Consider the following 57,671-nt stretch of genomic DNA (forward strand, 5'->3'; position numbering starts at 1 on the left):
GGTCGCGCTGTTGTCGTTCCGGACCCGGGAGCGGGAGAGCACGCCGCAGGCCGCGCCGCCGGTGTTCCTGCCGACGACGCCGGCTGCCGCGTCGTCGGCCCCGACGCCGGGTGGGTTGGAGCGGCGGACGGCGTCGCCGCGCCCGTCGCGCAGCAGCCGGACGCCGTCGCCGCGCGCCACCACGAAGTCGCCGTCGCCGGGCGCGACGAGCGGCGCGGCCCTGGCGACGAAGGACCCGGTGGTGTCGGCGCAGTACAAGGTCGGTACGGATGGCTGGAACGCGACCGACGCCACGCTGTCGGTGACCAACGAGTCGGACCGGTCGGTGGACTGGCGGGTGGAGTTGGCCTTCGCCGACGACACGCGGGGCCTGCGGGTGAGCGGCGCGGCGGGGATCTCGGTGGCGGCGCAGGGTGACGGTGCGTTCGTGCTCAGCGGCGGAGAGTCGTTGGGTGCGGGTGACTCGCAGACCCTGCGGTTGCGGGTCAGTTGGGAAGGATCGGCGCAGCGTCCGGTGCGGTGCGTGGTCAACGGGGTGGAGTGCCGGCTCAGCTGACCGGGCGTCGGGTTACGTCGCACGCGACGTCGGCGCTTTCCGGGGCGGGCCGTCGATCGCTAGGCTGCCCGGACGGCCCGCTGAGGGAGGTACATGTCCGGCATGCGTCGTGCCCCGCGACCGTCGTCGCACGGTCCGGCGGCCATCGCGTCGTCGCCGTGGATTGTGGTGGGCGCGGGCGTCGTCGTGATGGTGGTCCTGCTGTTCGTGGCCCTGGGCGCGTACCGGGGGCGTAGTCCGGCGCGGGACGGCGGGCCGCCACCCGCCGCGGGTCTGCCGTTGCCGCAGGCGCCGGCTTCGCCGTCCGAGTTGTCGCCGACGCCGCTGGCGGAGAACTCGGCGCTGTTGCCCGGGTTGTCGCCGCGGGCCAGTGGGTTGCCACCGAGCGCACCGGTCACGTCGCGGCCGCCGACGGTCGGCCCGCCGGTGGCGCCGCCGTCGGCGCGGCCGTCGACCCGGCCGCCGCCGCAGCAGCCGCCGGCGGTGAGTGGACGCTACCGGGTGGTGCAGAGCTTCGACGGGGGCTTCATCGGCGAGGTGCTGATCGTGAACGCGTCCGGTGTGGACCGGGGTTGGACGGTGTGGTTCGAGTTCTCCGGTGGTCGGCTGGTGACCACCTGGGTCGAGGGCGTGCCCCAGGGGACGGTGCGGCAGTTCGACGGCGGCTTCACGTACGTCAGTGGTGTGGATGTGCCGGCCGGCGGGTCGGTGGCGCTGCGGTTCCACCTGGAGCGGGCGGCCACGACGCCGCGGGGGTGCACTGTCGACGGAGTGCGCTGTAGCGGGTTCTGACCGACGCTTGCGCAAGTTTGCTGCTCTGTTACGACTTTGTTTGCAAGGTATTGCAGATCTTTTCGGCAAGGGTTAGCGTGCGGCCAATCACGACCAGAGGAAGGCCGTCGATGAAACCCCCGCCGATCCCGCGTACCGCCCTGCTCGCGCTCGCCTGCCTGCTCACCTTCACCCTCGTCGGTACGCCGGAGTCTGCGCGTCCCCTCGGCGCCGACGCCGACCCCCGCCCGACCAGCGCCGACCCGCTGGCCACGGCCGGTGCCGTGCAGTGGCGCGACGAGCCGACCGCCGACGCGCTGCTGGCCGCCGGCGCCGACACCGCGCCCGCCGAACAGTTCTACTTCGTCCTGCCGGACCGGTTCGCCAACGGCGATCGCCGCAACGACTCCGGTGGGCTCACCGGTGACCGGCTGCGCACCGGGCTCGACCCGACCGACAAGGGCTTCTACCACGGCGGTGACCTCAAGGGCGTCATCGACAAGCTGGCCTACATCCAGGGTCTGGGGACCACCACCATCTGGCTCGCCCCGATTTTCAAGAACCGTCCGGTGCAGGGCAAGGGGAACGACATCTCGGCCGGCTACCACGGCTACTGGATCACCGACTTCACCCAGGTCGACCCGCACTTCGGCACGAACGCTCAGCTCAAGGAACTGGTCTCGCTGGCGCACCGGCGGGGCATCAAGGTCTACCTCGACGTGGTGGTCAACCACACCGCGGACGTCATCAAGTACGCCGAGGACCGCTACGCCTACGTGGACAAGGCCACCTCGCCGTACACCGACGCGCAGGGTCGGGCCTTCGAGGACCGCAACTACGCCGACGGGAGCCGGGAGTTCCCGACCGTGGACGCGGGTGCCGGACCGTACACGCCGGTCTTCCCGGAGCCGGGCGACGCGACCGTGAAGGTGCCGGCCTGGCTCAACGACGCCAGCATGTACCACAACCGGGGCGACTCCACGTTCTCCGGCGAGAACAGCGAGTACGGCGACTTCGGCGGCCTCGACGACCTGTGGACCGAGCGTCCCGAGGTGGTGCGGGGGATGACGAAGGCGTACGGCGACTGGATCGGCGCGACCGGCGTGGACGGGTTCCGGCTGGACACCGTCAAGCACGTCAACATGGACTTCTGGCCGCAGTTCACCCGGGGCGTCGAGCGGGCCGCCGAGAAGGCCGGCAAGAAGGACTTCTTCGTCTTCGGCGAGGTCTACAGCGCCAACCCGGAGGTCACGTCGGCGTACGTGCGGCAGGGCGGTCTGCCGGCCACCATCGACTTCGCGTTCCAGGAGGCCGCGCGGGGCTACACGGCGGGCGCCGGCTCGGCGAAGGCCCTCGCCGACGTGTACGCCCGGGACGACCTCTACGCGGCCCGGGACACCGACGCGGGTCGGCTGACGACCTTCCTCGGCAACCACGACATGGGCCGGATCGGCTCGTTCATCGCCGGCGGCGGTACCGACCCGGCCAGTCACCTGCGCCGCGACCAGCTCGCCCACCAGCTCATGTTCCTCACCCGCGGCCAGCCGGTGGTCTACTCCGGTGACGAGCAGGGCTTCACCGGCCCCGGCGGGGACAAGGACGCCCGGCAGGACATGTTCGCCTCGAAGGTGCCCGACTACCTCGACGACGACCTGCTCGGCACCGACCGCACCCACGCCAGCGACCAGTTCGACACCGGCCACCCGCTGTACCGGACGATCGCCGAGCTGGGTCGGCTGCGCCAGGCGCACCCTGCGCTGCGCGACGGTATCCAGGTCACCCGGTACGCGGCCGACGGTCCCGGTGTGTTCGCCGCCTCCCGCGTCGCGCCCGCGGACCGGACCGAGTACCTCGTCGCCGTGAACAACGCCGAGACCGCGCAGACTGTCAGCGTGGACACCTGGTCGGCCGGCGCCACCTTCACCGGCATCTACGGCGCATCCGCCAGCGCGAAGGCCGGCGGCGACGGGAAGCTGACCCTGACCGTGCCGCCGCTGTCGGCGGCGGTGTACCGCGCGGGCAGTCCCGTCGCCCGGCCGAGCGGCACGCCGACCATCGCCATCACCACCCCCGCGCCGGACGCGTCGGTGGCCACCCGCGCGGCGGTCACCGCGAAGGTGACCGGCGACCCGCTGGCCACCGTCACCGTGGCGGCGCGGGTCGGCGGCGGCCGGTGGACGTTGCTGGGCAGCGCCGACCACGCGCCGTACACCGTGCACCACGACCTGACCGGTCTGGCCGGCGGCACCCGCGTCGAGTACCGCGCCGTTGTGCGGGACGGCCGGGGCCGCACCGCCACCGCCCGGTCCGTCGCCGTGGTGGGCACGCCCGAGCGGGGTGGGTCCCGGGAGTGGGCGGTGGTGCACTATCAGCGTCCGGCCGGTGGGTACGACGACTGGGGGCTGTACGCCTGGGGCGACATCGACCCGGCGTACGTCACCGAGTGGCCCAAGGGGCAACCGTTCGCCGGGGAGGACTCCTACGGCCGGTTCGCCTGGGTGAAGCTCACGCCGGGCGCGAAGTCGGTGGGTTTCGTGGTGGTCGACAAGAACGGCACCAAGGACGTCGCCCAGGACCGCAGCATCGACGTGACGGCCACCGGTGAGGTCTGGCTCAAGCAGGGTGACCCGGCGATCTACCCGAGCCGGCAGGCGGCCACCGGTCAGCCGGACCCGACGGTCGAGGAGGGCACCGCGGTGATCCACTACCGGCGGGCCGACGGCAACTACGACGGGTGGGGCCTGCACCTGTGGGACGGGGCGGCCAAGCCGACCGACTGGGCCAGCCCGTTCGCGCCGACGTCGATCGACGCGTTCGGCGCGGTGTTCCGGGTGCCGCTGGCGGCCGGGGCCACCGGGCTCAACTACATCATCCACAAGGGCGACACCAAGGATCTGCCCGACGACCAGCGGCTCGACTTCGCCAGCGCCGGCCGGGAGGTGTGGCTGCTGGCCGCCACCCCGGGGCGGCTGCTGCCGTCGACCGCGACCAGCGCCGGCGGGGACACCGACATCGCCACGCAGAAGGCGCACTGGATCGACCGGTCCACCATCGCCTGGCAGACCCCGCCGACCGACGGTCGGGTGTACGCCCTGGTGGCCGCCCCCACCGGTGGGGTGAGCGTCGTCGACGGGGAGCTGTCCGGGACGTACACCAGTCTGCCGTTGCGCGCGCAGCGCAACGGGCTCACCGAGGCCCAGCGGGCGGCGTTCCCGCACCTGTGGTCCCACCGGGCCTTCACCCTCGACCGGGGTGACCTGGCGAAGGTGCCGGCGGCGCTGCGCGGGCAGCTCCTGGTCACCGAGCGCGACGCCCAGGGGAAGCTGCTCGCCGCGACCGGCGTGCAGATCCCCGGCGTGCTCGACGACGTGTACGCCCCGGCCACCCAGGTCACGCTCGGTCCGACCTTCGCCGGCCGGACACCCAGCCTCGCGCTCTGGGCGCCGACCGCCCGGACGGTGGAGCTGGACCTGTTCGACTCGCCCACGGCCACGCCGAAGACCGTGCCGATGCGCCGAGACGACCGCACCGGCGTCTGGTCGGTACGCGGCAGTCACGCCTGGACGGGGAAGTACTACCGCTACCGGGTGCAGGCGTGGCAGCCGGCCGTGCAACGGATGGTCACCGCCTCGGTCACCGACCCGTACTCGGTGGCCCTCGCGGCGGACTCCACCCACAGCCAACTCGTCGACCTGGACGACCCGACGCTGGCCCCGCCCGGGTGGCGCACGCTGCGCAAGCCGGCCCCGGTGCCCGCGTCGAAGGCGCAGATCTCCGAACTGTCGGTGCGCGACTTCTCCATCGCCGACGAGACCGTGCCGGCCGAGCGGCGGGGGACGTTCCTGGCGTTCACCGACCCGGGCACCGCCGGCATGCGGCACCTGCGGGCGCTCGGCGACGCCGGTGTCACCCACCTGCACCTGCTGCCGGCGTTCGACTTCGCCACGATCCCGGAGAAGCGGGCCGACCAGCGCCAGCCGGCCTGTGACCTGGCGGCGCTGCCGCCGGACTCGGACCAGCAGCAGAAGTGCGTCGCGGCCGTCGCCGACACCGACGGTTACAACTGGGGGTACGACCCGCTGCACTACACCGTTCCGGAGGGGGGTTACGCCCTCGACCCGAGCGGGGCGGCGCGGACCGCCGAGTTCCGCCGCATGGTGGCCGGGGTGAACGACGCCGGCCTGCGGGTGGTCATGGACGTGGTCTACAACCACACGGCGGCGGCCGGCGTCGACGCCAAGTCGGTGCTCGACCAGGTGGTGCCCGGCTACTACCACCGGCTGCTCGACGACGGCACGGTGGCCAACTCCACCTGCTGCGCCAACACCGCGCCGGAGCACGCGATGATGGGCAAGCTGGTGGTCGACTCGCTGGTCACCTGGGCCCGGAAGTACAAGGTGGACGGTTTCCGGTTCGACCTGATGGGCCACCACCCGAAGGCGAACATCCTGGCCGTGCGTCAGGCCCTGGACAAGCTGACCCTGGCCCGGGACGGCGTGGACGGCAAGGCGATCATGCTCTACGGCGAGGGCTGGAACTTCGGCGAGGTCGCCAACGACGCCCGGTTCGAGCAGGCCACCCAGGCCAACATGGCCGGCACCGGCGTCGGCACGTTCAACGACCGGCTGCGCGACGCGGTCCGCGGCGGCGGTCCGTTCGACGCGAACCCGCGTGCGCAGGGCTTCGCCTCCGGGCTCTACACCGACCCCAACGGCGATGAGGTGAACGGGTCGGCGGCCACCCAGAAGGCCCGGCTCCTGCACGCCCACGACCTGATCAAGGTGGGCCTGGTCGGCAACCTGCGGGACTACCGGTTCACCGACACCTCGGGGCGTACCGTCACCGGGGCCCAGGTGGACTACAACGGCTCGCCCGCCGGGTACACCGCCGCGCCGGGGGAGGCGGTCACCTACGTCGACGCGCACGACAACGAGATCCTGTACGACGCGTTGGCGTACAAGCTGCCGCAGGACACCAGCGCGGCGGACCGGTCCCGGATGCAGGTGCTGGCGCTGAGCACGGTGGTGCTGGGGCAGGGCACCGGGTTCGTCACCGCCGGCACCGAACGGCTGCGGTCGAAGTCGTTGGACCGCAACTCGTTCAACTCCGGTGACTGGTTCAACCAGATCCGCTGGGGCTGCGCCAACGGCAACGGGTTCGGTGTCGGCCTGCCACCGGCACCGGACAACCAGGACAAGTGGCCGTACGCCAAGCCGCTGCTCGCGGACCGGGCCCTGGTGCCCGACTGCGCGGCGATCGACACCACCGACGCCCGGTACGCCGAGCTGCTGCGCATCCGGGCGTCGTCGCCGGTGTTCGGGCTGAGCAGCGCGGAGCAGGTGCAGCGGCGGGTGGCGTTCCCCCTCTCCGGCGAGTCGGAGACCCCGGGTGTGCTGACCATGACCCTGGACGCCCGCGGCCTGGGTGGGGCGTGGACGTCGCTGACGGTGGTCTTCAACGGCACCCCGGAGAAGACGACGCAGACCGTGCCCGGCCTGCGGGGCGCGGACGTGGCGCTGCACCCGGTGCTGGTGAACTCGGCCGACCCGGCGCTGCGCAAGGCGTCGTTCGACCGGGCGGGCGGGACCTTCACGGTGCCGGCGCGCAGCGTGGCGGTGTTCGTCCAGAAGTGAGCGGGGACCGGCCCCCTTCCGCGTCGTGCGGAAGGGGGCCGGTCTCTTGTTGGTGCGTGGTGCTCAGGCGAAGCAGTTCTCGATGGCGCCGCCCGGGATGGCCAGGCAGTTCGTCGGGCGGTTCGCGGTGATGGCGGACTTGTCGTCCACGTTCACCGGCCCGAAGAAGGTGAACACGCCGCCCGGCGCGAAGGTCGAGAAGTTGTTCGCGACCTTCGTCTTCGACAGGTTGACCTCGCCGAAGATGTTGAAGATGCCGCCGCCGACCCCGATCGGGCCGATGGCCCGGTTGCCGACGACCTCGCTGTCCCGCAGCGTCAGGACGCTGCCGGCGTTGAAGACCCCGCCGCCGAAGAAGCCGGCGGTGTTCTCCTTGATCCAGCTGTCCTCGACGGTCACCGCGCTGTCGAAGGCGATGGCGAGACCGCCACCGACCCCGGCGGTGCTGTTCTTCGCCACCGTCACCTTGTGCAGGTTCAGCTGGCTGTCCGCCGCCGCCAGACCACCACCGGCGAGGACCGCCGTGTTCGAGGTGATCTCGGTGTCGTACGCGGTGGTGTTGCCCTCGATGTCGAGGTAGCCGCCGCCGAAGCCCAGCGTCTCGTTGTCGCTGATCACGGTCTTCTTCAGCTCGACCGTGCCGCCGTCGACGTCGTCGGTGAAGATCCGCGCGGCACCGTTGGAGATGCCGCCACCGCCGATGATCGCGGTGTTGTCCTTGATCTTCGACTCCTCGACCTTGAGCAGGCCGGCGTTGAACACACCGCCGCCGAAGAAGAACGCGGTGTTGCCCGCGACGGTGCTGTGCCAGATCTTCGTGGTACCGAAGTTGGCCACACCGCCGCCGTTGCCGCCGGACTGGTTGAGGACGACCTCGGACTCGATGATCTCGGCCGAGCCGCCCGGCTGCACCAGGATGCCCGCGCCGTCGTTGTCGTCCGGGTACTCCACGAGCGGCGTCACCGCGCCCGGCGCCGCCTTCGTCGCGGCCTTCGGCGTCACCTTCGGCGCGGCCTTCAGGCCCGCCTTCGGGTTGGCCTGCCGCGCGGTGAGGGCCTGCTCCAGCGGAGTGCCGGCCTTCACCTGCGCCGCGATCGCCTCGGAGTCCGAGTAGGACGCCCAGACGGCCGCCGGCTCGACGGCGGTGAACAGTTCCAGGGTCTGACCACCCTTGACGGTCAGGCCCTTGATGGTGAGGTGTCCGCCCGCACCGACGTTGAAGATGCGGAAGTAGTCGGCCGTGGCCTCGCGGGCGATCGTGGTGTGCTCGCCCTTCAGGGTGATGTTCTCGGTGATGACCGGCAGGCCGTTGCCCTGGTAGTCGTTGCGGCTCAGGTTGTAGGTGCAGCCCTTGGCCAGCTCCAGCACACCGCCGTGCTTGTTGTTGGCGAACACGATCGCCTGGATCAGCTTGTCGGTGTCGCAGGGCACCTCCTTCCCACGCTCGTGGTCCTTGTCCCGGTCCTTGCCCTTGTCCTTGTCCCGGTCCTTGTCCCAGTCACGACCCTCGTCACCGTGCTGGTCGCCGTCCTTGCTGACCTGCGCGGTGTTCCAGTTCAGGCCGACCGCCCCGGCGCTGCCCGCGACGCCCACCGCCGCGAGGCTGATCACGCCCGTCAGACCGGCCACGCCGCTGGCGAGCCAGAGCTTGCGACGGCGTTTGGCCGTCGCCCGCCCGGAGGCTTCGTTGTTCGTTAGGTAGTTGGACATCGGAGCTCTCTGCCCTCTCCTCGTACCAGACAGGGTCGCCGCCCTCAGACGGTCGTCCCCTGCTACAAATCGGTTGTAGCTCCCAAAAACACCGTATGAGAATGTTCCTCGCCTCACGGGCGTATCCGAAACAACCCCACATTCGGTTCATGTTGGCGCTGGTGGCTCGGTCGGGCACGGTCGACGCCGTTGGTGGCGGGATGGCCCGGAGGCCCCGTCCGGGCACACCGCCCCCCAGCCGGGCCGTCAAGCCCCTGACCAGCCCAAATGGGTACGCCCCTCCGCGCCGCAACGGGCTCGGAGGGGCGTACCCTCTATGTGGTTCAGCCCCACCCGGTCAGGCGAAGCAGTCCGGAACGTTGAAGCAGTTGGTCGGGCGGTTCGCCGTGACCGCGGAGTCGTCGTCCAGCGTCACCGTGCCGCCGAGGCTGTTGAAGATGCCCCCCGGCGCGAGGGTGGCGAAGTTGTGCGCCACCGTCGTCCGGCGGAGCGTGACCTCGCTTCCCTCGGTGTTGAGGATGCCGCCGCCCCGGGCGAACGGACCGACGGCCCGGTTGCCGACGACCTCGCTGTCGCGCAGCGTCGTGCGGCTCTCGTCGTTGAAGAGGCCGGCACCCCCGGACCCTGCGGTGTTCTCCTTGATCGCCGTGTTCTCGATCGTCGCGGTGCTGTCGGAGACGACCGCCAGACCACCACCGTCGCGGCCAGCGCTGTTCCTGGCCACCGTGGCCTGCTTCAGGGTGAGCTGGCTGTCTGCCACGGCGACGCCGCCGCCGTCCAGGACCGCTGTGTTGTCGGTGACCTTCGTGTCGTGCAGGGTGGTGCTGCCCTCGACGTCCAGGACGCCGCCACCGAAACCGAGCGTCTCGTTCTCGGTGATCTCGCTCTTGTAGACCCAGGCCGCGCCGCCGTCGACGCCCTCGGTGCGGATGTCGGCCGCGCCGTTGGCGATGCCGCCGCCACCGATGATGCCGGTGTTGTCCTTGATCGTGGACTCGTCGACCTGGAGCACCCCGGCGTTGAAGACACCGCCACCGAAGAAGAACGCGGTGTTGTGCGCCACGGTGCTCTTGCCGAGCCGCGTCGAACCGAAGTTCGCCAACCCGCCGCCGTTGCCGCCGGACTGGTTGTAGAGCAGTTCGCTGTCCAGGATCTCGGCCCGACCCCCGGGCTGGACGAGCACCCCGGCGCCGTCGTTGAAGCCGGGGTCCGCCACCAGCGGCACCGCCGTGCCGGCCGCCGGGGTCGTGCCGACCGCCGCGGTGACCGTGGCGGCGGGCTTGGCAGCCGCACCCTTGGCCGCTGCTGCCGTGGCCGCCGTCTGCTCGGCCGCCGCTGCCTTGACCGCTGCCTGCTCGGCCGCCGCTGCCGTGGCCGCTGCGGTCTGTCCGGCTACCGCCGTGGGCGTCGCCGTCTTGGTCGCCGCCGTGGCGGGGGCCGTCGGCTGCGCCGTCTTGGTCGCCGCCGTGGCCGGTGCCGTCTTGGCCGCCGCCTTCGTGGCCGCCGCCGCGTTGGCTGCTGCCGCCGTCTTGGCTGCCGTGGCCGTCTTGGCCGCCGTCGCCGTCGCCGTCGCCGTCGCCGTCGCCGTCGCCGTCGCCGTCGCCGTCGCCGTCGCCGTCGCCGTCGCCGTCGCCGTCGCCGTCGCCGTCGCCGTCGCCGTCGCCGTCGCCGTCGCCGTCGCCGGCTTCGCTCCCGTCGCCGTCGCCGTCGCCGTCGCCGGCTTGGCTGCCGTCGCCGGCTTGCCGGTGGCGCCGGTCGCCGTGGTGGTCCGGACCGAGGTCGAGTACGGACCCCAGACCGTCGCCGCCTCCACCATGGTCGGCTGCCGGATGGTCTGCCCACCCCTGATGCTCAGGCCCTTGAGGGTGAGGTTCCCGCCCGGACCGACGTTCAGGATCCGGAAGTAGTCGGCGTCGGCCGCGCGGCCGATGACCGTGTGCTCGCCCTTGAGGGTGATGGGTTCGGTGATCACCGGAAGGCCGTTGCCGTCCTGGTTGCGGGTCAGGGTGTAGGTGCAGCCCTTCGCCAGTTCGAGGACACCGCCATCGCCGCTGTTGGCGAAGGTGATCGCCTGGATCAGCTTGTCCGAGTCGCAGGGCACCTGCCTGGTGCGCTCCTTGTCGTGGCGCTTGTCGGCACCACCGCGATCGTCGAAGCCGCTCCAGTCGTCGCCGCTGGACTCCTCGTCGCCGCTTGCCTTGCCCTCGTCGGCGTTCCCGCCGGCGTCGCTGACGTTCTGCCGGTTCGTCGACGGCTGGGCGTCGGACACCCGGTCGGAGGTGGGCTTGTCGTCCCGCGCGGCGACCCCGCCGAGGGCGGCCAGGCCCACCACCCCGGTCAGACCGGCCACGCCGGCGACCCAGAGCGCCCGTCGTCGTCGTGTCGGCGGCGGTGCCGTAGAGGCGCCGCCCTCGGTACTCGTTATGTCATCGGACATCAGAGCCTTCCGCCCTTCCTGCTACCAGAGGGGGTCGCACCGCCCGCAGCGCCACGACCAGCTACAAATGGGTTGCAGCCTCTGATGCCCACCGTATGAGAACTATCTTCGCGAGGCGGACGTATCCGAGAAAACCCCGCATATGCCTCACGTTGGGGCACGCGCCGCTAACGGGCCGGGCTGCCCAGGAAAGGGCGTGAGCAGGCCAAACGCCCTGGAAGACGGCAACGTGGTCAGGCGTGCGGGAGGCGCGGGTCGCTCGGCGCGGCGTGATCCACTCGGGTTCTCGGAAGACGCGGTATTCCAGCGCTCTCGACGCCCCTACATCACGGAAGCCGAGTCGATCAAGTCCGGGCCGGGCGGGCGGACGAAAGAGGCCGGGCCGGACGTGGTGACGTCCGGCCCGGCCGAGGGTCGTACCCGAGGGTCAGCCGGGCAGGCGGGGGCCGGCCTCGCGCTGCTCGGCCAGCCAGGTCTCCACCTCGTCGGAGGTGCGCGGCAGGCCGGCCGACAGGTTCACCGCGCCGGTCGCGGTGACCAGGACGTCGTCCTCGATGCGGATGCCGATGCCGCGCAGTTCGGCCGGGACCAGCTCGTCCTCGGGCTGGAAGTAGAGACCCGGCTCGACGGTGAGGACGTAGCCCTCACCCAACGCGCCGTCGCGGTACGTCTCCTTGCGGGCGTTCGAGCAGTCGTGCACGTCGATGCCGAGCATGTGACCGAAGCCGTGCAGCGTCCAGCGCCGGTAGACCGAGGACTTCTCGTCCATGGCCTCGTCCACGCTCACCGGCAGCAGGCCCAGCTCGGCCAGACCCTCGGCGAGCACCCGCATGCAGGTCAGGTGGACGTCCTTGAACTTCACGCCCGGACGGATGGCGTCGATGCCGGCCTGCTGCGAGGCGTACACGATGTCGTAGACCTGGCGTTGCAGTGCGGTGAACCGGCCGTTGACCGGCAGCACCCGGGTCACGTCGGCGGTGTAGAGGTTGCGTCCCTCGACGCCCATGTCCATCAGCAGCAGGTCACCCGGGCGGGTGGCGCCGTGGTTGTGCACCCAGTGCAGGATCGTGGCGTGCTCGCCGGCGCCGACGATCGAGCCGTACCCGACGTCGTTGCCGTCGTGCCGGGCGCGCAGCGCGAAGATGCCCTCCAGCAGCCGCTCGGAGACGGCCCGGTCGGCCGGCAGGATGCGGGCCACGTCCTCGAAGCCGCGGACGGTGGCGTCGATGGCGTCCTGGAGTTGGCCGATCTCCCACTCGTCCTTGACCAGCTTCAGCTCCGAGATGGCGATGGCCAGCTCCCGGTCGCGGGCCGGCTGCCCCTCGGCGCGCGGCCCGTCCCAGGGACGCACGGCCGCGTCCACCTGGGCGTCGAAACCGCGCAACACCCGGGTACGCCTCGGAGCGAGGTCAGCCAGCGCCGCCTCTAGGCCGCTGAGGTCGGCGGTGGGCAGGCCCAGCTCGGTGGACTTCTCGCCGAGGGTGTGCCGCCGGCCCACCCACAGCTCACCGTGCCGGCTGCGGAAGAACTCGTCGGTCTCCCGCGACGAGCGGGGCCGCATGTACAGCGTCGCGTCGTGGCCCGAGCCGTTCGGGCGCAGCACCAGCACGCTGTCCGGGTCGTGGTCGCCGGTCAGGTAGGCGAAGTCGCTGCCCGGCCGGAACGGGTAGGCGGTGTCGTTGGCGCGTACCTTCTCGCCGCCGGTCGGGATGACAAGCGTCTCGCCCGGGAAGGCGGCCGACAGCGCGGCCCGCCGCTTGGCGTAGTTGGGGACCTCGGGACGCGGCGTGACCGGGAGCTCGGTGTCGCGCCAGCCCTGCCGCATGAACGACAGGAACGCCTCCGGGAAGTCCGGATCGTGCGATTCCGTGCCGTCTGTCGGCGTGCCGTCGGTGCGTTCCTCGGTCATTGCGCCGCTCCCTTCCGCTCGTGGCTGGTCCCGACGGTACCGCGCGCCCGGTTCGCGGTGGTGTCGGCCGGGAGCGCCCCCGAACGGCGGACGGCTGCGACGGGCCGGTGGAGCGCGTGGAAAGATGACGACCATGTGCGGACTCCTGGCCCTCTTCAGCGCGAACGGCAACGCCGCCGCGCACCGCGACCACATCGCCGGAGCATTGGAATGCCTGCACCACCGGGGCCCGGACGAGACAGGGGTCGAGGTGGTCGGCGACGCGTCCGGCCGGTACGCGGACGGAGTGTTCGCCCACAAGCGGCTCGCCATCATCGACGTCGCGTCGAGTCACGAGCCGCTGCCGTACGCGAACGGCCGTTACCTGCTGACCTTCAACGGTGAGATCTACAACTACATCGAGTTGCGCGACGAGCTGATCCGGGACTTCGGTGCGCAGTTCGCCACCGCCGGTGACGGCGAGGTGATCGTCGCCGGCTACCACTACTGGGGCGAGCAGGTGCTCACCCGGCTGCGCGGCATGTTCGCCTTCGTCATCTGGGACCGGCAGGAGCGGCGCGCGTTCGGGGCCCGCGACTACTTCGGCATCAAGCCGCTGCACTACCTGGAGACCGCCGACGGCCTCTACCTGGCCTCGGAGAAGAAGGCGCTGCTGCCGTTCGCGCACAGCAACTACCAGGGCGACGCGGGCGTCGACGCGGCCAACCTGAGCCACTACCTGACCCTGCAGTACGTGCCGGAGCCCGGCACGCTGCACAAGGGCATCAGCCGGATCGGCTCGGGGGAGTACCTGACCTGGACCCCGGGCGGGCGGATCGACGTCCGGCGGTGGTACCGGCCGGTGTTCCGGCCCGCGCCGGTCGACGACGAGCAGAAGCTCTACCACGAGATCCGCGAGACGCTGCGCGAGAGCGTGCGCATGCACATGCGCTCGGACGTGCCGGTCGGCTCGTTCCTGTCCAGTGGCATCGACTCGACCGCCGTGGTGGCGTTGGCGCGGGAGTTCAACCCGAACATCCTGACCTTCACCGTCGGCTACGACGTCCCGGGCTACTCCGAGATCGACGTCGCCCAGGACTCGGCCCGGCACCTGGACGTCACCACCATCCCCACCAAGATCGGTCCGCAGGACATGATCGACGCGCTGCCGAAGATCGTCTGGCACCTGGACGACCCGGTGGCCGACCCGGCGCTGGTGCCGCTGTACTTCGTGGCCAAGAAGGCCGCCGAGCACGTCACTGTGGTGCTCTCCGGTGAGGGCGCCGACGAGTTCTTCGGCGGTTACACGATCTACCGCGAGCCGCTGTCGCTGGGCGCCGTCAACGGTCTGCCCGGTGGCGTGCAGAAGGGCCTGCGCGCGGTCTCCAAGGCGATCCCGCAGGGCGTCAAGGGCAAGAGCTTCCTGGAGCGTGGCACCACCCCGATCGAGGAGCGCTACTACGGCAACGCCCGGATGTTCACCGAGGAGGAGAAGCAGCACCTGCTGCGTCGCTACGACCCCTCGGTGCGCTACACCGACGTGACCGCCCCGATCTACGCCGAGTGCACCGAGCTGGACGACGTCACCAAGATGCAGTACGTCGACCTCTACACCTGGCTGCGCGGCGACATTCTGGTCAAGGCCGACCGCATCTCGATGTCGCACTCGCTGGAGGTGCGGGTGCCGTTCCTCGACCGCGAGGTGTTCGACGTCGCGGCGAAGATTCCGGTCGACCTGAAGCTGCCGCCACGCTCCGACGCCACCAAGTACGCGATGCGCCAGGCGTTGCAGGGTGTCGTCCCGCCCGCGATCGTCAACCGCAAGAAGCTCGGCTTCCCGACCCCGACCCGGGTCTGGCTGCGCGGCGAGATGTACGAGTGGGCCCGCCACGTGCTGAGCACGTCCGGCGCGGGTGACCTGCTCGACCTGTCGTACGCGCTGCGGCTGCTCGACGAGCACAAGCGGGAGGAGTTCGACCACTCCCGCAAGGTGTGGACCGTGCTGATCTTCTGCATCTGGCACGCCATCTTCGTGGCCAAGACCCTCGACCCGGGCATCCAGCGCAACCAGTCCGCTCTGCTCACGAAGCCGGTGGTCGGTTCCATGGTCCGCTGACCCGCGGCCCCACCCTGTCGATCAAGAGGTTTGCGTCACCGGAAGCGCTCCGGATGACGCAAACCTCTTGATCATTTCAGGGCGACCTCAGCGACCGGTGCAGGTGACCGTCGGGAGGGTGTTCGTACCTGTGCTGCTCGCCAGGAATCCGAACGTGGTTGTGCCCTCGGGCGCGACCGTGCCGTTGTACTGGACGTTCGTCGCGGTCACCGAGGCGCCGGACGTCGTCTGGGTGGCACTCCAGATCTGGTTGATCTTTTGTCCACTGGGCCAGGTCCAGCTCGCCGTCCAGCCGGAGAACGGCGCACTGCTGTGGTTCATGATCGTGACTTCGCCCTGGAACCCGCCCTGCCAGGAACTGGTCACCTTGTAGACGGCCATGCAGTCACCCGTCGGCGCCGGCGTGGTCGGCGGCGGGGTGGTCGGCGGCGGCGTGGTGGGCGGGGGAGTGGTCGGCGGCGGCGTGGTGGGCGGCGGCGTCGTCGGCGGCGGGGTGGTGGGCGGCGGGGTGGTCGGGTTCGACCCGCCCGGACCCACACCGGTCACCTGACCGTTGCCACCGTCGAACGTCACGTCGGAGCAGCCGAAGAAGTTCTCCTGCGAGTCCGAACGCACCCAGCGGGAGTAGATGATGTGCCGGCCGCTCTTGCCCGACGGCAGGTTGCCGCTGAAGTAGTAGTGCCCGTCGGCGGTGCCGACCGAGCCGCGCTGCGGCGGGTTGGTCACCGTCAGGAACGGCTCCTCCAGGTCACTCCAGGCCAGCGCACGGGTCGGGCTCCAGCTGTCCTTCGTCACGTAGAAGTAGAACGTGCCCGGGTGGTGCGCCCAGTTGCTGTACCGGAAGTCCAGCCGCGCGCCGGAGGTCAGGTGGGTCAGCGGCCAGTCGGTACGGGGCAGGTCGTAGCCCCGGAAACCGGTGTTGCCGCCACTGCACAGCTGCCCGTCCGGGATGAAACCGGTGGTACGGCCACCGGCGTCCGAGCGCAGCACGCTGAACCAGTTGTAGAGCGAGTTGGTCCCGCTCTGCGCCACGGCCGCGGCACAGGCCGGGTTGTTCGGCCTGATCTCGCCGGTCTGGCTGAGGCCGTCCTGCCAGCAGAGGTAGGTGCGGCTGCCCGGCGTCATCGCCGCGCCGTGCGCGGCCGCCGGTTGTGGACTGGACGCCAGGGCAACGGCGCCCAGCGCAAAGGTCAGGGCCGCGGTGAGCACTGCGGCCGTACGGGAACGGTTCACGGGTTCTCCTGACTCGCGAGGCGTGCTGCCCGAGCACCCCCGCCGCAAGCGGATACGACGATCACCCTGGCCCGCGCCCGGCAGCAGATCGGCCGGCGGACACGCGCCATCGACGGTCCTGTCCTGGACCGGTGCCCTCGCGTCTGACCCACCCGGCAACCGGTGGCGCGGCAGCCCTCGCACCACCCGGTACGCGTCATCCCATCACGGCGTCGGTTGCCGACGCAATAGTCGGTCCTCGATGCGTCAAACAGGGCCGGGTCGCGCGGCCCGCGGGCGAGATCGCACTGGATCCAGGATGTAGTGGCATCGATCGCGCTGGGAGGCCACTGCATCAATGTTCGTGCGTGATCTTCCCACTTCACGCCCGCGAGTGGGTCGGGTGGTGCTTGCCCGTTTGGGCCGACGATCTCGCTTCTCCCGCGATGATCTGTGTACCGGCGGGTGACGCGACCCGGACCGGACGGTGACGGGACAGGAGGGCGAGTGCGCGTGCCCGACGTGTTCGACGAACTGCACCGCCGCTGCCGCGCCGGCCAACCGGTCGCCCTGGCCACCGTGGTCGCCACCTGGCGATCCGCTCCGCAGCCGCCCGGCGCCGCGATGCTCGTCGACACCGCCGGCACGGTCACCGGCAGCGTCTCCGGCGGCTGCGTCGAGGCGGACCTCTACGAGCGGGCCCGCCAGGTGCTCGCCACCGGCGTACCGGAGCTGGTCCACTACGGCGTCAGCGACGACGAGGCGTACGCCGTGGGTCTGACCTGCGGCGGCATGCTCGACGTGTTCGTTCAGCGGATCGACGGCGACGCCCTGGCGCAGCTCGACGCGGTCGCCGTCGCGCGGCAGGCTGGCGAGCCGGCCGCGATCGTCACCTGCGTGGCCGCCGACGCCGGCGACGCGTCCGACCCGGCCGGGCGGCTGGGTCGCCGGCTGGTGCTCGCCGGTCGGCAGGTGACCGGCTCGCTCGGCGACGACCGGCTGGACGACGCCGTGGCCGCGGACGCGCTCGGGCTGCTCGCGGCCGGGCACAGCGGCGTGCTCCGGTACGGCTACCAGGGGCAACGCCGGGGCAGCGGCCTCAGTGTCTTCGTGGCCGCGTACGCCACCGCGCCCCGGATGATCGTCTTCGGGGCGATCGACTTCGCGGCGGCGGTGGCCCGGATCGGCTCGTTCCTCGGCTACCGGGTCACCGTCTGCGACGCCCGGCCCGTCTTCGCCACCGGCCGACGCTTCCCCGAGGCGCACGAGGTGGTGGTGCGATGGCCGCACCGCTACCTGCGGGACGAGGTCGACGCCGGTCGGGTCGACGGGCGCACGGTCGTCTGCGTGCTGACCCACGATCCGAGGTTCGACGTACCACTGCTGGCGCTGGCCCTGCGCCAACCCCTGGCCTACGTCGGCGCGATGGGGTCGCGGCGCACCCACGACGAACGGCACAAACTGCTGCGCGAGGCGGGGCTGAGCGCCGAACAACTCGACCGGCTGGCCTCACCGATCGGGCTGGACCTCGGCGGTCGTACCCCCGAGGAGACCGCGGTCAGCGTTGCCGCGCAGATCGTCGCGGCCCGCTGGGGCGGCACCGGCCGCCCGCTGGCCGTGGTGGACGGCCCGATTCACCGCGCGAGCTGATTGCGGCGCTGTGCCTTTGTCTGGGGGCGGCACCGGCCGGCCGCTGGCCGTGGTGGACGGCCCGATTCACCGCGCGAGCTGATTGCGGCGCTGTGCCTTTGTCTGGGGGCGGCACCGGCCGCCCGCTGGCCGTGGTGGACGGCCCGATTCATCGCGTGAGCTGATCGCGGCGCTGTGCCTTCGTCTGGGGGCGGCACCGGCCGCCCGCTGGCCGTGGTGGACGGCCCGACCACCGCGCGAGCTGATTGCGGCGCTGTGCCTTTGTCTGGGGGCGGCACCGGCCGGCCGCTGGCCGTGGTGGACGGCCCGATCCACCGCGCGGACTGAGCGGCGGCCTGGGCCTTCGCCGGTCGCCGGGCCGCCCGCTGTGCCAGCCTGGTGCCAGACGGCCGTCGCGGGCCGGGTGACGACGAGGGGGACTCCGATGGGGTACGCGATGGTGCTCGGCGAGGCGCTCGTCGACCTGCTCGACGGCGACGTCGACGGGGAGCGGGTCTACCGGCAGGCCATCGGTGGTGGTCCGCTCAACGTGGCCGTGGGGGTGACCCGACTCGGCGGGGCGGCGGAGTTCGTCGGCTCGCTCGGTGACGACGTGCTGGGCCAGCGGATCCGCGACTTCCTGACCGGGGTCGGCGTCGGCCTGGCCGGGGCGGTCACGGTCGACGCGCCGACCACGCTCGCGGTGGTCACGTACGCCGGCGCAGAACCGGACTTCCGCTTCTACGGCGAGCCGCGCTCCTACGGTCTGCTCGGTCCGGACGACCTGGACCTGGCGCTGACCGACGGCGCCGACGTGCTCTACTGCGGTTCGATCGTGTTGCTCGAGCCGGGCACCCTGGCCGCCGCCCGCCGGGCCTGGTCGCTCGCCACCGGGCTGCGGGTCCTCGACCCGAACGTCCGCCCACGACTGCTCGACGGGCCGGCCGCGCTGGACGGGCTGCGGCAGGTGGTGGCGGAGTTCGCCGCGGGCGCGCACCTGGTCAAGCTCAGCAGCGCCGACGCCGCGCTGCTCTATCCGGGCGAGCCGGTCGAGGGGGTGGCGGCGTACCTGCGGGAGTTGGGCGCGTCCACGGTGGTGGTGACGCTGGGGGCGGCGGGCGCGGTGCTGGCCGCCGCCGAGGCCGACCCGGTGCGGGTGCCGGCGCCAAAGGTGAACGCCGTCGACGCCACCGGGGCCGGTGACTCGGTGATGGCCGCGCTCATCGCCGACCTGCTGCGCGACGGCGAGCCGTCCGACCCGGCGGGCTGGGTCGATTCGGTGGCGTTCGCGCTGCGGGTGGCCGGTCTGGTGTGCGAGTCGCCGGGCGGCGCCACCGCGATGCCGACCCGCGCCGACGTCGAACACCGCTTCGGCGGTTGACGCTCGTGTTATGTGAACGTTAACATCGGCGTCCGCCTATTTCCTGCGTGTTATCCGGGAGACTCCGATGAGACTCGTCCTGGTACCACCGACATTCCGCCGCCTCGCCGCCGTACTGGTCGTCGCCCTGGTCGCCGTGGGCGGCGTCGCCGCCAGAGCGCCGGAGCCGGCGCACGCCTGGGACAACGGAACGGCCAACACCCCGCCGATGGGGTGGAACAGCTACGACTCCTTCAACTGGAGCGTCACCGAGGCCGACGTCCGGGCGAACGCCGACTACATGGCCACCAACCTGCGGCAGTCCGGCTGGCAGTACATCGTCATCGACTGGGGGTGGTACTACCCCGGACGGCACAACAACAGCCCGAACCAGGACGCCAACCTGCAACCCCGACTCCGGATGGACGGCAACGGGCGGCTGCTGCCGGACACCACCCGGTTCCCCTCCGCCGCCGGTGGCAACGGGTTCAAACCCCTCGCTGACTACATCCACGCGCAGGGCCTGAAGGTCGGGGTCCACCTGATGCGGGGCATCCCCCGCCAGGCGGTGGCCGACAACGTCCCGATCCTCGGCACCAACTGCCGCGCCAACCAGGTCAACAACAGCACCACCGCGGCCTGGCTCAACCTCATGTGGGGCCTGAACATGTCGAACCCCTGCGCGCAGAGCTACCTGGACTCGGTGTTCCAACTGCTCGCGTCCTGGGGGATCGACTTCGTGAAGGTGGACGACATCGCCGCGCCGACCTACCGGCAGGCCGAGGTCGAGGGCTACAAGCTGGCCATCCAGCGCAGCGGCCGGCCCATGGTGCTGAGCCTGTCGCCCGGCGCGACCCCGCTGGCCAGCGGCAGCCACGTCCAGGCCAACGCCCACATGTGGCGGATCGTCAACGACCTCTGGGACAACTGGTCGTCCGTCGACGCCCTCTTCGACCAACTCCGCAACTGGACCCCGTACCGCGCTACCGGCGCCTGGCCCGACCCGGACATGATCCCCATCGGCCGGCTGTCGAAGTACGGGCCGGTCGGCTCACCGCGCTACTCCAACCTGAGCGCCGACGAACAGCGCACCCTGATGACGCTCTGGGTGATCAACCGCGCGCCGCTGATGTGGGGCGGCAACCTGGTCGAGAACCGCGCCCAGGAACTCGCGCTGATGACCAACGCCGCCGTGCTGGCCGTCGACCAGAACAGCGCCAACAACCGTCAGCTCACCGGCGGCACCCGGCAGGCGTGGACCGCCGACGTGCCGGGCAGCACCGACCGCTACCTCGCCCTGTTCAACCGCGAGAGCGGCACGGCGAACGTCTCGGTCAACCTGGCCGACCTGGGGATCGGTTCGGCCACCGTGACCGACCTGTGGTCCGGCGCGGCCCTCGGCACGGTGACCGGGACCCTCACCCGCTCGCTGCCGGCCCACGGCGCCGGGCTGTACCGGCTGACCCCGGGAAGCACCGTGCCGGTGCCGAGCGCGTACACCCTCACCGCCCAGCACAGCGGGAAGCTGCTGGACGTCTCCAACAACGCCACCACCGACGGTGCCGACATCGTGCAGTGGAGTGCGAACGGGCAGCCCAACCAGCGGTGGCGGTTCCAGGACGCGGGCGGCGGCTTCCAGACGGTCACCAGCGTGCACAGCGGCAAGTGCCTCGACGTGTACGGCGGCGCGGGCGCCACCGCCGACGGCGTCCGGGTGACTCAGTGGACCTGCAACGGCGGCACCAACCAGCAGTGGCGCGTCCAGGACGTCGGCACCACCGGCGCAGTACAGCTGGTCGCGAGGCACAGCAACAAGTGCCTCACCATCCTCAACGCCGCCACCACCGACGGCGCCCGCGCCGTCCAGTCCACCTGCACCACCGCCACAAACCAACAGTGGCGCCGCACCCCGGTCTAGCCGAGCCCTCTTCTCCGCCGATCTTGCACTTTCTGCGCCGACCTTTCCCCGGATAAGGGACTTAACGGCAACGGAAAGTGCAAGATCGGCGCGAGAGGGGCGGGGCGGGTCAGGGTTCGCCGTTCAACTCGCGGTAGCCGCGGCGGGCGGCGATCAGCGCCGCGCGGGCGCCGAAGGGCGCCTCGGCGGCCACCCGCTCCGGGTGCGCGTCGCCGGTGTGCGCGGCCCGGATCAGCCAGGCCAGGCGGACCAGCTCGGCGTGCTGGGCGCGGACGAATTCGACGTCCACCGGATCGCCGTGGCCGGGCACGACGACCGTGCGCGGCGTCGTCAGCCGCAGCAGGTCCGCGACCGCGTCCGGCCACTGCAGGGGGTACGAGTCCTCGAAGGCGGGCGGACCGCTCTGCTCCACCAGGTCACCGGCGACCAGCACGTCCGCGTCGGGCACGAACGCCACCAGGTCGGCGTCGGTGTGCCCGCGCCCCGGGTGCCGCAGCACCACCCGTCGGCCGCCCAGGTCGACCGTCGTCTCCGTGTGCACCGTGTGCGTCGGGGCCAGCAACGGGGTGTCGGACAGGTCGGCGGCCAGCCCCGGGTGCTCGGTGCGCACCTCCTCGTACGCCTCGCGGCGCAGCCGCTCCGGGTCCTCGCGCAGCGCCGCGGCGGCCCGCTCGTGGGCGTACACCGGGCGGGCCGGGTCGCCGGCCAGGACGGCGTTGCCGAAGCAGTGGTCGTAGTGGTGGTGCGTGTTGACCAGGGTCAGCGGACGGTCGGTGACCGCCCGGACGGCCTCGGCCAGCTCGGTGGCCTGTCCGGCCGAGGAGAGCGTGTCCACCAGCAGCGCGCCGTCGTCGCCGACGACGAGCGTGACGTTGACCCGCAGCAGGGGCTCGCCACGCACGTACACCCGGTCGGCGACCTCGACGAAGCCGGCGCTCACGACGTCCGCCCGGCCCGCTCGACGAAACGCTGCCGGTCCACCAGCAGCCGGTCGACCCGGCCCCGGGCCACCGTCTGGTCGCCGTCGGCGACGGTCACCTCGAACGACAACCGACGGCCGTCGACGGACGTCAGCAGCGCCTGGGCCCGTACCGTGCGGCCCACCACCGTCGGGGCGAGATGTTCCAGCTCGACGCGGGTGCCGACCGTCGTCGACCCGGGCGGCATCGCGGTGGCCGTGGCCGCGACGGTGGCCGCCTCCGCGAGCGCGAGCGCCCGGGGTGTGCCCAGCACCGGTACGTCTCCCGAACCGACCGCCTGGGCGGTGTCCGCGTCGGTGACGGTCAGCTCGACCTGGGCGGTCAGACCCGGCGCGAAGGCCGGCTCGGGCTGCTCCTGCATGGTCGTCAGCCTAGGTGCTGCCCGACCCCGCCGAGCACGCGCCCGGCGATCCCGACGCCGCCCGCCCTCCCACCTGTGGGCCGCCTGGCCGGGTGGTACCCGTCGGTCGATGCCGTAGCCGTCGTTAACCTTGACCGCGATGGCCGTCGTGACTGACCCCCAGCCCCCCGCCCGGACCGACCCACCCGCGTCCCCGGACGCGGGTCGTCGGCGCATCGTCGCCATGACGATCTGGGCGGTCGCCTTCGTCGCCGCCTGGCTCGCGATCGGGCTGCCGACCGACCCCGCGTACGCCTTCGTGTGGATCTGGCTCGGGACCATCGCCTGGAACAGCGACCGCCCGTGGCGCAGCCACCTGCGCTTCGCCCGGGACTGGGTGCCGGTGGTGCTGCTGTTCGTCGTCTACAACCTCTCGCGCGGGTTCGCCGACAACGGGGCCACCCCGCACGCCATGGAGCTGATCGTCGCCGACCGGTTCATGTTCGGCTGGGCCACCGGCGGTGAGGTGCCCACCGTCTGGTTGCAGGAGCACCTGTACCGCCCGCAGGTGCACTGGTGGGACGTCGCGGCGAGCTGGGTGTACTTCTCGCACTTCGTGGTGGCGCTGACCGCCGCCGCGGTGCTCTGGCTGCGCGACAGGCGCCGCTGGGCCGCGTACATGCGGCGGTGGGGTTTCCTCTGCGCCGCCGGCCTGGTGACCTACTTCGCCTACCCGGCCGCCCCGCCGTGGTGGGCCGCGCAGAACGGCCTGCTCACCGAGGTCGCCCGGATCTCCACCCGGGGTTGGAAGGCGTTCGGCATGCACGGCGCCGGCAACGTGCTCAACGCCGGCCAGATCGCCTCGAACCCGGTCGCCGCGATGCCCTCGCTGCACACCGCGTGGGCGCTGTTCGTGGTGCTGTTCTTCCTGCACACCACCCGCCGCCGGTGGTGGCCGCTGCTGCTCGCGTACCCGCTGGCGATGACCTTCACCCTGGTCTACTCCGGCGAGCACTACGTGATCGACGTGCTGGTCGGCTGGGCGTACGTCGGGCTGACCTACCTGGTCGTCGGCCTGGCCGAGCGCGCCTGGCGGTCGCGGCGCGCCCGTCATCCGAAGGCCGGAACGCAACCGCCCCCCGACCCCGCCGACCCCCCGACCGACCACCCCGATCCCCAAACCCCCCGCGCGGTCCCCGCCGACCACTGACCCCCCCCAGCCCCCGGCCCCGAACCCCGTTGATCATGAAGTTATTGCCCCGACACGCCGTGCCCGAGGGCAATAACTTCATGATCAACCGGGGGGGGGGGGGAGGGGGTCGGTTCGTCCTTGTCGATCAAGAGGTTTGCGTCGGGGCGTGCCTGATTTTTGACGCGGACCTCTTGATCAACGGCAGCTGTGGGGGTCGGGGTCAGGTGGGGCGGCGGGCTTGGTGGGTTCTGCGGGTCAGGTCGGCCGCCAGGGCCCAGGCTTCGGCGAGGTCGCGGTCCTGGGCTGCCGCGCCCGAGCCGCCGGCCGTGTCTGCGTACACCGTCGCGAGCCGCAGCCGGCGCTGCACCGGCCCCTGCACGACCCGCACGCTCTGGATCCGCGCGTACGGCACGATCGCCAACTGCCGGGTGAGCAGCCCGGACCGGGTGGCGAAGACCCGGTCGAACAGGCCCGCGCCGAGCGCGCCGCGCCCGAGCGGGTGCAGCCAGCGGGTCCGGGGCGGCGGCGGGCTCAGGGTGAGCGCGTCCAGGCGTACGCCGGGCAGCACCTCGCCGACGATCATCGTGGCGGTCGGCAGGTCGCCCACCGGCAGCAGCCGGTCCGGGCGGTTGCGGTCGTCGGCGTCCGCGACCGAGTAGCCGGCCACCTCCAACCGCAGGCGCAGCCAGTCGTTGACCCGCCACAGCAGCGGCCAGGTGGCCCGCACGGTCTGGACCCGATCCAGCGGCACGGTCTGCGCGCGGGTCTCCAGCAGGCCGTTGTGCACCCGCAGGGTGTCGCCGTCGCGGGCCAGCCGGAAGTTCCAGTCGTCGAGCACCCGGCGGATCGGCTGCAGCAGCACCCCGGCCATCGCGGTCAGCGTGCTCGCCACCGCGATGAACGACCACGACCCGGCGGTGACGAACTGCACCACGACGAAGGCCAGGCCGAACGGGAGCAGGAACGCCTGCGGGGTGAGCAGCTGGCTGACCAGCAGGTTCTGGTTGCGTACCGCGTGCAGCGGTCGACCCCGCACGACCGTCGGTGTCTCGACCCGAGTCGCGGGCGCGGTCTCGTCGACCGGCGCGGCGCGCCCGGCGAGCGCCAGCAGCCGCTCCCGCAGCCGGGTCGCCTCGGCCACCCCGAGGTACGCCAGCGGCGCTTCGGTCTTGCCGCCGCCGACGACCTCCAGGCGCAGCTCGGCCAGGCCGGTGAGCTGGGCGAGCAGCGGCCGGACCACCTCCACGGCCTGCAACCGTTCCAACGGGATGGCCCGGGTACGTCGCCAGAGCAGCCCCTCGTGCACCCGCAGCTCGCGCCCCACCACGTGATAGCCGGTGTTGTACCAGCTGATCACCGAGAGCACGGTCGCGCCGAGCGCCAGCACCACCACCATCGCGGCGAACCAACCGAAGCCGACCCGCGACAGGGTCGACCAGGACAGCCCGGCGATCACCACGACCAACGACTTGGCGCCGTGCAGCAGCGGGCTGAGCGGGTGCAGCCGCTGTCGCGGCTCCCCACCACCGCCACTGCCCGGTGCCGGCCACGGCTGAACCGCCTCGGGCAGCCCGACCGGATGCGGCGGCCCGGCCGAATACGGCGATCCAGCGGCGTGCGGCGTGCCGGCGGGGTAGGGCGTCCCACCGGCGTCCGGTGACCCCGCAGGATGCGGCGGCAGTCCGGCAGGCGGCGGCACGATCGCGTGCGGTGGGTCGGCAGGGGGCGCACCGCTGCCGGAAGGCGGCGGTAGGGTGCCCGGCTCGACGGGGCGCTCGCTCATCGGGCCGGTGCCCGGTGACGTCGGCGGTCCCCGGTACGGCTGGTCACAGCCCCTCCGCCCGGTCCTCGCCCAGCGCGGTGAGTCGGTCGCGCAGCCGGGACGCCTCCGCCGGGCGCAGGCCGGGCACCCGCGCGTCACTGGCCGCCGCCGCCGTGTGCAACTGCACGGTGGCCAGGTCGAAGGCGCGTTCCAGCGGGCCGGCGCTCACGTCGACGAACTGCATGCGCGAGTACGGGACGATGGAGAGCCGCCGGACCAGCAGCCCGTGCCGTACGAGCAGGTCGTCGTCGCGCTCGGCGTAGCCCCAGGCGCGTACCGCCCGGACGATGGCCGTGGCCCGCCACGCGCCGAGCACCAGTACGACGGCGAGGGCCAGCCCGAACAGCCAGTGTCCGCTCAGCGCCCAGCCGACAGCGGTCACGGCCAGGCCGATGGCCACCACGACCGCGAGCCGGATCAACTCCACCCAGATCAGGTCGGTGGAGATCGGCTGCCAGCGTACGGTGTCCGGCCACGGCTCCAACGGGCCGCGGGCCGACGTCACCGGGGCGGGCCCCGGCGGCAGGAGGCCGGGCGGCGGCAGGTCGGGCGGGGCGGCGTGGCCGGCGGACGGCGGGGGAGGGTTCGGCGGCAGGGCGTTCGGCGGCAGCGGGGCGGGCGACCGGACGTCCGGCGGGGACGGGTCCGGGCCGAGCGTGCCGGGCGCCGGGAACGCCCCGGGCGGCGGCGCGATGCCGGGCGGTGCCGCCGGGGAGGTCGGCCGGGGCGGGGCGGGCACGGTTGCCGTGGTGTCGGGGCCCGGGGCGGCCGGTGGGGCGTCGGGGCCCGGCGTGGCCGGTGGGTCGGTGCGGTCCTGCGCGCTCACCGAGCAGATCCGTTCCGCGCCGCGCCGCTGCTGTGCCTCATCGCTCGCTCACACGTCGAGGGTAGGCGATCCGGACACCGGAGTGACGGTACGGAGGAAGCCCCGGGCGTCCAGGAACGCGCCGAGCGTGTCCCGGTGTTCGGCGCAGGCCAACCAGGTCTTGCGCCGATCGGCGGTGTGCAGGCGGGGATTGTTCCACTCCAGCGCCCAGACGGCGGGGGCACGGCAGCCGCGGGCCGAACAGACCAGGGCCTCGTCGGCGGGGGTGGGGACGCTCATCCCGGCCAGTCTAGGGCGGCCGCAGCGAGAAGTTTGAGCGCCGGGCGGCCACGGGGGGAGCCGCCCGGCGACGGGATGAATCGTACACGCGGCGGCCCGGTCCCTGTCCACCCATGACGCGCGATTCGATGCTCGGGACGGCGCGGCGAAAATCGGCTTCTCCCCACCTCGACACTCAGGAAGGCATGCGAGTCTTGATACCGCACCAGCCGCGACGACCGACAAACGCTGTGGAGGACCGGTGGCCCAGCCGACCACGCCCGACGCCCCGACGCCCAACGGGGCGACACCCCCGGCGCCCGCCCCGGTGACCACGCCCGCGCAGGACGCCACCCTGTTGGAGAAGGCGCTGTTCGAGATCAAACGGGTCATCGTCGGCCAGGACCGGATGGTCGAGCGGATGTTCGTCGCGCTGCTCGCCCGCGGCCACTGCCTGCTCGAAGGCGTGCCCGGTGTGGCCAAGACCCTGGCCGTGGAGACCCTCGCCAAGGTCGTCGGCGGGTCCTTCGCCCGGGTGCAGTTCACCCCCGACCTGGTGCCGGCCGACATCATGGGCACCCGGATCTACCGGCAGTCGAGCGAGAAGTTCGACGTGGAGCTGGGGCCGGTCTTCGTCAACTTCCTGCTCGCCGACGAGATCAACCGTGCCCCGGCGAAGGTGCAGTCGGCGCTGCTCGAGGTGATGAGCGAACGGCAGGTGTCGATCGGCGGGGAGAGCCACCAGGTGCCCGACCCGTTCCTGGTGATGGCCACCCAGAACCCGATCGAGCAGGAGGGCGTCTACCCGCTGCCGGAGGCCCAGCGGGACCGGTTCCTCATGAAGATCGTGGTGGGTTATCCGACCGACGCCGAGGAACGGGAGATCGTCTACCGGATGGGCGTGGCCGCGCCGGAACCGACGGCGGTCTTCGACACCCCCGAGTTGATCGCGCTGCAACGCAAGGCCGACCAGGTGTTCGTGCACAACGCGCTCGTCGACTACGCGGTTCGTCTGGTGCTGGCCACCCGTACGCCGGCCGAGCACGGCATGCCGGACGTCGCCCAACTGATCCAGTACGGGGCCAGCCCGCGCGCCTCGCTCGGACTGGTCCGGGCCACCCGCGCACTGGCGCTGCTGCGCGGACGCGACTACGCGCTGCCGCAGGACGTCCAGGACATCGCTCCGGACATCCTGCGGCACCGGCTGGTGCTCAGCTACGACGCGCTCGCCGACGACGTGCCGGCCGACCACATCGTGCAGCGGGTGATGTCCACGATTCCGCTTCCGTCGGTCGCGCCCCGGCAGCAGGCCACCCCGCCGTCGAGCGCCCCACCACCCGGCGCGGGCTGGCCCGGGCAGCGGCCGTGACCTCACCCACCCCTCGTCCCGCCCCGCTGGGTGACCGCAGCGAGGCCGTGCTGTCCCGGTTACAGCTGCTGGTCACCCGCAAGCTCGACGGTCTGCTCCAGGGCGACTACGCCGGTCTGCTCCCCGGGCCGGGCAGCGAGGCGGGCGAGTCGCGGGAGTACCGCCCCGGTGACGACGTACGCCGGATGGACTGGCCGGTGACCGCGCGGACCACGACCGCCCATGTGCGCCGTACCGTCGCCGACCGGGAGTTGGAGACCTGGCTGGCCCTGGACCTCTCGGCCAGCCTGGACTTCGGCACCGGGCAGTGGCTCAAACGGGAGGTGGTGGTGGCCGCCGCTGCGGCGATCACCCACCTGACCGTGCGCGGCGGCAACCGCATCGGTGCGGTGATCGGCACCGGCGGTGGTGCGTCCGCGCCGGTCCGGCGTTGGCGCGGTGGCCCGCCACCACCCGGTCCGGGCGTACTCACCCGCCTGCCGGCCCGCTCCGGCCGCAAGGAGGCGCAGGGCCTGCTGCGCGCCGTCGCCGGCACGCCGATCCAGCCCGGCCGGGGCGACCTGGGCGCGCTCGTCGACATGCTCAACCGCCCGCCCCGGCGGCGCGGGGTGGCCGTGGTGGTCTCGGACTTCCTGGCGCCGGCCGAGCAGTGGGCCCGGCCGATGCGCAAGCTGCGCGTTCGGCACGACGTGCTGGCGATCGAGGTGGTCGACCCGCGCGAGCTGGAGTTGCCCGACGTGGGGGTGCTGCCGGTGGTCGACCCGGAGAGCGGTGAGCTGCACGAGGTGCAGACCGCCGATCCCCGGCTGCGGCAGCGGTACGCGGAGGCCGCCGCCGCCCAACGGGCCACCATCGCCGCCGCGCTGCGCGGTGCCGGCGCGGCCCACCTGCGTCTGCGTACGGACCGAGACTGGCTGCTGGACATGGTGCGTTTCGTTGCCGCGCAGCGGCACGCGCGGACCCGGGGGACGACACGATGATCCGTTTTCTGCAACCGTGGTGGCTGCTGGCCGTGCTGCCGGTGCTCGCGCTCGCCGCGTTCTACGTCTGGCGGCAGCTGCACCGCCGGGCGTACGCGATGCGGTTCACCAACGTGGACCTGCTGCGTACCGTCGCGCCCAGGGGCCTGGGCTGGCGGCGGCACGTACCGGCGACCGCGTTCCTGCTCTGCCTGCTGGTGCTCGCCACGGCCCTGGCCCGCCCCGCGGTGGACACGAAGGAGCCGTTGGAGCGGGCGACCGTGATGCTCGCCATCGACGTCTCGCTGTCGATGCAGGCCGACGACGTCGCGCCGAACCGGTTGGAGGCCGCGCAGGAGGCCGCCAAGCAGTTCGTGGGCGAGCTGCCGGAGAGCTACAACCTGGGTCTCGTCTCCTTCGCCAAGGCGGCGAACGTCCTGGTGCCGCCGGGCAAGGACCGGGACGCGGTGACCGCCGCGATCGACGGGCTGGTGCTGGCCGAGGCGACCGCGACGGGCGAGGCGGTGTTCACCTGCCTGGAGGCGATCCGGTCGGTGCCGGCCGACGGCGCGGCCGGTATCCCACCGGCGCGCATCGTGCTGCTGTCGGACGGGTTCCGCACCTCCGGCCGGTCGGTGGAGGAGGCGGCGGCCGCCGCGCAGGCGGCGAACGTGCCGGTCTCCACCATCGCGTTCGGCACCGACACCGGTCAGGTCGACATCGGTGGGCAGCTTCAACGGGTGCCGGTGGACCGGCTGGCCCTCGCCGAGCTGGCCGAGACGACCGAGGGCTACTTCTACGAGGCGGCCTCGGTGAGCGAGCTGAAGCAGGTCTACCAGGACATGGGCAGCTCGATCGGGTTCCGGACCGAGCCGCGCGAGGTGACCCAGTGGTACGCCGGTGTGGCGCTGCTGCTGGCGCTCTGCGCCGGCGCGCTCAGCCTGCTCTGGACGTCACGGATGATCTGAGCCCCGGCCCATCCGAGGGCCGGGGCGCCGACGGTCGGGACGGCGAACGACCCGGGCCGGACCGGCCGGCGGTGGTCAGTGACCGCCGCCGGCCAGGACGAAGACGACGGCCACCCAGACGGCGGCGAGGGTGAAGCCCAGCGGGGCGACGTAGCGGCTCATGGACGGCTCCGAGTGGCGGCTGGACGGTCCGCGGGTGAGGGCGGACCGCAGGGGGTGGGGACGCGCACACGAAGTCGTGACCGGGCGGCTCCCGGCGACCGTCCGGTGACCGGACGGCGCGGCACGCACCACGGCGTCGACCGAGGTGGTGGGGGAGCAGAGCGGGGTCAGCTCGCCAGACTGAGTCGTGGCTCAGCGGGGCTGACCATCGGCCCGGCCACGACTAGGAGGATCGCTATCTCGCACAGCGATCACCTCCTGCAGGTCGGCCCGGCCCGAACGTCGATGATCGTACACCTGAGCCGGCCCCGGCACGCACTCGGCCGACCGGTCCGCGAGCGCTCCACCGCCCGGCCGGACCGGCCTGGCCCGACGCGCTGTCGACCCGGTTCCGCGCCCACCACGTACCACCGTGACCAGCGTCGCGGCGAGCAGCGGCAGCCAGCAGCACCGGGCCAGCAGCCACGCCGGACCGTCCGGCGCGGTGTGCAGCCCGGGCAGGGCCATCCCGCTCCGCGCGGTGAGCGCGGTCACCGCGACCAGCACCGGCTGGTGCCACAGGTAGATCCGCACGGCGTCACGGTTCATCGTGGCCACCACGCGAGCCGGCAGCGGCCGGGTCAGCAACCGTTCCCACCCGGGCCGGGCCAGCAGGCCCAGCCCGACCTGGGTGACCGCCAGCGCCACGGCCAGCAGCGACGGCGGGTTGAGGTTGGACATCCCGACCCCGGGCACCCCGACCGCGCTGGCCGGATAGCCCAGCGCCAGCAGCACGGCGAGCGTCCCGCCCCCGCCCACCGCCAGCAGGGCCGCCGCCCGCCGGCCGGCCAGCCGGCCGTCGGCGTGGGCGAGGCCGAGCAGGTACGGCACCGCCCAGGCCGCCACCACGCTGACCGGCGGCACGGTCACCCCGTCCGGCACCAGGCGGACCGCGACGTCGCTCGCCGCCACCACCGCCACCGCCGGCAGCGCGCAGCGTGCCACCCCCCACCGGCGTACGGCGGCGCGCAGCGGGCCGCTCGACGCGACGAGGAGCAGCAGCGGCGCCAGGAACCACAGCGGACTGACCGCGAGCCGCAGCCCCAGGGCGAGCGTGTCGTCCGGCGCACCCAGCACGGTGGCGGCCAGCAGCACCGCCGCACCCGTGCCCAGCAGCGCCACCGCGGGCAGCAGCAGTCGACGCGTGCGGCGGGCCAGCCAGCCGCCCCACCCGCCCCGGTGCCGCGCCAGCGACCGGGCCGAGCCGAAGCCGGCGGCGAAGAAGAACAGGCCGAGCGTCTGCACCAGCCAGGTCACCGGGGCCAGACCGGGCATCGCCGCCAGCGGGCTGGCCTGGCGCAGCCCGCCGTCGCCGGTCAGCACCAGGCCGGTGACCAGCCAGTGCCCGAGCACGACGCCACCGATGGCGTACGCCCGCAGCGCGTCCACCGCGCGGTCGCGGCTCACCGGGCGTCCTCGACCGGTACGACGCCCAGCACGACCCCCGCGACCGCGTCGAGCGTGGCGCTGCCCGGCGCCAGGTAACCGTCGTGCCCGGCCACCCCGTCCACCGGCAGCGATCGGGCGCCGAACGCGGGGTCGCCCGGCCGACGTCCGTGCCCGAGGCCGGCGAGCCGCACCGCCGGCACCCGACGGATCCAGTCGGAGGACGCCTCGGCCGCCCAGAACCGCAGGCCGTCGCGGCACTCGTCGGCCCGCTGCACACCCGCGCCGACCCCACCGAGGCTGACCACGTCGGTGACCTGCGCCGGGGCGTGTGCCGCCGCGAGCGCCACCACCAACGCCCCGTAGCTGTGCCCGACCACCGTGATCGTCGCGGTGGGACGCCGCGCCGCCACCTCCCGCAGCAGCCCGGTCAGCGCGACCGCCCCGCGCCGGGCGCTGGCGTCGCCGGCGGCGGCCAACACCCCGTCGGGCGGCTCGTAGCCGAGCCAGGCCAGCACCGCGACCCGCGCCGACGGGTCGGTCGACCGCAGCCGCCCGTAGAGCTGGCGGGCCTGCACCGCCGGCGCGCGCCCGGTTACCCCACCCAGCCCCCGGTCGAAGTCGGCGAGCGTACTGCCCACCCCCGGCACCAGCACCGCGATCCGGTCCGCGCCGGTCAGGTCGCCGACCACCTCCACGACGCGGCCGTCACCGCGCGGATCGAACGTCAGGAACCGGCGTCCGTCGGCCGTCCAGTCCGCGTACGGGGGGCCGGCCGCGCGCATCGCCGCCGCGGTGACCGGGTACGCCTCGACGAACCCCGCCGCCACGACCGGTTCCGGCCTGCCGGGCAGCATCAGGTTCACACCGAGCAGGGTGCTCACCGCCACCCGGGCGGCAGTTCGTCGTCGCATGTGTGTTCTCCCCTTTCCGGAATGTCGTCGTCCGGAGGGAGAGTGCGGGGGCGCACGGGCCGGGGGCGTCGTCCCGGGGAGCCGTCTTCCGGGTGGCTCTCCGGTGCTACTCGCCGGCGGCGACCAGACCCGTCTCGTACGCCAACACCACCGCCTGGGCCCGGTCGCGCAGGCCGAGCTTGGCCAGGATCCGCCCGACGTGCGTCTTGACGGTCTGCTCCGCCACCACCAGGTCCCCGGCGATCTCCGCGTTGTTGCGGCCCCGGGCGATCAACCGCAGCACCTCGGTCTCCCGTGGGGTCAGCCCGGCCAGGTCGGTGGGGCGGGGCCGGCGGCGCTCCGGACGGGCCGCGAACTCGGCGATCAGCCGACGGGTCACCGCCGGGGCGAGCAGCGCGTCCCCGGCCGCCACCACCCGCACCGCCTGCACCAGGTCAGCCGCGGGCGCGTCCTTGAGCAGGAAGCCGCTCGCGCCGGCGCGCAGCGCCTCGTACACGTAGTCGTCCAGGTCGAACGTGGTGAGGATGAGCACCCGTGGGCGCTGCGCCGAGCGGTCGCCCAGCAGTTGACGGGTGGCGGCCAGCCCGTCCAGGACCGGCATCCGGACGTCCATCAGCACCACGTCCGGGTCGAGCCGGCGGGCGGCGGTGACGGCCTGTGCGCCGTCCGCGGCGTCGCCCACCACCAGCAGGTCGGGTTGGGCGGCGAGCAGCGCGCCGAAGCCCTGCCGGACCATCGCCTGGTCGTCGGCGATCAGCACCTTGATCATTCTTCTGGGCTCCCCACCTCGTACGGCAGTTCGGCCGCCACCGCGTATCCGCCGTCCGGTAGCGGCCCGGCGGTGAACGTACCGCCGAGCGACGTGGCGCGCTCGCGCATACCGGTCAACCCGTGGCCCGGCCCGCCGTCGGCGGTCGGTGGGGCGTCGGGCGGGGAGTTGTCGACGCGTACTCCCAGACCGGCCGGACCGGCGCGGACGGTGACGCGCACCGCGGCGCCGGGCGCGTGCCGGGCCGCGTTGGCCAGGCCCTCCTGGACGATGCGGTACGCGGCCAGCCCGACCGGCGCGGGCACCGGAGGAGAGGGGTCGGCGTCCAGGGTGACGGCCAGCCCGGCGCGGCGGGCCGCGTCCACCATCGCGCCCAGGTCGGCCAGGTCGGGCTGCGGGGTGGTCTGCGGTCCGCTGGCCTCGCTGCGCAGCACCCCCAACAGCCGCCGCATGTCGGTCAGCGCGTCGCGGGCCGAGCCGGCGATGGCGGCGAACTCGGCGGCGGCCGGGGCGGGCACGTCGTCGAGGCGGTACGGCGCGGTCTCGGCCTGCACGGCGATCAGCGACATGTGGTGTGCCACCACGTCGTGCAGCTCCCGGGCGATCCGGGTGCGCTCCTCCAGCACCGCGCGGCGCTCCTTCTCCCGCTCGCTCAGCTCGGTCTGCGCCGCGAGCGCCCGGCGGGACAGCCGGTTGCGCCGGATCAGGTCGCCGACGATCGCCAGCGCGCCGAGCAGCGCCAGGACGGCGGCCCGGTTCTCCGGGCGGACCAGGGTGAGCACCGGTATCGCCGTGATCGCCACCAGCCACGCCAGCACCGGCCGGTCGACCCGCGCGGCGGCCACCGCGACCACCGCGACCGACCCGAGGGCCAGCGGTGGGGTCCACGGGCCGGGCAGGTCGGACGGCGCGTTGAACGTGCACACCAGCAGGGCCAGCACGGTCAACCGCCAGGCCAGCAGCGGACGCCGGGGCAACGCCAGCAGCGGTGCCGTGGTCATCGCCGCGAACAGCACCGCCACCGGCGTCGGCAGCTCCAGATCCAGCTCCACGCTCAGCGTGATCCAGAAGAAGCCGAGCGCGGCGAGCAGGCCGATCGGGGTGAGGGCGCGGGCCAGTCGGGGCCAGCGGGTCCGCAGCGGTCGATCGGATGGGGCGTCCCGGCCCCACAGGGTCTGCCCCAGCGCGCCCAGAGCCAGGACGAGAGGTTGCCGGTTCACCACCCGGAGGCTACGGGCCGAGGGTGCCACCGGGCGTGCCCCCGCAGGTTGATCCCCACGTCGTACCTGGGTGGGACGCCACACCCGTTAGCGCTTACTTGCGGGTAACGCCTAGGCTCCGACGCGTCCATGCTGAGCAGTCGCAAGGAGGAACCGTGGCCCGTACCGTGCTGGTGACCGGCGGCAACCGGGGAATCGGCCTGGCCATCGCGCAGGCCTTCGCCAAGCAGGGTGACCGGGTGGCGGTCACCCACCGCAGTGGCGAGCCCCCGGAAGGGCTGTTCGGCGTACGGGCCGACGTCACCGACGCGGCCTCGATCGACGCCGCGTTCACCGCCGTCGAGGCCGAGCTGGGCCCGGTCGAGGTGGTCGTCGCCAACGCCGGCATGACCGACGACACGCTGCTGCTGCGGATGTCCGAGGAGCAGTTCACCGGCGTGGTCGACACCAACCTCACCGGCGCGTTCCGGGTCGCCAAGCGCGCCTCCGGCAAGATGCTGCGGGCCAAGTGGGGCCGCTTCATCTTCATCTCGTCGGTGGTGGGCCTCTCCGGCGGCGCCGGTCAGGTCAACTACGCCGCCAGCAAGGCCGGCCTGGTCGGCGTCGCCCGCTCGATCACCCGGGAGCTGGGCAGCCGCAACATCACCGCGAACGTGGTGGCGCCCGGCTTCATCGACACCGACATGACCGCCGGTCTCTCCGACGACCGCAAGGCGGAGATCCGCAAGTCCATCCCCGCCGGCCGGATGGCCAGCCCGGACGAGGTGGCCGCCGTGGTCACCTGGCTGGCCTCGGACGGCGCCGGGTACGTCTCCGGCGCCGTGATCCCGGTCGACGGCGGCCTCGGCATGGGCCACTGACCTTCTCTGACTACGGAGGAAACCCTGCATGTCCGGACTGCTCGCCGGTAAGCGGCTGCTCGTCACCGGTGTCATCACCGACGCCTCGATCGCCTTCTCGGTGGCGAAGCTCGCCCAGGAGAACGGCGCTCAGGTCGTGCTCACCGGCTTCGGCCGGCTCTCCCTGGTCGAGCGGATCGCCAAGCGGCTGCCCGAGCCCGCGCCGGTGATCGAGGTCGACGTGACCAACGCCGAGCACCTGGCCAGCCTCGCCGACCGGGTCCGCGAGCACGTCGACGGGCTCGACGGCGTGGTGCACTCGATCGGCTTCGCCCCGCAGAGCTGCCTCGGCGGTGGCTTCCTCGACGCGCCGTGGGAGGACGTGGCGACCGCCCTGCACGTCTCGACCTACTCGTACAAGTCCCTCGCGATGGCGGCGCTGCCGTTGATGTCGGCGGGCGGCGCGGTGGTCGGCCTGACCTTCGACGCCACCAAGGCGTGGCCGGTGTACGACTGGATGGGCGTGGCGAAGGCCGGCCTGGAGTCCGCGTCCCGCTACCTGGCGCTGCACCTGGGCAAGCAGGGCATTCGCAGCAACCTGGTGGCCGCCGGGCCGCTGCGCACCATCGCCGCCAAGTCGATCCCCGGCTTCGACCAGTTCGAGACCGCCTGGAGCGAGCGCGCCCCGCTCGGCTGGAACCTCACCGACCAGGAGCCGGCCGCGCGGGCCTGCCTGGCGCTGCTGTCCGACTGGTTCCCGGCCACCACCGGCGAGATCGTGCACGTCGACGGCGGCTACCACGCCATCGGCGCCTGACGCTCCTTCGGCGACGCTCCCGGGAGCCGCACGCGTGATCTCCGCGTCCGGACCAGGGGGCGTCGCCGGGTCGTCGTGGCCGAGGGGCAAGAATGACCCCATGGCGTACGACGCGGTGGTGTTGGTGTCCTTCGGTGGGCCGGAACGGCCGGAGGACGTGATGCCGTTTCTGCAGAACGTGACCCGCGGCCGGGGCGTGCCGCCCGAGCGGCTGGCCGAGGTCGCCGAGCACTACCAGCACTTCGGCGGGGTGTCCCCGATCAACCAGCAGTGCCGTGACCTGCTGGCCGCGGTCCGCGCCGACTTCGCGGCGCACGGTGTGGACCTGCCCGTCTACTGGGGCAACCGCAACTGGGACCCGATGCTCGCCGACACCGTGACCCGGATGCGCGACGACGGTGTGACCCGGGCGCTGGCCTTCGTCACCAGCGCGTACGGCGGTTACTCGTCCTGCCGGCAGTACCAGGAGGACATCGCCGCCGCCCGGGCCGCCGTCGGACCCGACGCGCCGGTGATCGAGAAGCTGCGGCAGTTCTGGGACCACCCCGGGTTCGTCGAGCCCCACGTCGACGCGGTCCGGGCCGCCCTCGCCCAACTCGACCCCGCGAAGCGGGACACCACCCGGCTGGTGTTCACCGCCCACTCCATCCCCACCTCCATGGCGGCGAACGCCGGCCCGCACGGTGGCCGCTACGAGGCGCAACTGCGCGAGACCGCCCGGCTGGTGGCCGCGGCCGCCGCCCCCGACCTGGCGTACGACCTGGTGTGGCAGAGCCGGTCCGGCCCCCCGCACGTGCCGTGGCTGGAACCCGACATCAACGACCACCTCGGCGCGCTCGCCGCGGGCGGCACCACCAGCGTGGTGGTCAGCCCGATCGGGTTCGTCTCGGACCACCTCGAGGTGGTGTGGGACCTGGATACCGAGGCGCTGGAGACGGCCAAGCAGCTCGGTCTGGACTTCGTCCGGGCCGGCACCCCGGGCACCGACCCGCGCTTCGTGACGATGGTCCGGGAACTGGTCACCGAGCGGACCGACCCGGACGGCGCGCAGCTGCGCCGCCGCCTCGGCGACCTGCCCATGTGGGACACCTGTCCCACCGTCTGCTGCGTACCGACCCGCCGACCGACGCCTGCTGGGGGCACCGATGCATGACCGCAAACCCGTGCAGAGCTGGCTCACCGACATGGACGGTGTGCTGGTCCACGAGGGTCAGCCGGTGCCCGGAGCCCCGGAGTTCGTCAACCGGCTGCGCGCCTCCGGCAAGCCGTTCCTGGTGCTGACCAACAACTCCATCTACACGCCGCGCGACCTGACGGCCCGGTTGAGCCGGATGGGGCTGGACGTGCCGGAGGAGTCGATCTGGTCCTCGGCGCTGGCCACCGGGCAGTTCCTCGCCGACCAGCGCCCGGGTGGCACCGCGTACGTCATCGGCGAGGCCGGGTTGACCACCGCCCTGCACGCCGTCGGGTACGTGCTCACCGACTTCGCCCCGGACTACGTGGTGCTCGGCGAGACCCGCACCTACAGCTTCGAGGCGATCACCAAGGCGATCCGTTTGATCAACGACGGGGCCCGGTTCATCTGCACCAACCCCGACGTGACCGGCCCGTCCGTGGAGGGCGCGTTGCCGGCCGCCGGCTCGGTCGCCGCCATGATCTCCAAGGCGACGGGGGTGGAGCCGTACTTCGTCGGCAAGCCCAACCCGATGATGATGCGATCGGCGCTGAACACGATCAACGCGCACTCGGAGACCACCGCGATGATCGGTGACCGGATGGACACCGACGTCCTCTGCGGCCTGGAGGCCGGGCTGGAGACCATCCTGGTGCTCACCGGCATCAGCAGCCGTACCGAGGCCGAGCGCTACCCCTACCGCCCGTCCCGCATCGTCAACTCCGTAGCCGACCTGCTCGACGAAATCTAACCCCGCGCCCCTCCCTCCCCGTTCTCGCTCTCCCGTTCTCGTCGATCTTGCACTTACTGTCGACGGTATGGGGCGTTATGTCCCTTATGCCGCAGCAGAAAGTGCAAGATCGGCGCGGGGTAGGGGTTCGGCGCGCCGGGGTTAGGGGCGTAGGGGGGCGTTGCAGGCTGCTACCAGGGCTTGGCGGCAGGCGGTCGTTAGGGGGCGTAGCGCCGCGTCGCGCTGCTGGGCCTCGTAGTTGTTGATCGCGCCACCGGGGGCGGCGTGCCCGGCCAGGGCGAGGACCCGGTCCAGTACGGCCGCGCGGGCGAACAGTCGACGCGCCCGTGGGTCGAAGCCGGGCGGCAGGTCGGTGGCGCCGTCGGGCCGGCGCAGCGCGGCCAGCGCCCCGGCCAGCTCGGGCCGCCACTGGGCCACGTCGAGACGGGTCAACGCGGCGGTCGTCTCGGCCAGCGCGGCGGCCAACTCGGCTTCCGCCTCGGCGGCCCCGGGCAGTGACAGCGAGGCGGCCGGCGCGTCGGCCGGCAGCGGGTACACCCGCCACAGCACCGTCTCGAAACAGTCTCCGGAGCCGGAGGTGTGACTGCGTACCTGCGGGATCAGACCCAACCCGCCGGCCACCACCGCCTCACCCGCCACCAGCGCCGCTCCCGCGAAGTCACCGGGACCGGGCAGGCCCCGTGGGTCGCCCGGCGCGGGCAGCACCAGCCGGATCTCGTCGGGCGAGAGCTTGGCCAGGGTGGGCAGCGCGGCGCCCAGCGGGACGTCGGTCCAGGTGCCCGGGGCGTCCGCGACGAGGTGCTCCTCGTCACCGGCGATGGCGTCGGCGACCTCGTCGTACGGCACCAACCCGGCGCGCCACGCGCGCACCCAGGCAACGAACCGGCTCGACCGGCGCGGCGCAAGGGTGGCCGCGCCCGTTGCGGGGGTGGACATGCCGAAAGGGTACGTGGTGATCGGTGGCCCTGTCTCGGCTGCCGCTCCGGCCGCCCTGCCTGCCCCGAACTGCCCCCTTCGCCCCGCCCAGTACCGCCCCGCCCCGCCGCACCCCACCCGAATCGCGTCGATCATGGAGGTGTGGTGCCGGATTCCGTGCGGTTGGCAGCGCTTCGTGCACCACCACAGCTCCATGATCGACGGGGTGGGGTGCGGGGACGCGGGCGCGGTGTGTCGGGGTGGGTGGGTGCGGGGTGCGGGTTAGCGTGATCGACATGGCGGGGCGATACGGCGAGGACGTGTTGGCGGGCGACTGGCGACGGCGCAAGGTCACCCCGGAGGTGGACGCCGAACCGGATCTGGTGGTGGAGGACGCCGACTCCGGCTTCTGCGGCGCGGTGGTGGGTTTCGAGGCCGGCGCGGTGGTGTTGGAGGACCGGCACGGTAAGCGGCGCAACTTCCCGCTGCTACCGGCGGCGTTCCTGCTCGACGGCCGGCCGGTGACGCTGCGCCGCCCGACCCGCGCTCCGGTGCCGGCGGCCCGTCGGCGGACCGCCTCCGGGTCCGTGGCGGTGGAGAACGTCCGTGCGCAGGTCGCCAAGGCCAGCCGGATCTGGGTCGAGGGCATCCACGACGCCGCGCTGGTAGAGCGCATCTGGGGTGACGATCTGCGGATCGAGGGCGTGGTCGTGGAGCCGCTGGACGGCATCGACGACCTGGACGCGGCGGTCCGTGACTTCGCCCCGGGCCCGACCCGACGCCTCGGCGTGCTCGTCGACCACCTGGTGCCGGGCAGCAAGGAGAGCCGGATCGTGGCTCGGGTGACCTCGCCGTACGTGCTGGTGACCGGGCATCCGTACGTGGACGTCTGGCAGGCGGTCAAACCGGCCGCGTTGGGCATCGCGGCGTGGCCGGTGGTGCCACCGGGGCGGCCCTGGAAGGAGGGGGTCTGCGCGGCCCTCGGGGTGGCCGAGCCGGCCGACATGTGGCGGCACATCCTGTCCCGGGTGAACAGCTTCGCCGACGTGGAGACGCCCCTGATCAACGCCATGGAGCGCCTCATCGACTTCGTCACCGAGCCGGCCTGACCGGCCGGTCAGGCCGGCCAGGGGCCGGCCGGTCCGCCCGGCCACGGGTCAGGGGGCTTCGTCCGGGCTGCGGGTGAAGACGAACGTGGCGATGTCGATCGCCGTCGCCCGCCCGTCGTCGTCGCGCAGCACCGACAGGATCTCGCCGTTTTCCGGGCCGGAGCGCCCCCGCCAGCGGTCCGTCCCCTCGGCGGTGAACCGGCTCACCCGCTCACCGCGTACGTGCGCCACCAGGTCACCCCCGTCCCAGCGCAGGTCCAGCGAGGTGCCCATCCACCACCAGCGACCGGTCAACTCGGCCACCTCGGCGTCCGGCGCGGCGGCGACCGGCCGCCACGGCTGGCCGAACGCCGGCTCGGTGTCCAGCACGCTGGTCAGCAGCCGACGGCCGAGCGTGGTGATTCCGAAGCCGTACGAGTTGGCGAAGCCGACCACGGCGGTACGGCTGGGTCGGTGCACCACGAGGGCGGCCACGTACCCGGGCATCGAGCCGCCGTGCCCGACGTACACGCGTTCGCCGTCCCGGTAGAGCTCCAGTCCCAGGCCGTGCCCGCCGGTCCAGGAGTCGAGGTCGCTGATCACCACGGGGGCGCACATCTCGGTCAGCGTCTCGGCGGCCAGCACCGACGGCTCGGGGTCGGCCAGGAACGCGGCCCAACGGCCCAGGTCCTCGACCGTCGACCAGAGCTGCCCGGCGGGGGCCATCGCCCCGGTGTCGGTCCGGGGTTCCTCGCGCAACGTGTGGTGCCAGGGGTGGACGACGTAGCCGCGGGCGAATGGCTCGGTGGCCGCGTACGTGGTGCGGCGCATACCCAGGGGGCCGAGGACGCGGTCGGCGAGCAGCTCGGCCCAAGGCGTCCCGGTGAGCCGTTCGAGGAGCCCGCCGAGCAGCCCGTACGCCAGGTTGGAGTAGTGGTACGTGGTGTGCGGCGGGTACGCGATCTTGTCGGCGGTGACCCCGGCGAGCAGGGTCGGCAGGTCGACGCCCTCGGTCCGCTCCCACCAGTCGCCCTCGGGTTCGCGCTGCATCCCGCTGGCGTGCCCGAGGAGTTGGCGCAGGGTGAGCGCGCCGAGTGCGGTACCGGGCAGGTGCTGCTCCAGCCGGTCGTCGAGGGCCAGCCGGCCGGCGTCGCGCAACTGCATGACCAGGGTCGCGGTCATGGTCTTGCTGATCGAGCCCACTCGGTACTGCAGGTCGACATCCGGGCGCGGGTGTCCGCCGGCGACGGCCAGGTGCGCCAGTGCGCCGTCGCGGACCACGCCGAGCACCAGCGAGGGGACGTGACCCTCGGCCTGCGCCTGGGCGACCTGGTTGTCGATCTGTCGGGCGGTCTCGGGTAGCAGGGTCAACGGTTTCTCCTCGGGTCGGGCCGCCGCCGGATGGGCCTCGCCGAGCCTACTGATCTTCGCGGGGAAGCCGCGCGAGCATTTGCATGTCACGATCGTGGGGTGGATGCCGTGCTGTGGATCGTGCTGGGTGTGGTGCTGGCGGTCGCCGAGATCTTCACGACGACCCTGTTTCTGATCATGTTCGGGGTCGGCGCGTTCGCCGCCGCGGGTGCGGCGGCCCTGGGCGCGCCGGTCGCCGTGCAGGCGCTGGTCTTCGCGGTGGTGTCCGCACTGAGTCTGGTCGTGGTCCGGCCGGTGATCAAGCGGCACGGCCGGTCCGCGCTGGAGAACGGCGAACAGCCGTTCGGCGTGGAGGCGATCGAGGGTTCCACGGCGCTGGTGCTGGAGCGGGTGGACGCCGAGCACGGCCTCGTCAAGATCGACGGAGAGTTGTGGACGGCCCGGCCGTACGACACGACGCAGAGTTTCGAGCCCGGTCAGCGGGTTCGGGTGATAAAGGTCCGGGGCGCGACCGCCCTGGTGTGGCAGGACGACGTTTCTTCCGCCGGCGAGCTGCCGGAAGCGAGAGGGTGAACGGGATGACGATATTCGGGGTGCTGGTGATCGCGGTGGCGCTGATCGCCGTGATAACGCTGGCCAAGGCGGTGCGGATCGTGCCGCAGCAGCGCCACGACGTGGTGGAACGGCTCGGCAAGTACAAGCGCACCCTCAGCCCCGGTCTGAACCTGCTGGTGCCGTTCATCGACGCGGTCCGTACCAAGGTCGACATGCGTGAGCAGGTGGTCAGCTTCCCGCCCCAGCCGGTGATCACCTCGGACAACCTGGTGGTCTCGATCGACACGGTCCTCTACTTCAAGGTGGTCGACCCGGTCCGGGCCACGTACGAGATCTCCAGCTTCCTGCAGGCCATCGAGCAGTTGACGGTGACCACCCTGCGGAACGTGATCGGCTCGCTCGACCTGGAGCGGGCGCTGACCAGCCGGGACGAGATCAACCGGCACCTGTCCGGGGTGCTGGACGAGACGACCGGCCGCTGGGGCATCAAGGTGACCCGGGTCGAGATCAAGGCGATCGAGCCGCCGGCCAGCATCCGCGACTCGATGGAGAAGCAGATGCGCGCCGAGCGGGACCGGCGTGCCGCGATCCTCACCGCCGAGGGGCACAAGCAGTCGCAGATCCTCACCGCCGAGGGTGAGAAGCAGTCCGCGGTGCTGCGGGCCGACGGTGACCGGCAGGCCCGCATCCTGCAGGCCGAGGGTCAGGCGAAGGCGATCCGGACGGTGTTCGACGCCATCCACCAGGCGAACCCGAGCCAGAAGGTGCTCGCCTACCAGTACCTGCAGGCGCTGCCGCAGATCGCCCAGGGCAGCGCGAACAAGGTCTGGATCGTCCCGGCCGAGCTGACCAAGGCTCTGGAGGGGATGGGTGGCGCGCTCGGTGGGCTGAGCCAGATGGTGGGGGACGTGCCCGCGCCGGAGGCCGCCGACCACGCGAGCCAGGTCGAGCGCGAGGCCGCGGAGGCGGCGCAGGCCGCCGCCGACGCCGCCCAGCAGATCCACGACGAGGTACGCGTCGCCGAGGCGCAGGCCACCGGCGGCAACAAGCCGCAGGGGCTGCCCGCGCCGGAGCCGGTCACCCCGGACAGCCTGGTCAACGACCCGACGGACCAGCGCGAGCGCGGCTGACCCGTCACACGGGTCGCGCGGCGCGGGCCTTCTGATCGAGTCGGTGGCGGTCCTCGATGCTGAATGCCCGCTACCGGTCGGAAGGTGCGGCTGGCCGGCGCGCGCCGGATGAGCGCGGCCGGCGGCGTCGATCGAGCGCGGGCCGCCCGGCGCGGGCAGGGCCGGGTTCCGGACGCCGGCCGCCCGCCCGGGTAAATGCGAGAAATGCTCATGGGGCGCTCCGACGCCTGCCACGATCGGTCCTAGGACGGGTGGTGACCAGGCAATCGGGGCGCCCCGGCGCGTCTCGCACCGCTCGCGGACGAGCGAGGTGACGCATGAAGGATCCGGCGAATCGGATGTGGTCCTCGGCCCCGGTGCCCGGCGCGCACGATCCGGTCGCGCCGCTGGGCTCCCGGCGTGCCGGCGGCGGATTCGGTGTCCTGCCCTTCGTCGGTGAGCCCACCCCGCTCGCACCCGCCACGAACGCCAGTTGGGCCTGGTCGGTACGACGGTTCGCGCGGGCCGCGGTGTGGCTGCTGCCGGCGTACGCCATCCTCTACGGCGCGGTGGCGATGGCCAGCGACGGCGGGGTGGGCAACGACCCGTATCCCGCGGACGGCCAGGCGGTGTACCTGATCGGCTGGGTGGCGGCGGTCTGGCTCGGCCTGCTCGCGCTGCTGGCCCTCACCGGCCTGCTGGCCGCGACCCGCAGCCGCCGGGTGGCCGCCGCCGGGCTGCTGGTCAGCATCGCCGGCACGGTGCTGATGCTGCCGTTCGCCGGCTTCGAGGAGCAGACGCCGGTCTTCGGCACCACCGCCCGGTCGCTGGTCCTGCTCGGCGCGACGTTCTACAGCGTGGGGTGGTTCCTCACCGGATGGGCGGTGGCCCGCTCGGGCACCTTCAGTCTCGGTGACGGGGTCATGCTGATCATCGCGGCGCCCCTGCTCGGCCTCGGCGGTGCTCTGATCGGCTCGCTCCAGACGTTCGGCGCGATCTTCGTCCTGATCGCCGGCATCGGCATCGGCTACCGCAGTGGCCGCCTGATGCCCCGCGAAACCGCCCGCGACGCCGCCTCAGCAAGCGTAACGACCACCCCCACCCCCTGACCTACCCACCTCACCTGCCCGGTTGATCATGAAGTTATTGCCGTCGATCTCGGCGAGTCGCGGCAATAACTTCATGATCAACGGGGTCAGGGGCTGGGGAACGGCTGGTGGGGGGTGGTGAAGTTCGCAACAGGGGGTGGTCGGTTGGCGTTATTTGTGGCAATCCTGGGTTGCATGGCCGCCCCTCGCTCGCCGCTGTCGCGGCTGTTCACCGTGCTGCTCGCCGGCGTGCTGGCCGGGCTCGTCCTGGCCGTCGCGGCGCTGCCGGGCAACCTGCTGGTCGGGTTCGCCGCACGCGCCGCGATCGGCTCGTACGCCGCGCTGCCCGACGCGCTGCGCACCCCGGCGACGCCGCAGCGCTCCTACCTCTACGCCAACGACGGCAAGACGCTGCTCACCACGTTCTACGACGTGAACCGGACCGACGTCGGGTTGGCCGACATCGCCCCGGTGATGCGGCAGGCGATCGTGGCGGCCGAGGACCGGCGGTTCTACGACCACGGCGGGGCGGACCTGCGCGGCCTGGCCCGGGCGCTGGTCGCCAACGTCAAGGGCGGCGGCACCGAGCAGGGCGGCTCCACGCTGACCATGCAGTACGTGCGCAACGTCCTCAAGACCGACCCCACCCGCACGCCCGAGGAGCGCGCCGCCGCCACCGACCCCACCGTCGGGCGCAAGCTCCAGGAGATCCGGTACGCGGGCGCGCTGGACAAGAGCCTCGGCAAGGACGAGATCCTCGGCCGGTACCTGAACATCGCCTACTTCGGCTCCGGCGCGTACGGGATCGCGGCGGCCAGCCAGCGCTACTTCGGCAAGCCCCCCGCACAGTTGACCCTCGCCGAGTCGGCGCTGCTCGCCGGTCTGGTGCAGTCCCCGGACGCGTACAGCCCGATCAGCGGCGACAAGGACCAGGCGTTGGCCCGCCGGTCGTACGTGCTGGACTCGATGGTCGCCACCGGGGCGATCACCGCCGCGCAGGCCGCGCAGGCCAAGGCGGAACCGCTCGCGCTGCACCCCACCGCACAGCCCAACGGCTGCACCGCCGTCAACCAGGGCCACGACGACTGGGGTTACTTCTGCGACTACCTGCGCCAGTGGTGGCTGACCCAGCCGGCCTTCGGCGCCACCCCCGCCGAGCGCGAGCAGGCCCTGCGCTCGGGCGGCTACACCGTCGTCTCGTCGCTCGACCCGAAGATCCAGGCCACCGCGCAGCAGCAGGCGACCAAGGTCTACGGGTACGACAACAAGCGCGCCCTGCCGATCGCGGCCGTGCAACCGGGCACCGGGCGGGTGCTCGCCATGGCGGTCAACCGGCACTACAGCCTCGCCGACAACCCGAAGGGGCAGGCCAACTACCCCAACACCGTCAACCCGCTGATCTCCGGCGGGGCCAGCGTCGACGGGTACCAGGCGGGTTCGACGTTCAAGCTGTTCACCATGCTCGCGGCGCTGGAGTCGGGCCGTACCCTCTCCACCGGCTTCGATGCCCCCGCCAAGCTGCCCACCCGGTACCCGGCCGAGGGGCCGGGCAGTTGTGACGGCCGCTGGTGCCCGGCGAACGCCAATCCGGCCTGGATGGACGGGTACCGGATGATGTGGGACGGCTTCGGGCGTTCGGTGAACACGTACTTCGTGTGGCTGGCCGAGCAGGTGGGCCAGGACAAGGTGGTCGAGATGGCGCAGCGGCTCGGCATCACGTTCCGCGCCGACAGCGACGCCGCCTTCGCCAAGAACAACGCCGCGAACTGGGGATCGTTCACCCTCGGCGTGGCCGCCACCACCCCGCTCGACCTGGCCAACGCGTACGCCACGGTGGCCGCCGAGGGCACCTACTGCACGCCGCTGCCGGTGGTCTCGGTGACCGACGCGAAGGGCGCCAAGGTGCCGGTCGGCGAGCCGTCCTGCAAGCGGGTCCTCGACGCCGACGTGGCGCGCGCCGCGACCGACGCGGCCCGCTGCCCGGTGGGTCAGCAGTCGCCGTACGGGCAGTGCAACGGCGGCACCGCCACCGGGGTGAACGGCATCCTCGACGGTCGCCCGGTGGCGGGTAAGACGGGTAGCTCGGAGGAGAACGCCACCGAGACCTTCGTCGGCTTCACCCCGCAGGTGGCCGTCGCCGGCATCGCGGCCAACCCCGACGACCCGGCCGACTCGGTGGGTTCGGCGGTGCAGAGCAAGGTGATCGACGCGGTCGCACGGGTCATCGCCACCGCCGTCAAGGGTCAGCCGGAGAAGGCGTTCACCGCCCCCAGCAAGGAGTTGGCCGGCGAGCCCCGCCGCCCGGTGGAGCGCCCGGCCGTCCCGCGGCGTGAGCAACCTTCGACCGAGGACCCCCTGTCCCCGCTGGAGCGCTGGCTCAACCGCCGGGGCTGACCCCGGATTCAACGGCGGCCTGGCCCACCTCGGGCCGGGCCGCCGTGCTCTTTGCACCGGTCCGGGGGTCACGACACTCCGAGGTCACCGCCAGGCTCGGCCCCGACAGCAACGGCTAGCGAAACCCCGAACCCGACCCACCCCACCCCACCCATCCCCGCGATCTTGCACTTTCGGTTGCCGATTCGCCGCTCCTGTGACGCTTTGTCGCCGCAGAAAGTGCAAGATCGCGGGGGTAAAGGGGGAGGGCAGGGGCAGGGTTAGCGGTCGCGGCGGCGGGGGCGGTAGCTGGCGATTGTGGCGGGTAGGCCGCGGCGGATGATGCCGGCCCAGTCGGTGTCGCCGCGCAGCACCGCCGCGGCGGTCTTGCGGGCCTGCTCGGCGGTGAAGTGCGGCGGGAGCATCAGCTCGGCCGGGTCGACCAGGGCGTTGATGACCACCGGCCGGTCGGCGGCGAGCGCCCGGTCCCAGACGCCGGCGACCTGCTCGGGGGCGTCGACGAGTTCCCCGTGCAGCCCGAGCACCTGTGCCCACTGGTGGTAGCCGATGTCCGGGAGCTGCTGGCTGTCCGGGAACATCGGCGTGCCCTCGCTGGAGCGTTGCTCCCAGCTGACGAACGCCAGGTCCCGGTTGTTGAGCACCAGCACCACGAACCGCGGGTCGGCCCAGCTACGCCAGTACTTCGCCACCGTGATCAGCTCGTTGACGCCGTTCATCTGCATCGCCCCGTCACCGATCAACGCGACCAGCGGCCGGTCCGGGTGGGCGAACTTGGCGCTGAGCGCGTACGGCATGGCACCGCCCATGGACAGCAGCGTGCCGGAGAGGCTGGCCAGCATCCCGGGTCGGACCTGAACGTGCCGGGCGTACCAGGCGGTCGCGGTGCCGCAGTCCACGGTGAGCATCGCGTCGTCGGGGAGCCGGTCGCTGAGGGTGCTGAACAGCAGTTGCGGGTTGACCGGGTCGGCGCTCTGCTCGGCCAGGTCACGCTGGGCGCGTCGCCATGCGGAGGTGGCCTCGGCGATCTCGGCCCGCCAGGCGGTCGGGCCCGGGCCGGGGCCCAGCTCGGAAAGGAGCGCCCGCAGGGTGGGGCGGGCGTCGCCGGTCAGGTTCACCTCGGTCGGGTAGCGCAGCCCGAGTTGCGTGCCGTCGAGGTCGATCTGCACGGCCCGGGCCTGCCCGGGTGGCGGGTAGAACTCCGAGTACGGCATGTTGCTGCCGACGATCAACAACCGGTCGCAGCCGGTCATGAGCTGCCAGCTCGGTCGGGTGCCGAGCAGTCCGATCGCGCCGGTCACCCATGGCTCGCGGTGGTCGACGGTGGCGAAGCCGAGCAGCGCGGTGGCCACTCCGGCGCCGAGCCGGTGGGCGATCTCGCGGACCTCCTCCTCGGCCCCGAGCGCGCCCTGCCCGACCAGCATCGCCACCCGCTGGCCGCCGCGCAGCACCTCTGCCGCGCGGCGCAGGTCGGCCGTCGGTGGGACGGTCGGCGTGCTGCTCGGCACGTTGCTGGTCTGGTAGTAGCCGTGCGCGTGCGGGGGATCCACGATGGCCGGCTCGTCCTGGATGTCCGAGGGGAGCACCAGCGCGGTGACGGTACGCCGGGCCAGCGCCGTCCGGCACGCCCGGTCGACCAGGTGGCGTACCTGCGCGGGGTGGTCGAGCTGGGCCAGGAACGCCGCCGCCACGTCCTTGTAGAGGGCGAGCAGGTCGACCTCCTGGTAGTAGCCACCGCCTTCGGCGGTGACCGCGGTGTGCCCGACCAGGGCGACCACGGGTTGGTGGTCGAGCTTGGCGTCGTACAGGCCGTTGAGCAGGTGGATGGCGCCGGGGCCGCTGGTCACCAGCGCGCAGCCCAGCGGCCCGCCGCCGTACTTGACGTGCGCGGAGGCGGCGAACCCGGCGGTCTCCTCGTGCCGCACCTGAACGAACTGGGCGCGTTCGTTGGTGCGTTGCAGGGCCGAGGTGAGGCCGTTGATGCCGTCACCGGGATAGCCGAAGTAGCGGCGTACGCCCCAACTGAACAGGCGGGAGACGATGTGGTCCGCGACGGTGGGACGGCGGGGCAGGGTGCCCCCTTCGGCCGCTGCCGTGTGGTCTGCGCTCACCTGGCTGGTCCTTCCCGTCGTGTCCGGTACTCCAGCGGTCGTTCCCCTTCCCGACCGGACAAAACTCCCCAGCCGGGAGACGGCGGGCCGTCCGGCAGAATCGTCGGGTGCCCGTCCACCAGATCACCGACCCCGACGACGACCGGATCGCCGACTACCGCGCGCTCACCGACGTCGAGCTGCGCACCCGCTGGGAGCCTCCGCACGGCCTGTTCATCGCCGAGGGCGAGCTGGTGCTGCGCCGGGCGTTACGCGCCGGCTATCCGGCCCGGTCCTACCTGGTCGACGCCAAGCGCGTCGACCAGATCGCCGACCTGGACACCGGCGACGCGCCGGTCTACGCCGCCACTCAGGACGTGCTGGAGAAGGCCACCGGCTTCCACGTACACCGGGGGGTGCTGGCGTCCTTCCACCGCCGTCCGTTGCCGACGGCGGCCGAGGTGCTCGCCGGCGCGCGCCGGGTGGTGATCCTGGAGGACGTCAACAACCACACCAACCTGGGCGCGATCTTCCGGGGCGCCGCCGCGCTGGGCGTCGACGCGGTGCTGCTGTCACCGTCCTGCGCCGATCCGCTCTACCGGCGCAGCGTGCGGGTGAGCATGGGCGAGGTGTTCGCGTTGCCGTACGCCAAGCTCGACCGCTGGCCGGCCGGCCTCGACGAGGTACGCCAGGCGGGGTTCACCGTGCTGGCCATGACGCCCGCGCCGGACGCCGTACCCATGCAGCGGTTGACCCCGGCGCAGCGCGAGCGGGCCGCGCTGCTGCTGGGCGCCGAGGGCCCGGGCCTGACGGCGGCGGCGCAGGCGGCCAGCGACGTGCGGGTGGTCCTGCCGATGCGGCGCGGAGTGGACTCGCTGAACGTCGCCGCGGCGGCGGCCGTGGCGTTCTGGGAATTAGGCCGCGGCGATCCGCTTGCATGACCATGCGTCTTGTTGAATAATCTTTCCCGTGTCCAAGGTTCTCACCTCCCTGCCCATCGGCGAACGTGTCGGCATCGCCTTCTCCGGCGGCCTCGACACCTCGGTCGCGGTCGCGTGGATGCGCGACAAGGGCGCCATTCCCTGCGCGTACACCGCCGACATCGGCCAGTACGACGAGCCCGACATCGGCTCGGTCCCCGGCCGTGCGCTCAGCTACGGCGCCGAGGTCGCCCGCCTCGTCGACTGCCGCGCCGCCCTGGTCGAGGAGGGCCTCGCCGCGCTGACCTGCGGCGCCTTCCACATCCGCTCGGGCGGGCGGGCCTACTTCAACACCACCCCGCTGGGTCGGGCGGTGACCGGCACCCTGCTGGTCCGCGCGATGATCGCCGACGACGTCCAGATCTGGGGCGACGGCTCGACCTTCAAGGGCAACGACATCGAGCGTTTCTACCGGTACGGCCTGCTGGCCAACCCGATGCTGCGCATCTACAAGCCGTGGCTGGACACCGACTTCGTCACCGAGCTGGGTGGGCGCAAGGAGATGTCCGAGTGGCTGCTCGAGCGCGGCCTGCCGTACCGGGACAGCACCGAGAAGGCGTACTCCACCGACGCCAACATCTGGGGCGCCACGCACGAGGCGAAGACCCTGGAACACCTCGACACCGGCATCGAGACGGTCAGCCCGATCATGGGCGTGCGGTTCTGGGACCCGTCGGTGGAGATCCCCACCGAGGACGTCACGATCGGCTTCGACCAGGGCCGCCCGGTGACGATCAACGGCAAGGAGTTCGGCAGCGCCGTCGACCTGGTGCTGGAGGCCAACGCCATCGGCGGCCGGCACGGGCTCGGCATGTCGGACCAGATCGAGAACCGGATCATCGAGGCCAAGAGCCGGGGCATCTACGAGGCCCCCGGCATGGCGCTGCTGCACGCCGCGTACGAGCGGCTGGTCAACGCCATCCACAACGAGGACACCCTGGCCAATTACCACAACGAGGGCCGGCGCCTCGGTCGCCTGATGTACGAGGGCCGCTGGCTGGACCCGCAGGCGCTGATGCTGCGCGAGTCGTTGCAGCGCTGGGTCGGCACGGCGGTCACCGGTGAGGTGACGCTGCGGCTGCGCCGGGGCGAGGACTACTCGATCCTCGACACCACCGGCCCCGCGTTCAGCTACCACCCGGACAAGCTGTCGATGGAGCGTACCGAGGACTCGGCGTTCGGCCCGTCGGACCGGATCGGCCAGCTCACCATGCGCAACCTCGACATCGCCGACTCGCGGGCCAAGCTGGAGCAGTACGCCTCCCTGGGCATGGTCGGCGGCGCGGGAAGCGAGCGGATGATCGGCGCCGCGCAGGCGGCCTCCACCGGGCTGATCGGCGCGATGCCGGAGGGCGGCGCGGAGGCGATCGCCTCCCGGGGCGTCGCCACCGCCGAGGACGAGGCGCTCGACCGGGCGGCCATGGAGTTCGGCGTCGACTGATCCGGTACCCGGCCGGTCGAGGCCCGGGGTCACGGACGGTAGCGTGTCGGCCGTGTTCCCTACCGTCCGTGAGGTCCTGGCCCTGGACCCCGTCCGCCACGGCGCTCCGCGCGTGGTGGCCGGGGACGCCGGGCTCGACCGGCCGGTCCGCTGGGTGCACGTCGCCGAGGTTCCGGACATCGCCACCCTCCTCGGCGGTGGTGAGCTGGTGCTCACCACCGGCATCGGGCTGCCGGTCGACGACGCGGGACTGCGCGCGTTCATCGGTGACCTCGCCGACGTCGGCGTCTCCGGGCTCGTCGTCGAACTGGGCCGCCGCTACGTCAGCGGCGTACCCCGGGTGATGATCGCCGCCGCCGAGCGGCGCGGCCTGCCCCTGGTCGAGCTGCGCCGGGCCACCCCGTTCGTACGGATCACCGAGGCGGTGCACGCGCTGATCGTCGACGCGCAGCTCACCGAGCTGCGGGCCGCCGAGGAGATCCACCAGCGGTTCACCGACCTGTCCGTCGAGGGCGCCGACGCGGCCGAGGTGATCCGACAGGCCGCCGAGCTGTCCGGCTGCCCGGTCGTGCTGGAAAACCTGTCCCGGCAGGTCCTCGGGTACGACCCGGCGGGGGAGAGCGCGGAGCTGCTGCTGGACGGCTGGGAGCAGCACTCACGGCGCATCCGGCCGGCCGGGCGCACCGCGTACGACCCGGACAGCGGCTGGCTGGTGACCGTCGTCGGCGCCCGGGGCCAGGATTGGGGACGGCTGCTGCTGCGCTGGCCGGCGAGCGGCGACCCGTCCAACGCCGCGCCGCCCAACCGGCTGAGCATCCTCGTCGAGCGGGCCGCGTCCACCCTCGCGCTGGGCCGCCTGATCCGCCGCGACGCCGAAGGGCTGGAGCGGCAACTGCACCGCACCCTGCTCACCGCCCTGCTCGACCACTCCCGGCCGGTGGACGAGGTGGCGTTGCGGGCCAAGGCGCTCGGTGTGGCGCTGGACCGCCGGCACCTGGTCGGCGTGATGGTCCGCCACCGCGCCGACGACCCGGCCGCCGACGGCGGCTCCGAAGCCGGCCAGGCCCGGCTCCGCGACCTGTCCGAGGCCGTCGGCCAGGCGCTGCGGGAGGCCAAACTGACCGCGCTGACCAGCGCCGTAGACGACAACTCGGTGGGCGCGCTGCTGGCTCTGACCGACCCGGCCGCCGAGGACCGCGCGCTGTCCGCGTTCGCCGAGGCCCTTCGTCGGGTACGCCTCGATGCCGCCACGGGCCGGGCCGCGTCCTTCGCGTCGGCCGGCGTGATCGTGGCCGCCGGGTCCGGGGTGAGCAGTCTGCGCGAGGCCCGCCGGTCGCTCGTCGAGGCGCGGCAGATCGCCGAGGCCGCCCGTCGGGACCGGCGTGACCTGCCGGTGTTCCGGCTGCCGCACGTGGGTCTGGCCGGGCTGCTGCACCTGCTGCGCGACGAGCCCCGGCTCCAGACCTTCGTCGAGCGGGAACTCGGCCCGCTGCTGGAGTACGACGCCCAGCACCCCCGGGAACGGTTGCTGGACACCCTGCGCGCGTACCTGGAGCAGGGACGCAACAAGTCCGCCGGCGCCGCCGCCGCGCACCTGTCCCGACCGGCCTTCTACGAACGCCTGGCCCGGATCGCCCGCATCCTCGACGTGGACCTCGACTCGGTGGAGGCCAGCCTCTCCCTCCACGTAGCCCTCCTGGCCCTGGAAGCAGTCCGCACCCCCTGACTCGGACGTAGATCCACTTCCTCCCGGTCAGGGTCGCTTCGCGTAGTGGCGCGACAGGGACTATCCCCCCACACGCATCCTTTGCTCTGCTTCAACCCACGCAACAAGAATCTCCGGAACTGTTGCGTCCGCTGAAGCAGAGCAAAGGACGTGGGTGAGGGGTGGCCAACCCGGCTACGGGCTGCGGGCTGCGGGCTGCGGGGCCTGCCCCGGCGCGCCACCCCCCCCAAGCCGGCGATCAAGAGGTTGGCGTCAGGAAACTCGTCTTTCGTGACGCCAACCTCTTGATCACCGCGAGCAAGCGGGGCGGGGCAAAGGGGTGGGTGGGGATGGGTGGGGTTAGGAGAGGGAGGTTAGGGCTTTTGCGTAGGTTGGGGGGATGTGGTTGGGGCCGCCGGGGGTGAAGACGTCCGTGGTGGCTACGGCGGACCAGGCCGTTTCCGGGACGGCCTCGACCAGGGCTCTGATCACCGGGGCGTCGCGCCACTGGTCCTGCTCGGCGAGCAGGCCGAGCGCCACCACCGATTCCTCGACCTCGCCCACGCACTCGAACGGCTTGTGCCCGTCCACGCCCAGCAGCTCCCGGTAGCCGGGGATCTGGTCCGGGTCGGCGAGCATGTCCCCGCCGAAGATGTGGGTGACCCGCTCCCGGGGCATGAACGGCGCCATGGCCAGGAAGACGAACCGGCACTTCGGGCAGTTCCGGCACCAGCGCTCGGACGCGTCGCGCAGCTTGAAGGCGGCGTTGCAACTGGTCACCACGTCGTCGTACCGGGTGAACTCGGCGAACAGCCGGGCGATGTGCAGCTCGGACAGCGACCGCAGCAGGGAGAAGTACGGCTCGGTGAGCCCGGCGTGCTCCGCCAGCGCCCCCCGCAGCAGCCCTTCGGCCTCGACGCCCTTGGACCACTGGTGGTTGATCTCGTGACCGTTCCAGATCAGGTTCGGGTCGGACGCGGAGCGCTCGTTGGACATCACCACCGGCCCCAGCCCGTGCAGCACGGCGGTCGCCACCGCGATCAGGGAGTTGATGGCGGTCACCGGGATGTGGCCGTTCAGCGCCCCGGCGGCGTTGAGGTCGAACAGCACCGGGTCGATCCGCCGGCGGGCGGCGAGCGGGGTCAATCCGGACGCCTCGTTCACGGAGACGATCACGTGGTTCGGGTTCACCGAGAACGGCACCGGGTCCAGCTCGGCGCGGCGCAGCGCCTCCAAGCTCACGATCGAGTCCTTGCCGCCGCCGACCGCCGAGAGCGGGCGACGGTCGGAGTTGTCGTACACCCGGGCCGGCGTCACCTCACCGGCCGGCACCTCCGGACGCAGCTCCAGCACGTACGGAAGGTCGTTGCGGTACGCGTACTCGGCGAGGCCCTTGGTGTAGACGGCCGTGACGTAGTCGACGGTGGCCGCGCCCAGCGGCGCCGGCAGCACCAGCCTGGGCGGCGCGGCGGCCTTGTAGTAGCTGACCCCGGCGACGAGGTGCAGCACCTCCAGGACCCGGTTGAGGGTGGCGACCGTCTCGTCCGAGGGCGGCTCCGCCGGGAGCGGAAGAGTGATCACCTCGGTGAACCGCTGCTCGCCGGACGGGCCGGTCAGCGCGTAGTCGAACAACACCTCGCCGGTGGCGAAGTCGATCGAGTAGGACGGGAAGGTGAAGGCGTCCATCCGCCGGAGCTGCTCGTTGGGCACACGCCATACTAGGCCCTGGTTCGTCCGGCCGTGTCCGGACCGGGCCCCGCCAGCCGCCGCCGTGACCCCCGAGGAGAGCCCCGTGCGCCTGTCTGACCTGCGCGGACGTACCGTCGCCGTCTGGGGTACCGGTCGGGAGGGCCGGGCCGCTGTGACCGCCATCGCGGCGCACGGCCCCGCCGAGCTGGTCGCCGTCGACGACAGCGCCAACTTCCTGTCGCTGCCGTGGGACGGTCCGCTCGCCGAGGCGGCCCCGCTGGTGACCGGTGAGGCGGGGTTCGCCCGGTTGGCTGCCGCCGACGTGGTGGTCCGCTCGCCCGGGGTGCCGCAGACCCACCCGTGGCTTGTCGAGCTGCGGCGACGGGGCGTCCCGGTGACCCAGGGCACCGCGCTGTGGATGGCCGACCACGCCGCCCGCACCGTCGGGGTGACCGGCAGCAAGGGCAAGAGCACCACCTCCAGCCTGATCAGCCACCTGCTCACCGCCATGGGCCGCCCGAACGTCTTCGGCGGCAACATCGGCGTGCCCACGCTCGACCTGCCCGACGCCGAGCTGTACGTGCTGGAGCTGTCCAGCTACCAGTGCAGCGACCTCACCGACTCACCCCGGGTCGCCGTGGTCACCGCGCTCTTCCCCGAGCACCTGGACGCGCACGGCGGGGAACGGGAGTACTACCGGGACAAGCTCAACCTGCTCGCCCACGACCCGCAGACGATCGTGGTGAACGGCGGCGACCCGCGGCTCGCCGCCGAACTGGGTGACCTGCCCGCGGTGCGGGCCGGCCGTCCCGACACCACCCATGTCGCCACCGGCGCCGACGGCACGCCCTGGTTCCACATCGGTGACCAGCCACTCTTCCCGCGTGCGGTGCTGCCGCTGGTGGGCCGGCACAACGAGGGCAACCTGTGCGTCGCGCTCGCCGTGCTCGACGCGCTCGGCGTCGACGTGGTGGCCGCCAAGGACCACCTCGCCGTGGCCGTCGCCGAGTTCCAGGGGCTGGCCCACCGGCTCACCGAGATCACCGACCCGTCCGGGCTGACCTTCGTCGACGACACCCTGGCCACCAGTCCGTACGCGGCCATGCACGCCATCGACGCGTACGACGGTCGGCCGTTGACGGTGATCGTCGGCGGCAACGACCGGGGCCTGGACTACACCCCGTTGGCCGAGCACCTGGCCGAGCGGGAGTTGACCGTCATCGGCATCCCGGACAGCGGCGCCCGGATCGTCGAGGTGCTGGCGAACCTGCCGAAGGTGCGGACGGAGTTGGTCGACGACCTGGTGGAGGCGGTACGGCTGTCCCGGGAGGTCACCCCGGCCGGCGGGGTGGTGCTGCTGTCGCCGGCCGCCCCGAGCTACGGCCGGTTCCGCAACTTCGAGCACCGCTCCGAGGTCTTCGCCCAGGCCGTCCGCGACACCGCCGGCTGAGCCCTCGGCGTCGCGACACCGTTGGCTCAGCCCATGCTCTCGTGCAGGGCGCGCATCGAGCGGATCGCCGAGCGGATCTCCTGGAGGTAGCGGCCCGGGGTGAGGGTCTGCTCGGGCAGCACCGTCGGGTCGGTCACCGTCGGGTCCACCCCGACCGTGTCGATGTGGCAGCCGTGCGGCAGGGCCAGGGTGCGTAGCGCGTCGCAGTGCTGGAACGGCACGTAGATGGGCGCGGTGACCATCAGCACCTGGTCACCGGGGGCGAGCCGGGCGTGCCCGGCCCAGAACCGTTGTGTGTCGGCGGTGTGCGCCCGTCGCCGGTCCGGTTCGCTGGACGGCGCTGCGAGCACCCGTACCGGTGGCAGTCCCGTCGGCCGGTAGGTCCGCGACGACCAGGAGTGGTGTGGGTGGCCGGCGTCGACGCCGTCCTGCTCGGTCGGGGCGGTCACGCCGAACACCTGCCGGACCGCCGTGTCGAGCACGTCCACTTCGGTCTCGTCCGGCGGCAGGCCCGCGTCGGCGAGGGTGACCCGTTCCCACTCGGACAGCGGTCGGAAGCTGCCCAGTACGGCGACCTCGCCGGTCACCCGCAGTCCGGCGCGCAGTAGATGGGCGGCGTAGGCGACGCGACGCAGACAGGCGTGCGCCAGGCCGCCCAGCACGACCAGATGGGCGTACGCGTGCCGCGTCGGCGGCGTCGCGCGCACCATGCCGAGCGCGGCGGCCGCGTCGAGGACCAGCGACGCGGTGGCCGGGTCGAGGTCCGGCTCGCGCGCGTCTGGTCGTTCCCGACCGCCTCGGAAGTCCCAGTGACGGGCGGAGAAGTCGTCCAGGAACCGCAGCGACTCGGCGAGGTCGCCGGCCGGCCAGTCGCCGCCGAAGTGCCCGACCAGACCGCGCAGCGAGCTGGAGCAGACCCAGGCCTCGATCCGTTCGGCGACCGTACCCGTCTGCGTTCCCTGCACCTGCCGGATGCTACCGGCCCCCTGTTGTCGGTGGTCTTTACCCTGGTCGCAGCGGCTGAAGGGGGGACTTCGATGACCCGTGACGTTGCCCGTGCACGACTGCGCGGCGGTACGTCCGCGAGCGGTTTCCTCCGGCTGGTGGCGCACACCGACCCGGTGGCGCTGGTCGGCATCACGTTGTCGATCACCCTCAGCGTCCTGCTCGACCTCACCGGCGCGGCCTCCGGGGTGGAGTCGTTGCTGGCCGGGCTGATGGGCATCACCATCTCGCTGCTGGTGGACTCGCTGGCCCGCGCGGAACGCCGGTTCCACCTTCGGACGCTGTTGGACGGTCCACCGTGGCTCGCCCAGACCGCCACGGAGGTGGCCGCGTCCATGCGGGAGGCCACCGAGCAGCACGCCGGCACGCGGGTCGCGGTGGAGGCGCAGCGCCGCTACGAGCAGTTCCGGCTGGAGGCCGAGCAGTTCGCGCAGGGGCGCGTCATCCGGCGGGGCGACGAGGACGAGGACCTGCTCGGCGCGACCCGGTCCTGCGTACACCGGTTGGACGCGTTGACCAACGTGATGCCCCGGGCCAGTGGAGAGCTGAGCTGGTGGCGCAGCGAGATCGGCCGGCGCTACTGGGAGGCGAACGTCGAGGCCCTGCGGCGGGGCGTCCGGATCACCCGGGTCTTCGTCTACGCCACCTTGACCGACGAGCTGTCCGAACTGGTCGGCCGGCAACGCGCGGCCGGGGCCCGGGTGGGTCTGCTGCCGTTCGGCGCGGTCGGTTCGCACCTGCTCGTCAACCTGACGCTCTGGGACTCGTCGAGCTGCTGG

Annotated in this window: 43 protein-coding genes (2 of these 43 cut by a window edge); 25 read left to right on the top strand and 18 right to left on the bottom strand. The window is 72.5% G+C overall.

Translation table 11 applies throughout. From position 1 onward, the window contains the following. The 3 genes from AC3EN4_RS21545 to pulA form a co-directional block, all read left to right on the top strand. Positions 1 to 556, top strand: the 3' portion of a protein-coding gene (locus tag AC3EN4_RS21545; protein WP_435207523.1) for a cellulose binding domain-containing protein. The gene continues 110 nt to the left of window position 1, outside the view; only the last 556 of its 666 coding nucleotides appear in the window; its start codon lies beyond the left edge, outside the window; it ends in the stop codon at positions 554 to 556. Positions 557 to 649: 93 nt separating this feature from the next. Beyond that, positions 650 to 1,348, top strand: coding sequence for a cellulose binding domain-containing protein (locus AC3EN4_RS21550; RefSeq protein WP_435207524.1), 699 nt, complete (start codon positions 650 to 652; stop codon positions 1,346 to 1,348). 110 nt (positions 1,349 to 1,458) lie between these two features. Beyond that, the gene (gene pulA / locus AC3EN4_RS21555; RefSeq protein ID WP_435207525.1) at positions 1,459 to 6,960 is read left to right on the top strand and encodes a pullulanase-type alpha-1,6-glucosidase; all 5,502 of its coding nucleotides are present in this window, start codon (positions 1,459 to 1,461) and stop codon (positions 6,958 to 6,960) included. Between the two features lie 63 nt (positions 6,961 to 7,023). Here the strand turns inward: pulA and AC3EN4_RS21560 are convergent, their stop codons facing one another. The 3 genes from AC3EN4_RS21560 to AC3EN4_RS21570 all read right to left on the bottom strand — a co-directional run bounded on the left by AC3EN4_RS21560 (position 7,024) and on the right by AC3EN4_RS21570 (position 13,016). Further along, the gene (locus AC3EN4_RS21560; RefSeq protein WP_435207526.1) at positions 7,024 to 8,670 is read right to left on the bottom strand and encodes a hypothetical protein; all 1,647 of its coding nucleotides are present in this window, start codon (positions 8,668 to 8,670) and stop codon (positions 7,024 to 7,026) included. 337 nt (positions 8,671 to 9,007) lie between these two features. Beyond that, the gene (locus AC3EN4_RS21565) at positions 9,008 to 11,020 is read right to left on the bottom strand and encodes a right-handed parallel beta-helix repeat-containing protein (protein ID WP_435207527.1); all 2,013 of its coding nucleotides are present in this window, start codon (positions 11,018 to 11,020) and stop codon (positions 9,008 to 9,010) included. Between the two features lie 514 nt (positions 11,021 to 11,534). Further along, complete coding sequence (locus tag AC3EN4_RS21570) at positions 11,535 to 13,016, bottom strand: aminopeptidase P family protein (RefSeq protein ID WP_435207528.1); 1,482 nt, start codon at positions 13,014 to 13,016, stop codon at positions 11,535 to 11,537. Positions 13,017 to 13,149: 133 nt separating this feature from the next. On the opposite strand from AC3EN4_RS21570, the gene asnB reads away from it, so the two are divergent. Further along, positions 13,150 to 15,111, top strand: coding sequence for an asparagine synthase (glutamine-hydrolyzing) (asnB, locus tag AC3EN4_RS21575; protein WP_435207529.1), 1,962 nt, complete (start codon positions 13,150 to 13,152; stop codon positions 15,109 to 15,111). 87 nt (positions 15,112 to 15,198) lie between these two features. On the opposite strand, the gene AC3EN4_RS21580 is transcribed toward asnB, so the two are convergent. After that, entirely contained in the window at positions 15,199 to 16,344 is a 1,146-nt protein-coding gene (locus AC3EN4_RS21580; protein WP_435207530.1) for a lytic polysaccharide monooxygenase auxiliary activity family 9 protein, read from the bottom strand. Positions 16,345 to 16,830: 486 nt separating this feature from the next. Here AC3EN4_RS21580 and AC3EN4_RS21585 point away from each other — a divergent pair, with 486 nt between their 5' ends. The 3 genes from AC3EN4_RS21585 (at position 16,831) to AC3EN4_RS21595 (ending at position 21,230) form a co-directional block, all read left to right on the top strand. Next, entirely contained in the window at positions 16,831 to 17,973 is a 1,143-nt protein-coding gene (locus tag AC3EN4_RS21585) for an XdhC family protein (RefSeq protein WP_435207531.1), read from the top strand. Between the two features lie 424 nt (positions 17,974 to 18,397). Then, positions 18,398 to 19,333 carry a PfkB family carbohydrate kinase gene (locus tag AC3EN4_RS21590; protein WP_435207532.1) on the top strand — a complete coding sequence of 312 codons (936 nt, stop codon included), beginning with the start codon at positions 18,398 to 18,400 and terminating at the stop codon, positions 19,331 to 19,333. Between the two features lie 67 nt (positions 19,334 to 19,400). After that, entirely contained in the window at positions 19,401 to 21,230 is a 1,830-nt protein-coding gene (locus AC3EN4_RS21595; protein WP_435207533.1) for an alpha-galactosidase, read from the top strand. A 109-nt stretch (positions 21,231 to 21,339) separates the two neighbouring features. On the opposite strand, the gene AC3EN4_RS21600 is transcribed toward AC3EN4_RS21595, so the two are convergent. Next, positions 21,340 to 22,170, bottom strand: a complete 831-nt coding sequence (locus AC3EN4_RS21600; protein ID WP_435207534.1) for an MBL fold metallo-hydrolase — start codon at positions 22,168 to 22,170, stop codon at positions 21,340 to 21,342. Continuing rightward, positions 22,167 to 22,571 carry a thioesterase family protein gene (locus AC3EN4_RS21605; protein WP_435207535.1) on the bottom strand — a complete coding sequence of 135 codons (405 nt, stop codon included), beginning with the start codon at positions 22,569 to 22,571 and terminating at the stop codon, positions 22,167 to 22,169. The genes AC3EN4_RS21600 and AC3EN4_RS21605 overlap by 4 nt, the downstream gene beginning before the upstream one ends. 139 nt (positions 22,572 to 22,710) lie before the next feature. Here AC3EN4_RS21605 and AC3EN4_RS21610 point away from each other — a divergent pair, with 139 nt between their 5' ends. Beyond that, positions 22,711 to 23,760, top strand: a complete 1,050-nt coding sequence (locus AC3EN4_RS21610; RefSeq protein WP_435207536.1) for a phosphatase PAP2 family protein — start codon at positions 22,711 to 22,713, stop codon at positions 23,758 to 23,760. Positions 23,761 to 23,962: 202 nt separating this feature from the next. Here the strand turns inward: AC3EN4_RS21610 and AC3EN4_RS21615 are convergent, their stop codons facing one another. The 3 genes from AC3EN4_RS21615 to AC3EN4_RS21625 form a co-directional block, all read right to left on the bottom strand. After that, positions 23,963 to 25,525, bottom strand: a complete 1,563-nt coding sequence (locus tag AC3EN4_RS21615) for a PH domain-containing protein (RefSeq protein WP_435207537.1) — start codon at positions 25,523 to 25,525, stop codon at positions 23,963 to 23,965. Between the two features lie 43 nt (positions 25,526 to 25,568). After that, complete coding sequence (locus AC3EN4_RS21620; RefSeq protein ID WP_435207576.1) at positions 25,569 to 26,108, bottom strand: PH domain-containing protein; 540 nt, start codon at positions 26,106 to 26,108, stop codon at positions 25,569 to 25,571. 330 nt (positions 26,109 to 26,438) lie between these two features. Next, positions 26,439 to 26,669: a hypothetical protein gene (locus AC3EN4_RS21625; protein WP_422735853.1), complete on the bottom strand. Its 231-nt coding sequence runs from the start codon at positions 26,667 to 26,669 to the stop codon at positions 26,439 to 26,441. Between the two features lie 241 nt (positions 26,670 to 26,910). On the opposite strand from AC3EN4_RS21625, the gene AC3EN4_RS21630 reads away from it, so the two are divergent. Genes AC3EN4_RS21630 through AC3EN4_RS21640 form a run of 3 tightly spaced genes read left to right on the top strand, consistent with a single transcriptional unit; the run spans position 26,911 to position 29,944 of the window. Continuing rightward, positions 26,911 to 28,017 (top strand): AAA family ATPase, encoded by a 1,107-nt coding sequence (locus tag AC3EN4_RS21630; RefSeq protein ID WP_422735852.1) that lies wholly within the window; start codon positions 26,911 to 26,913, stop codon positions 28,015 to 28,017. Beyond that, complete coding sequence (locus AC3EN4_RS21635) at positions 27,996 to 28,997, top strand: DUF58 domain-containing protein (RefSeq protein WP_422740757.1); 1,002 nt, start codon at positions 27,996 to 27,998, stop codon at positions 28,995 to 28,997. The genes AC3EN4_RS21630 and AC3EN4_RS21635 overlap by 22 nt, the downstream gene beginning before the upstream one ends. Continuing rightward, complete coding sequence (locus AC3EN4_RS21640; protein WP_422735851.1) at positions 28,994 to 29,944, top strand: VWA domain-containing protein; 951 nt, start codon at positions 28,994 to 28,996, stop codon at positions 29,942 to 29,944. Before AC3EN4_RS21635 ends, AC3EN4_RS21640 begins: the two co-directional genes overlap by 4 nt. A 354-nt stretch (positions 29,945 to 30,298) precedes the next feature. Here the strand turns inward: AC3EN4_RS21640 and AC3EN4_RS21645 are convergent, their stop codons facing one another. From AC3EN4_RS21645 to AC3EN4_RS21660, 4 genes are all read right to left on the bottom strand, one after another. Next, positions 30,299 to 31,552: an acyltransferase family protein gene (locus AC3EN4_RS21645; RefSeq protein WP_435207538.1), complete on the bottom strand. Its 1,254-nt coding sequence runs from the start codon at positions 31,550 to 31,552 to the stop codon at positions 30,299 to 30,301. Further along, positions 31,549 to 32,445: an alpha/beta hydrolase gene (locus AC3EN4_RS21650; protein ID WP_435207539.1), complete on the bottom strand. Its 897-nt coding sequence runs from the start codon at positions 32,443 to 32,445 to the stop codon at positions 31,549 to 31,551. Before AC3EN4_RS21650 ends, AC3EN4_RS21645 begins: the two co-directional genes overlap by 4 nt. Positions 32,446 to 32,551: 106 nt before the next feature. After that, entirely contained in the window at positions 32,552 to 33,214 is a 663-nt protein-coding gene (locus AC3EN4_RS21655; RefSeq protein ID WP_435207540.1) for a response regulator, read from the bottom strand. Further along, on the bottom strand, positions 33,211 to 34,434 hold the full coding sequence (locus tag AC3EN4_RS21660) for a sensor histidine kinase (protein ID WP_435207541.1): 1,224 nt from the start codon (positions 34,432 to 34,434) through the stop codon (positions 33,211 to 33,213). The genes AC3EN4_RS21655 and AC3EN4_RS21660 overlap by 4 nt, the downstream gene beginning before the upstream one ends. Before the next feature lie 155 nt (positions 34,435 to 34,589). On the opposite strand from AC3EN4_RS21660, the gene fabG reads away from it, so the two are divergent. The 4 genes from fabG to AC3EN4_RS21680 all read left to right on the top strand — a co-directional run bounded on the left by fabG (position 34,590) and on the right by AC3EN4_RS21680 (position 38,015). Beyond that, positions 34,590 to 35,294 (top strand): 3-oxoacyl-ACP reductase FabG, encoded by a 705-nt coding sequence (fabG, locus tag AC3EN4_RS21665; RefSeq protein WP_422735846.1) that lies wholly within the window; start codon positions 34,590 to 34,592, stop codon positions 35,292 to 35,294. A 28-nt stretch (positions 35,295 to 35,322) separates the two neighbouring features. Next, positions 35,323 to 36,090: an enoyl-ACP reductase FabI gene (fabI, locus tag AC3EN4_RS21670; protein ID WP_421472122.1), complete on the top strand. Its 768-nt coding sequence runs from the start codon at positions 35,323 to 35,325 to the stop codon at positions 36,088 to 36,090. 100 nt (positions 36,091 to 36,190) lie between these two features. Then, positions 36,191 to 37,243 carry a ferrochelatase gene (locus AC3EN4_RS21675; protein ID WP_435207542.1) on the top strand — a complete coding sequence of 351 codons (1,053 nt, stop codon included), beginning with the start codon at positions 36,191 to 36,193 and terminating at the stop codon, positions 37,241 to 37,243. Further along, positions 37,236 to 38,015, top strand: coding sequence for an HAD-IIA family hydrolase (locus tag AC3EN4_RS21680; RefSeq protein WP_421472120.1), 780 nt, complete (start codon positions 37,236 to 37,238; stop codon positions 38,013 to 38,015). The genes AC3EN4_RS21675 and AC3EN4_RS21680 overlap by 8 nt, the downstream gene beginning before the upstream one ends. Before the next feature lie 141 nt (positions 38,016 to 38,156). On the opposite strand, the gene AC3EN4_RS21685 is transcribed toward AC3EN4_RS21680, so the two are convergent. Continuing rightward, entirely contained in the window at positions 38,157 to 38,951 is a 795-nt protein-coding gene (locus AC3EN4_RS21685) for a hypothetical protein (RefSeq protein ID WP_422735844.1), read from the bottom strand. A gap of 275 nt (positions 38,952 to 39,226) precedes the next feature. On the opposite strand from AC3EN4_RS21685, the gene AC3EN4_RS21690 reads away from it, so the two are divergent. Then, the gene (locus AC3EN4_RS21690; RefSeq protein ID WP_435207543.1) at positions 39,227 to 40,039 is read left to right on the top strand and encodes a DUF3097 domain-containing protein; all 813 of its coding nucleotides are present in this window, start codon (positions 39,227 to 39,229) and stop codon (positions 40,037 to 40,039) included. A 48-nt stretch (positions 40,040 to 40,087) separates the two neighbouring features. Here the strand turns inward: AC3EN4_RS21690 and AC3EN4_RS21695 are convergent, their stop codons facing one another. Next, on the bottom strand, positions 40,088 to 41,389 hold the full coding sequence (locus tag AC3EN4_RS21695; protein ID WP_435207544.1) for a serine hydrolase domain-containing protein: 1,302 nt from the start codon (positions 41,387 to 41,389) through the stop codon (positions 40,088 to 40,090). Positions 41,390 to 41,488: 99 nt separating this feature from the next. On the opposite strand from AC3EN4_RS21695, the gene AC3EN4_RS21700 reads away from it, so the two are divergent. The 4 genes from AC3EN4_RS21700 (at position 41,489) to AC3EN4_RS21715 (ending at position 46,535) form a co-directional block, all read left to right on the top strand. Then, the gene (locus AC3EN4_RS21700; RefSeq protein ID WP_422735841.1) at positions 41,489 to 41,962 is read left to right on the top strand and encodes an NfeD family protein; all 474 of its coding nucleotides are present in this window, start codon (positions 41,489 to 41,491) and stop codon (positions 41,960 to 41,962) included. Positions 41,963 to 41,967: 5 nt separating this feature from the next. Next, positions 41,968 to 43,074, top strand: a complete 1,107-nt coding sequence (locus AC3EN4_RS21705; RefSeq protein ID WP_435207545.1) for an SPFH domain-containing protein — start codon at positions 41,968 to 41,970, stop codon at positions 43,072 to 43,074. 317 nt (positions 43,075 to 43,391) lie between these two features. Beyond that, complete coding sequence (locus AC3EN4_RS21710; RefSeq protein ID WP_435207546.1) at positions 43,392 to 44,162, top strand: hypothetical protein; 771 nt, start codon at positions 43,392 to 43,394, stop codon at positions 44,160 to 44,162. Between the two features lie 174 nt (positions 44,163 to 44,336). Continuing rightward, positions 44,337 to 46,535, top strand: a complete 2,199-nt coding sequence (locus AC3EN4_RS21715; RefSeq protein ID WP_435207547.1) for a transglycosylase domain-containing protein — start codon at positions 44,337 to 44,339, stop codon at positions 46,533 to 46,535. Between the two features lie 260 nt (positions 46,536 to 46,795). On the opposite strand, the gene AC3EN4_RS21720 is transcribed toward AC3EN4_RS21715, so the two are convergent. Then, positions 46,796 to 48,643, bottom strand: a complete 1,848-nt coding sequence (locus AC3EN4_RS21720; protein WP_435207548.1) for a thiamine pyrophosphate-requiring protein — start codon at positions 48,641 to 48,643, stop codon at positions 46,796 to 46,798. Positions 48,644 to 48,750: 107 nt separating this feature from the next. Here AC3EN4_RS21720 and AC3EN4_RS21725 point away from each other — a divergent pair, with 107 nt between their 5' ends. The 3 genes from AC3EN4_RS21725 to AC3EN4_RS21735 are packed head-to-tail and all read left to right on the top strand — an operon-like array spanning position 48,751 to position 52,769. Further along, on the top strand, positions 48,751 to 49,563 hold the full coding sequence (locus AC3EN4_RS21725) for a TrmH family RNA methyltransferase (protein ID WP_435207549.1): 813 nt from the start codon (positions 48,751 to 48,753) through the stop codon (positions 49,561 to 49,563). Between the two features lie 28 nt (positions 49,564 to 49,591). Further along, a complete protein-coding gene (gene argG / locus AC3EN4_RS21730; RefSeq protein ID WP_422735834.1) occupies positions 49,592 to 51,043 on the top strand; it encodes an argininosuccinate synthase in 1,452 nt (483 codons plus the stop codon). Between the two features lie 52 nt (positions 51,044 to 51,095). Further along, positions 51,096 to 52,769, top strand: a complete 1,674-nt coding sequence (locus tag AC3EN4_RS21735; protein WP_488179846.1) for a PucR family transcriptional regulator — start codon at positions 51,096 to 51,098, stop codon at positions 52,767 to 52,769. A gap of 339 nt (positions 52,770 to 53,108) precedes the next feature. On the opposite strand, the gene AC3EN4_RS21740 is transcribed toward AC3EN4_RS21735, so the two are convergent. Next, a complete protein-coding gene (locus AC3EN4_RS21740; protein ID WP_435207551.1) occupies positions 53,109 to 54,458 on the bottom strand; it encodes a MurL-like N-terminal domain-containing in 1,350 nt (449 codons plus the stop codon). Positions 54,459 to 54,540: 82 nt separating this feature from the next. Between AC3EN4_RS21740 and murD the strand changes: the two genes are divergently transcribed. Then, positions 54,541 to 55,887 carry a UDP-N-acetylmuramoyl-L-alanine--D-glutamate ligase gene (murD, locus tag AC3EN4_RS21745; protein ID WP_435207552.1) on the top strand — a complete coding sequence of 449 codons (1,347 nt, stop codon included), beginning with the start codon at positions 54,541 to 54,543 and terminating at the stop codon, positions 55,885 to 55,887. Positions 55,888 to 55,913: 26 nt separating this feature from the next. Here murD and AC3EN4_RS21750 read toward each other — a convergent pair whose 3' ends face one another. Beyond that, positions 55,914 to 56,852 (bottom strand): hypothetical protein, encoded by a 939-nt coding sequence (locus tag AC3EN4_RS21750; RefSeq protein WP_435207553.1) that lies wholly within the window; start codon positions 56,850 to 56,852, stop codon positions 55,914 to 55,916. Between the two features lie 72 nt (positions 56,853 to 56,924). Between AC3EN4_RS21750 and AC3EN4_RS21755 the strand changes: the two genes are divergently transcribed. Then, positions 56,925 to 57,671: the 5' portion of a hypothetical protein gene (locus AC3EN4_RS21755; RefSeq protein ID WP_435207554.1), read on the top strand. 138 nt of this gene lie beyond the right edge of the window; the window shows 747 of its 885 coding nt (coding positions 1-747); it begins with the start codon at positions 56,925 to 56,927; the stop codon falls past the right edge of the window.

The organism is Micromonospora sp. bgisy143, from assembly GCF_057708145.1.

What these genes read in the sequence shown, in the direction of transcription:
- AC3EN4_RS21705 (WP_435207545.1), top strand. Translation starts at nt 41,968, where the DNA reads ATGACGATATTCGGGGTGCTGGTGATCGCGGTGGCGCTGATCGCCGTG.
- fabI (WP_421472122.1), top strand. Translation starts at nt 35,323, where the DNA reads ATGTCCGGACTGCTCGCCGGTAAGCGGCTGCTCGTCACCGGTGTCATC.
- AC3EN4_RS21595 (WP_435207533.1), top strand. Translation starts at nt 19,401, where the DNA reads ATGAGACTCGTCCTGGTACCACCGACATTCCGCCGCCTCGCCGCCGTA.
- AC3EN4_RS21560 (WP_435207526.1), bottom strand. Translation starts at nt 8,670, where the DNA reads ATGTCCAACTACCTAACGAACAACGAAGCCTCCGGGCGGGCGACGGCC.
- AC3EN4_RS21610 (WP_435207536.1), top strand. Translation starts at nt 22,711, where the DNA reads ATGGCCGTCGTGACTGACCCCCAGCCCCCCGCCCGGACCGACCCACCC.
- AC3EN4_RS21570 (WP_435207528.1), bottom strand. Translation starts at nt 13,016, where the DNA reads ATGACCGAGGAACGCACCGACGGCACGCCGACAGACGGCACGGAATCG.
- AC3EN4_RS21650 (WP_435207539.1), bottom strand. Translation starts at nt 32,445, where the DNA reads ATGCGACGACGAACTGCCGCCCGGGTGGCGGTGAGCACCCTGCTCGGT.
- AC3EN4_RS21685 (WP_422735844.1), bottom strand. Translation starts at nt 38,951, where the DNA reads ATGTCCACCCCCGCAACGGGCGCGGCCACCCTTGCGCCGCGCCGGTCG.
- asnB (WP_435207529.1), top strand. Translation starts at nt 13,150, where the DNA reads ATGTGCGGACTCCTGGCCCTCTTCAGCGCGAACGGCAACGCCGCCGCG.
- AC3EN4_RS21680 (WP_421472120.1), top strand. Translation starts at nt 37,236, where the DNA reads ATGCATGACCGCAAACCCGTGCAGAGCTGGCTCACCGACATGGACGGT.
- AC3EN4_RS21625 (WP_422735853.1), bottom strand. Translation starts at nt 26,669, where the DNA reads ATGAGCGTCCCCACCCCCGCCGACGAGGCCCTGGTCTGTTCGGCCCGC.
- AC3EN4_RS21615 (WP_435207537.1), bottom strand. Translation starts at nt 25,525, where the DNA reads ATGAGCGAGCGCCCCGTCGAGCCGGGCACCCTACCGCCGCCTTCCGGC.
- AC3EN4_RS21590 (WP_435207532.1), top strand. Translation starts at nt 18,398, where the DNA reads ATGGGGTACGCGATGGTGCTCGGCGAGGCGCTCGTCGACCTGCTCGAC.
- AC3EN4_RS21550 (WP_435207524.1), top strand. Translation starts at nt 650, where the DNA reads ATGTCCGGCATGCGTCGTGCCCCGCGACCGTCGTCGCACGGTCCGGCG.
- AC3EN4_RS21715 (WP_435207547.1), top strand. Translation starts at nt 44,337, where the DNA reads ATGGCCGCCCCTCGCTCGCCGCTGTCGCGGCTGTTCACCGTGCTGCTC.
- AC3EN4_RS21640 (WP_422735851.1), top strand. Translation starts at nt 28,994, where the DNA reads ATGATCCGTTTTCTGCAACCGTGGTGGCTGCTGGCCGTGCTGCCGGTG.
- pulA (WP_435207525.1), top strand. Translation starts at nt 1,459, where the DNA reads ATGAAACCCCCGCCGATCCCGCGTACCGCCCTGCTCGCGCTCGCCTGC.
- AC3EN4_RS21675 (WP_435207542.1), top strand. Translation starts at nt 36,191, where the DNA reads ATGGCGTACGACGCGGTGGTGTTGGTGTCCTTCGGTGGGCCGGAACGG.
- AC3EN4_RS21710 (WP_435207546.1), top strand. Translation starts at nt 43,392, where the DNA reads ATGAAGGATCCGGCGAATCGGATGTGGTCCTCGGCCCCGGTGCCCGGC.
- AC3EN4_RS21605 (WP_435207535.1), bottom strand. Translation starts at nt 22,571, where the DNA reads ATGCAGGAGCAGCCCGAGCCGGCCTTCGCGCCGGGTCTGACCGCCCAG.
- AC3EN4_RS21655 (WP_435207540.1), bottom strand. Translation starts at nt 33,214, where the DNA reads ATGATCAAGGTGCTGATCGCCGACGACCAGGCGATGGTCCGGCAGGGC.
- AC3EN4_RS21690 (WP_435207543.1), top strand. Translation starts at nt 39,227, where the DNA reads ATGGCGGGGCGATACGGCGAGGACGTGTTGGCGGGCGACTGGCGACGG.